Here is a 55,888-nt window from a genome sequence, read left to right on the forward strand (position 1 = left end):
TTCCCGGGTGGAGCAATCAAGCCCCCCGTGACGGAGATCTGGTACTGGCGTTTTCAGCAAATGGCATTCTTAAGCCGGTTCAAGGCTGGTTTCTCCGGTGGGGAGGGCCAGAGATGGGGGCGAGCCGCCCGGAAGCGCTGTCGCTGGGTTTCTGGGAAGAGCAGCCCTTGTTTGTCACCATGCTTCCGGATACCGGGCTCCCCGGCATGCAGACGGTGTCTCTCCGGGATGCGATGTTACAGACCCCGGATGCGCCGTCGGACCTTCTGAGCACCGGTTACCAGATCTGGCAGTGGTGGCAGGATCACCGCTATTGCGGTCGCTGCGGCGAGCGAACGGGGCCCCACCCGAGTGAGAGAGCGCGCTGGTGCCAGCGATGCAACATTCCCTGGTACCCCCGGATTGCCCCTTGCATTATTACGGTGATTCGGCGAGATGAGCGGTTCCTGCTGGCCAAATCCTCAAGGGTTACCCGCAATTTCTACAGCCTGATTGCCGGGTTTGTGGAACCCGGTGAAAACCTGGAGCAGGCGGTTGCTCGCGAAGTGATGGAAGAAACCGGGCTCACTGTGAAGAACATCCGTTATCAGGGGTCCCAGCCCTGGCCCTTTCCTCATCAGTTGATGCTGGGTTTTTTCGCTGATTATCAGAGCGGCGAACTTCAGTTGCAGGAAGACGAGCTGTCAGACGCCGGATGGTTTACCGTCGAGGCGCATCCGCCGGTGCCCCCGGACACCACCATTGCCGGGCGCCTTATTACCGCGATGAAAGCCGAGATTGCTGCTCACCCGGGAGGTGGCAGTCGTGGCTGAACGTCGCCCCAGGGTTCTGGTGTTTGATTCTGGCGCGGGGGGGCTCAGTGTTGCGGCCTGCATCCACAGGGCGCTGCCGGGTGCCGAACTGGTCTACCTTGCAGACAATGCCGGGTTTCCATACGGCGACAAGCCCGGGGGGGTGGTGATTGCTCGTTGTTGTTCTCTCATCCGGCAATGCCTTGTGCAGTTTCCTTGCGATGTGGTCGTGGTGGCCTGCAATACCGCCAGTACCGTAGTGTTGCCTGAGCTCCGGGCGATGACAGACGTTCCCGTGGTGGGAGTGGTGCCGGCGGTAAAACCGGCGGCCGCCCGATCCGGTAACCGGCGAATCGGCCTGCTGGCCACGCCCGCAACCATCAAACGCCCCTATCTGGATGAACTCATTCAGGAGTTTGCCCGGGATTGTCAGGTGGTCCGGCTGGGGCACCCGGCGCTGGTCCGGTGGGCCGAGGAACTGGTCGCAGGGCAGGCGCCGGACCAGGCCTTGATGGATGAAGCACTGGCGCCCCTGAAGGAGGCCGGTGTCGATACCGTGGTGCTCGGATGTACCCACTATCCGTTATTGTTGCCCTGGTTGCGCAAGGGCTTGCCAGATGTGCGGCATTGGGTTGAATCCGGAGAAGCCATCGCCCGACGGGTGGGTTACTGGCTTGAGCAGGCGGGGACGTTGGGCGTCGCGCAGACCCCGATGGCTGATGCAGGGCCGGTGGTGGCCTGTGCCTGTTTTTCCGGAGGCGCGCCCGCGGATCTTCCCCTGTTCATGGCAGAAATGGGGATTGCAGTTGATCAGGTGGCCGATGGCTGGCCCGGTGTTACAGCAACCGGGTCAGTTTGAACATGGCAAGGAACTCCAGAGCGGGAATTGCCCGCTTATGGCAGCAGTAGGTTTTGAAGCCGTCTCCGCGGAATCGCGATTTTGTAAACTCCAGGCCTTTGAAGTTATAGAGGAAGTTCCCTTTCTCGTAGATGCCGTGCATCAGGCTTTTGAGCAGCCGGCTCTCCTGATGTTCGGTTGCCTTGTCGAGGGACAGCGGTATTAAACCGAGGTCCAGAAATGGGACGCCTTCGGCTTTGAATACATCCATGGCATGCGCCATCAGCGTATAGAAAATCCCCTGACGGAAGTCCGCGTTGGCCCGGGAGATGTTGGGGACATAACTGATGATTTCGTTGTTGCGGTAGATTGGGTCAAAGTAGATAAACCCGACCGCTTTGCCATCCTGATACGCGTAGAAATGTCGTTCGTTCTCCCGGTAGTCCATTTCCATCGGCCGGATCAGGAAGCGGATCTCGTTGCTTTTGCACTTGCGGGTGCGAATCCACGCCTCTGAAATCTCCCGGGTGTGGTCATCGCTGAATCGCTCCCTCACGGTAATGCCGTTCTTCTCAGCCTGGTTCAGGGCGGTTCTCAGGATCTGTTTTTTCTTTCCGCTAAGGGTCCATTTGTGCAGATCGATCCGGGATTCGCTGCCAAACTGAGTACCGTAGAGGCCAAAGCGCAGATGGAGGAAGTCCACCACGGGTTTGGAAACCTGAATGTAACAGGCGTTGGGAAACTTCTGGTGGAATCGTTCCAGGATAACGGGAAAACGGTCAGGCGCACAGACCGGGTCTGAAAGGACAAAGGTGCCACCCCATTTGCGCATGTAGGCGATGTAGCCGACCCCTTCAACGTCGAAATACTGCATGCCCGGTTGCAGGGTTGAAAAGGACTGCGAGTGGACACCGTACTGCTTTAGGTAGTTTACCCTTTCGGAGAACGTGAACTGGCCTTCTGCAAGCCTCTGGGTACGGTCCAGTGCAAGAATCTGATCGGACATAATGATGCTCCCGATAACCTGTTATTGTTGTGTTGCTGTCAGGGCGTTCAGGCCTGTTTGCGGCCAAGAATGGACCAGTAGCAGTCCATATTCAGAAGTTTGAAGTGCTTCTTGTCAGTGACCTGAAGACCCAGGCGCTGCATGTGCTCGGGATAGTTGTAAATCTTGTGGAATGCGTTGTTGGCAAACAGCCAGAAGATGAAGACGGCCATGTACCAGTAGAGCTTCTTGAAAAGTCGGGAAAAGAGGTTGCCTGTGGGGTAGCAGAAATCGCCCACCACGACCCGGGCGTCGGCCTTGCCCAGCCGGATCAGGTGCTCAAGTACTTTGACCATCATGTCTTCATCAAACACATTCAGGAAAAAGTTGGCGACCACCATGTCGTAGTGCTCAAACTCCTCCAGCTTCATGATGTCGCTATGAATACGGCGAATGGTGAGTTGGGGCGCTTCTTTCTGCTGGGCATCGGCAAACTTGCGCAGCATGGTTTCCGAGAGATCCACCACCGTGACATCGGCGCCAAGTTCGGCGGCCCGGATGGCATCCCGGCCATGTCCGACGCCCGCGAATAAAATCCGGTCGCCAGGTCTCACGGTTTCGACATCAAGCATCGCGGTTTTGCAGCGATGGATGTTCTTGCCGCTGTACAGGTTGCTGAGAAAATCGTAGACGGGGCCAATATACTTGTACTTGTCGCGCATGATGCTGCCTTCTTCTTGTTCCCAGGTTGCCCGCCACCGTTATTGTGATTGTTGCTCCGACTATTTGTCGGACATTCCGGTGATCGGTTACTGATAAATCGAGCTTAGAGAAGGGAGGGGGTGAAAGATGTGCAGTACTGCGCATTTCCGGATACACAAAGTAACGCAAGGATACACTTTGCAAACCGGGTCAATGTTTTTTATCGGAGTGTCGGACAATCTTTGGTGGTCTAGCCTGTGTGAGCAAGGGAAAGTGCGTCGCCGGCCAGCAGGGATGTGATGTCCGCCGCGGGCCTGGCCGGGCCATAAAAGAACCCCTGAACCTGATGGCAGCCCAGGCTTTTCAGGTAGGTCAACTGATCATCGGTTTCCACGCCTTCTGCCACGATTTCGAGCTTCAGGCCGTGGGCCATCGCTACGATTGCATTGACGATACAGGCTCCGTCGTCGCCACCACGGATTGCCTTGACGAAAGACTGATCCACTTTCAGGGTGTGAATCGGCAGCCGGTGCAGGTAGTTGAGGGAGGAATAACCCGTTCCGAAGTCATCAATGGCAATGCGCACGCCCGTTGCGGCCAGTTCTTTCAGCTTCTGGCTGATTTGTTCAAGGTCATTCATGATCACATTTTCGGTGATCTCGATTTCCAGATTGGCAGGTGGGAACTGGTGAGCGGAAACGTGGTTCATCAGGGTTTCCACAAACCGGGGGTGTTCGACCTGACTGGGGGACAGGTTAACGGCCAGGCGAAGGTCCGGATGGCCGGTGCTGATCCACCGGCCAACGTCCCGGCAGGCCTGGTCGATCACCTGCTCACTGAGCTTTCCCACCAGTCGGGTTTCCTCCGCCAAAGGCAGGAAGTCGCGCGGGTATAGCAGGCCCCGCTCGGGGTGTTGCCAGCGCACGAGCGCTTCCAGACCAACGACCCGGTTGGAGCGGGAGCACACCTGAGGCTGATAGAAAACCCGGAGTTCATTGCGCTCCAGTGCCAGGCGCAGGTCCCGTTCCAGGCTCAGGCGGTTGGCGGTGTTGATGCTCATGCTGTCTGAGTAGAACCGGTAGCCGTCTTTGCCCCGGGCTTTGACATGGTACATGGCGATATCAGCGTTCTGGATCAGCATGTCCATGGTTTCTCCGGCTTCGGGAAACACGGAGATCCCGATGCTCACGCCCACGAAAACCTCATGCCCTCCGAGTTGGAACGGCGCTTTCAGAGCCTGTATCAGTTTTCGGGCAATGCCCCGGGCATCTTCCGGACCGTGGATGCATGGCAGCAACAGGGTGAATTCGTCGCCACCGAACCGGGACAGGGTATCTCCCTTACGCAGGCACTTTTCCAGCCGATGGGTGACGGCCTGAAGCAGGCGGTCGCCCATGGCATGGCCGAGCGTGTCATTCACCACCTTGAACCGGTCAAGATCGAGAAACATAACGGCCAGCTTTTGCTGGCCCCGGCGGGCATGGGTGATGGCGAGTTCAAGCCGGTCCTTGAACAGGGCCCGGTTGGGCAGCCGGGTCAGCAGGTCGTGATAGGCCTGAAAGTTGATGAAAGCCTCGGCCTCTTTGCGCTCGGTGACGTCGCGGGCGATGCCGTAGTAGCGGGCAGGCTGGCCTGTGCAGCCACCTTGTGTTTTGCCTGTCTGAGGCCAGCTTTGCGGGTCAATCGGAAACGCGGTGATCTCGAAGTGTCGTGTGGCTTTGCGGCTGCCACGGGTTTTCAGTCTGACTTCCAGAACCCGGGGGTTGTCGGCAGAGATATCTGGCCCCTGCATGGCATAGGTGCCGCGAGCCACATCCCGGTCATCAAGAATGTGGCGAAAGTGCTTGCCGCACAGTTCGGCCGTCGGGTAGCCCAGCAGGCTTTCCACTTTGTTATTGATGAAGCAGATATGCCCGGTCTCGTCGAGCATGAAAACGATGTCCGGAGAGCTGTTGACGATATAGCGGTGCAGGGCTTCGGACTTCTCAAGTCGCGACTGAATCCGTTTGTGGTCACGTATCAGCGTCTGCTTTCCGACGACGCCTTCCACGGTGGCCAGCAGCTCTTCCGGATCAAAGGGCTTGCGGATGTAATCCAGCGCTCCGCGCCTCAGGGCCCGGCTGACGGAATTGAACGAGGATTCGCCACTGACGACGATGAGGCCACAGCCAGGTTGCCGTTGGTTGGCTTCCTTCATCACCTGGAAACCATCCACCTGGGGCATGTTCAGGTCCAGCAAGGCCAGATCGTACGTCTTCTGCTGGAGTTGCAGGCAGGCTTCCCGGCCACCAAGTGCTTCGGTGACGTCGTAATCCCGGCTCCGCAGCAGGTCTGCGAGTGTTCTCAGCAGGCGGGGTTCGTCATCCACAACCAGAATTCTGGGGCATCGTGAGGAGGTAAGGATATCTTTGTTGTGCTCGGTCGCCATGGAAGTGTGTCCGCGGTTGCGTCGTCAGTCAGTTTTGTCATAGGTGTAGCTTGCCGCCGGCAGCAGAATCCGGAAGGTGGTGCCTTCCGGGCCGGTATGGCAAGCGATGATGCCCTCCATGTCATCAATGAGTTGTTTGACTATGCTCAGCCCCAGGCCGCTGTGGCCATCTCCCTTGGTGCTTTGAACGGGTTCAAACAGATGGCGTTGTAAGCCGTCTGGGATGCCTGGCCCGGTATCGGATATCTGGAGCTCGACCCAGCGCCGCTGGTTCTGGAACAGCGGCGCCGTCGTTCTTAAGGTCACGGTACCCGGCCGGTTTGCAAAGCTTTCTGCTGCATTTCTGACCAGGTTCAGTACAACCTGACGGACGCTTGAGGCCTGAGCCTGGATATGAGCATCTTCGGCACACAGATTCAGGTGCAGAGCCCTGTCAACATCATGAAACAGGCTGTCCTGAAGAATTCTGCTCAGGCTCGAAAGCTCGGTATTCAGGTCGGTGTCATTCCCCTCGGTGTCCACCGTGTGCTGGCTGATCTGAAGCAGAAGGTTACCTGCGCGATCCAGCTCTTCCTGAATGATGTTCAGGTCGCTCTGTACTGACGCATTGTCCAGGCGGCTCCGTAACTGGAACAGATACTGGCGGATAATGGTCAGCGGGTTGCTGACTTCGTGCACCTGTCGTCGCAGGCGTTCGTGGGCCATTTGCTGCTCGGACGCCAGAGTGTCGGTGGATGCGCTCACCAGGGCATCGGTCAGTTCCCGGACAAACAGCTCCGCCAGGTTGCGGGTGGCGGAGAGTGAATGCTCGTCGACACCAAGGACATAGACGCCCACCGGTGTCTCATTCATTCTGACCGGGATGGCGAGCAGAGAGGGTGCTTCGAGGAGGGACATCAGTTGCTGGTCAAGCACCGTCGGCTCGGAGGGAACCATGAGGGCTGTCTGGCCCGTTCGGAACGCCGTTGTCAGCGCGCTACCGCCCGAGGTGGGGTTAATGCACAGTTCGGGCAAGTGGCGGCAGGAGCCCGAACGCAACACTAAGTCTTCACCTGTATGACTGAAGCAGAGTACTGGAAGCCCGGTCACCAGAGCCAGACTGCCGGTGGCTTCCGACACAAGCCCGGTCAGGTTTTCCGGTGTTGCCGTGGGCAGAGAAAGGGCCGTCCGGACGACCGTGTGCTCAATCAGGCGGTTGTTGAGCCGGCGTTTGCTTTCGCTCGCATCGTATTCTTCCTCTAGCGGAACCCCGAGCGAATCGGCAACGCTGGCCACTTCTTCGCCGATTTTCAGGTTGAGTTCCCGTGTCAGGTCTTCCTGCAACCCGAAAAGGGTGGCGGCCGCTCCAATGCCGGTCGCGTCTGACAACGCCAGCCGGGTCGACAGACTGATCACCTTGACCAGATGGTCGGCGTCCCGGAGTTGTCCCGGCAGGGCGTGCTGATAACGCATGGCGTCGGCGGCCATTGGCCCAAGCCCCCAGGACGAAACCAGCCGGGCAGCGATGTCGCTCTGTTGATTCAGCAGTTGTTGTTTGCGTTCCTGGCAGGGGGTCTTGATGGCAATCAGTTCGCCAATATTATGTATCATGCCCAGCAGAAACGCTTCATCCGGGTCCGGGTAGCGGGTGAGGGTTGCCAGTGTTTTCGCCGTCAGGGCCGTGGTCAGCGAGTGGCGCCAGAAGTCTCGGAGCTGCTGCCACTCGTTGCCTCCGATCTCGAGCATCAGTTGGCGAAGGGCTGAGGTCAGCAACAAGGTCTGGAATCGCCGGGTGCCCAAACGGAGGAGTGCTTGCTCTATCGAGCTGCTGGATGCGGAGCCGTGGTAAAGGGCGGAGCTGGTCAGGGCCAGAAGCCGGGCGACAAGGGCGGTATCTGCCGATACGATGCGACTGATGTCCCGATAGCTCTGGCCTGCATGACAGGCGTCCAGCGCGCGCAGAATAACCTCCGGAAGGCTCGGCAGCTGAAGATCTGACGCAATATCCGTCGCTGTTGTCATGACTCGCCCTCTTAATCCTGCGTGGTTGCCGGCCGGCTCTACGCAAGCTTCCCCGTTCTATATTGAATCAATATGACACGGAGTTCATTCTTCTTGTTTAGTGCTGAGCTTAGCCAATAACCCGTCACTATTAAATACTTGTTGTTGCTTTTTTAAGCAATCTATCATCCGGTCTGTGATATGTGTACCCTTTTTACACGTTTGAATGTCGCTTATAGTGGCAACGTTGAGTATCCAGACCATTATTCATGGATGTCCCGAAGCCGGTGCAACCCCAGAACGCTTTGCAGAAATCGCGCCAGACCCGCACCCTTGCCATCACCGGTGGCAAAGGAGGGGTGGGTAAGACGACGGTCGCCCTGAATCTGGCCATCGCGCTTTCAGAGCAGGGATGGAAGGTGTTGCTACTGGATGCCGATACCGACCTTGCCAACGTCAGCATTATGGTCGGTGCCTACCCCAGACAAACGCTTGCCGACGTTGTTGCTGGCCGGTGTGCCATGCAGGATGTCATCATCACCACCCATGGCGGGCTGGATGTCATCCCTGGTGCTTCGGGGGTGCAGGCTTGCATGGACCTGACGGAACAGGGGAGCCTGAAGGTATTGCGCTCCCTGCACGACCTTGAAAGCCGGTATGATTTTGTGCTCGTCGACACCGCCTCAGGTTTGCAGGCGATCACGTTGCACATGATTGCGGCCTCGGAGCTGGCGTGCCTGGTGGTGACGCCGGACCCATCATCGCTGACCGATGCGTTTTCCTTACTGAAAGTACTTAAACGAAGAGGATACCGGCGCACCCCCGCGGTGATTGTGAATATGGCTCAGGGGGCCAGCCAGGCCCGTTCGGTGTACCAGCGTTTTAATGCCGCCTGCCAGCGCCATCTGCAACTGTCGTTGCATTATCTGGGAGCGCTGTGGAGAGATGAAACGCTGCGCCAATCGGTGCTGGATCAGGTGCCGGTCACGGCATTGCCCGAGTCGGACCCTTCTTGCCATCAGTTTCATTCACTTGCTGAAATGCTGAACGTTCATGTTGGCGGATCGCCTCCCCAGAAAGCCAGTATTGCCGCATACTGGCACCGGGCTTCCAGGCGTTCGTCAGCGTCAGCTGCAGGCGAACCATCGGGCAGCGGCCCGGTTAAATCCACCGGGCAGCAATGCCACGAGCTGATTACAAAGCTTGAACAGGTAATCACGTCGGCCCGGGGTGATGCCATGCTCTGCTATGAGGCATTTGGCCGACTCTTTGCACTGTTGGGGAGCACCCCCGACGCTGATACCGTTGAAATCGTTCAGACCGGGCTGGCCGCGATGAACTGGGATGGGCTGGAAGACCATGACCGGGCGAAGCTGGCGCGCCATCTGAGACACCTGGCGGATGAGTTGTCACCGATTCCGCTTGAGCCGGTCGCTCCCCCTCTGGATCTGAAGCCCCTGAAAGAGCCGATGTACGATCGGATCAGTTTTGGCGAGCAGGACCAGCTGGTTCGTGCCCTGCGGGAAAAGCCGGCCGATGTCAGGCTTGAAGATCTCCTCACGGCACTGGCAGGCAAAGGTCGGTGAAGCCGGCCCATTGCTGACAGGCCCTGTGCCTCACTGTTTGATGTGACTTCTTAATTGTCATTTTAATCGCTTTTTTTGTGTCGTAATTTTGCAGTCTGTCACCGCGTTGTCACGCTGTCTGTGTGAGAATTGATCAGTGTCGTGGCTCGTGGCCCGCAATATGCAAGCAGCTCTGACAGGCGGTTGTGACACGGAATTTATGAGGACGGGGAAGGGATGTACCCCGCCGCAAGATACTGGCTGGCGTCAGGCCGGCAAAAGTGATTTCAGAGAAGGAGTTCTACCATGGCAATGCAGCAGATTCATCAGGCCGACACCTCGTCATCCAGAGTGCTCGGACAACTTCGCGGAAAGCGGGTTCTGATAACCGGTACGACAGGCTTTCTGGGTAAGGTCGTGCTAGAAAAGCTGATTCGGACGGTGCCCGATATCGGAGGTGTCTATCTGCTGATCCGCGGAAACAAACGGCATCCGGATGCTCGTACCCGGTTTCTGGAGGAGATTGCTACCTCGTCGGTGTTTGATCGCCTGCGTGAATCGGATGCCGATGGGTTTGAACTGTTCCTTGAGGAGCGGGTTCACTGCATTACCGGGGAAGTGACGGAGCCAGAGTTCGGGCTGGGTGATGAGGCCTGCCGAAAGCTGGCCGGAGAACTGGATGCGGTTATTAACTCGGCGGCGAGCGTGAACTTTCGCGAAGAGCTGGACAAGGCCCTGGCCATTAACACCCTTTGCCTTCGCAACATCGCCGGGTTGGTTGACCTGAACCCCGCGTTGGCGGTTATTCAGGTGTCGACCTGTTATGTGAATGGCATGAACTCCGGGCAGGTCTCTGAGTCGGTGATCAAGCCTGCCGGAGAGGCAGTGCCGCGCTCTCCGGACGGGTACTATGAAATCGAAGAGCTGGTCCGCCTGCTGACCGACAAAATCGAAGATGTGCAGGCCCGGTATTCTGGCAAGGTGCTGGAGAAAAAACTGGTTGATCTGGGTATCCGTGAAGCCAATCGTTATGGCTGGAGCGATACCTACACCTTCACCAAATGGCTGGGTGAGCAGTTGCTGCTGAAAGCCCTGAACGGCCGTACCCTGACGATCCTTCGCCCATCCATCATCGAAAGCGCTCTGGAAGAGCCCGCGCCCGGCTGGATTGAAGGCGTTAAGGTAGCCGATGCCATTATTCTGGCTTATGCCCGGGAAAAAGTGACGCTGTTTCCAGGCAAACGCTCCGGTGTTATCGATGTTATCCCGGTGGATCTGGTGGCGAACTCCATCATTCTCTCCCTGGCGGAGGCCCTGGCAGAGCCGGGTCGCCAGCGTATCTATCAGTGCTGCAGCGGGGGGAGCAATCCAATCTCCCTGGGTGAGTTTATTGACCATCTCATGGCCGAGTCGAAGGACAACTACGCGGCATACGATCATCTGTTCTACCGGCAGCCCAGCAAGCCCTTTGTCGCGGTAAACCGCAGTCTGTTTGATCTGGTGGTCAGTGGGGTCCGCTTGCCATTGAGTCTGACCGACCGAGTTCTCAAGTTACTGGGCAACTCCCGTGATCTGAAAGTACTCAGGAACCTGGATACAACCCAGTCGCTGGCGACCATCTTTGGCTTTTACACCGCGCCGGACTACGTGTTCCGCAACGATGAGCTGATGGCTCTGGCCAGCCGCATGGGAGAGGTCGACAAGGGGCTGTTCCCGGTTGATGCCCGCCACATTGACTGGAAACGGTACCTGCGCAAGATCCACCTGGCAGGGCTCAATCGTTACGCTCTCAAAGAGCGGAAAGTCTACAGCCTGAAAGCGTCCCGCCAGCGCAAAAAGGCCGCGTAATTTGTCGGGCCCCGGGGTGGGTGAAACCTGCCTCCGGGAGCCTTGTCCCGTCCCGTGTCTGAACGCTCAGGCAAGCCGCAGATTTCATGCACTCACCGTCTTCATCGCTGCATTTCTGAGCAGATTGCCCCTAATGGCGGGGGATCTTAGGACGTTAGTCTAATTCATCGAGTGGTAGTACACATGTTGAACTACAGGTATCTGTCTAACGGGCCCAAAATGCCCGACCACCCTGAATTTAAATAACCGACAATGACAATAGACTCTTATTAAGGGGGAGCACAATGACTGATAAGCAGGTATATCCGGTGAGTCCGGAGGTAGCCGAGCGTGCACTGGTCAACAAAGAACAATACGAAGAAATGTACCGCCAGTCCGTTGAAGAGCCGGATACCTTCTGGGGCGAGCACGGCAAGCGGATCGACTGGATCAAACCATTCACCAAAGTTAAAAACAGTACCTACGACTACAATAATCTGTCTATCAAGTGGTTTGAAGACGGCGTTCTGAACGCCTCGGCCAACTGCCTGGACCGCCATCTGGAAACCCGCGGTGACCAGACAGCCATCATTTTTGAGGGTGATGATCCTTCCGAATCCCGCCACGTGACCTACCGGGAACTCCACGAAGAGACCTGCAAGTTTGCCAATGTGCTGAAAGAACAGGGCGTCAGGAAAGGCGATGTGGTCACCATCTACATGCCCATGATTGTTGAGACCGCCGTGGCCATGCTGGCCTGTGCCCGGATTGGCGCCATTCATTCCGTGGTGTTTGGCGGGTTTTCACCAGAGGCTCTGGCTGCCCGGGTTGCGAACGGAAAGTCCCGTTTTGTGGTGACCGCTGATGAAGGTCTGCGCGGTGGCCGGGCAATCCCGCTGAAGAAGAACGTGGATTCTGCCCTGAAACACCATGAAGAGGCTAACGTCGATTCGGTGATTGTTGTCACACGCACAGGCAACGATCAGGTGCCCTGGACCGAAGGCCGGGATCACCGATACGAAGATCTCATGCAGAACGCCTCTGCACAGTGTGAGCCTGAGCCAATGAACGCTGAAGACCCGCTGTTCATGCTCTACACGTCTGGTTCCACTGGTGCCCCGAAAGGTGTCCTGCACACCACCGGTGGCTACATGGTGTACGCCTCCATGACCCACCAGTACGTATTCGATTATCACGACGGTGATGTTTACTGGTGTACCGCCGATTTTGGCTGGGTGACCGGCCACAGCTACATTCTGTACGGACCGCTGGCGAACGGAGCTGTCACACTGTTGTTTGAAGGTGTTCCGAATTATCCGGACAGCTCCCGAATGGGGCAGGTTGTGGACAAACATCAGGTCAACATCCTGTATACTGCGCCGACGGCCATTCGTGCCTTGATGGCGCAGGGTGAGTCCTGCATGGACGGCACCACCCGTAAGAGCCTGAAACTCCTGGGGTCTGTGGGTGAACCGATCAACCCGGAAGCCTGGGAGTGGTATCACCGGGTGATTGGTAATGGCGAATGCCCGATTGTGGATACCTGGTGGCAGACAGAGACCGGTGGCATCCTGATATCTCCGCTGCCAGGCGCGGTGGATCTGAAGCCCGGCTCTGCCTCCAAGCCATTCTTTGGTGTTCAGCCCGCGCTGGTCGACAACGACGGTAACATTCTGGAGGGTGAAACCGAAGGCAACCTGGTGATCCTGGACAGCTGGCCTGGCCAGATGCGCACCATCTACGGTGACCATGAACGTTTCATTCAGACCTACTTCAGCACGTACAAGGGCATGTACTTTACCGGTGACGGTGCACGCCGTGATGCGGATGGCTATTACTGGATCACCGGCCGGGTGGACGACGTTCTGAACGTGTCTGGCCACCGGATGGGTACCGCCGAGGTGGAGAGTGCGCTGGTGGCTCATGACAAGGTGGCTGAAGCTGCCGTGGTGGGGTATCCGCACGATATCAAGGGCCAGGGCATATACGTGTACGTTACCCTGGTGCAGGGCGAAGAGCCCAGTGACGAGCTGAAGAAAGAGCTGGTGCAGTGGGTCCGCAAGGAGATTGGCCCGATAGCCTCTCCGGATGTGATTCAGTGGGCACCTGGACTACCCAAGACCCGGTCTGGCAAGATTATGCGTAGGATTTTGCGTAAGATTGCTGCTAATGAGCACGATCAGCTTGGAGACACCTCCACGTTGGCTGATCCGGGCGTAGTGGATGAGCTGATCAGCAGCCGGGCCTTCAGGTAATGCCCGCTGCCGGTACTAACCTGTAAGGAATCTGTTGAATGACACAAACCATTATCGTCGCTGATGATCACCCGCTGTTTCGGGCAGCATTGAAACAGGCGGTCAATCAGGCGGTGCCAGATGCCGAAACCGTAGAGGTCGATAGCATCAAAGCGCTGCAGGCGGCGGTAGAGTCGCACCCGGACGCAGACCTGATCCTGCTGGATCTGAACATGCCGGGTGCCCATGGCTTTTCCGGCCTGGTGTTCATGCGTGGCCAGTACCCGGGATTGCCTGTGGTGGTTGTGTCTGGCTCAGAAGACTTGCAGGTGATGCGCCGTTCCATTGACTATGGCGCTTCCGGCTTCATCCCCAAATCGGCCCCTCTGCCGACCATTACCGAGGCCATACAGGCGGTACTGGAAGGGGATGTCTGGCTGCCGGAAGGCGTGGCCGACAAGATCGAGCGCATGCAGGCTGAAACCACAGATTTCTCGGAGCGTCTGGCGTCGCTGACACCGCAACAGTTCCGGGTACTGGGGATGCTGGCCGAAGGGCTTCTGAACAAGCAGATCGCATACGATCTGGATGTCTCGGAAGCCACCATCAAAGCTCATATCACGGCGGTTTTCCGCAAACTGGGTGTTCGTAACCGGACGCAGGCAGTGATTGCGATTCAGCAGATGGAGCTGGACCCGTCGGAACAGTCGCTGTCCGGAGGCTGAGCGCAGACTTAGCCATCAGGTAATGAAAAAGGGAGCCGGGAGGCTCCCTTTTTTGTGGCCGGGGGCTCAGGCTCCTGCGTAGCCCAGGGTTTTGTTGACCCGGTTGAACAAGTCCTCCCCCTTGTGCCACCGATCAAAGTTCTCCAGAAACTGATCGATGAGCGCGCGATTCCAGCCGATAAAGTCGCCAGCCATGTGGGCGGTCATGATCACGTTTTCCCGCTGCCAGAGTGGGTGGTCTGCAGGCAGGGGTTCTTCCTCGAAGACGTCCAGTCCGGCGCCGGCAATCTCGCCAGCGTCAAGGGCCTGGATCAGGGCTTCGGTCTTTACGATCGGGCCCCGGCCAATGTTGATCAGCCGCGCTGAAGGTTTCATGGCGGCAAAGGCCCTGGCGTCAAACAACCCTTCTGTCTGGGGTGTCAGTGGCGCGGCAATCACCACGTAGTCGGCGTGACTGAGTTGCTCATAAAGTTCTTCGTTGCCATGCACCGCGATAAAGTCCGGGTCGTCGTGTCTTGGGGTCCGGGCAATGCCGTGTGCGTGCAGGCCAATGGCATTTACCAGCCGGGCAATCTGCCGGCCAATAGAGCCTGCGCCCACCACGAGGACCTGCTTGCCTTCGGCACGCTCGGTATCCCGGTGTTTCCACTCGCGTTTCATCTGCAATCGGATCGACCCGGGGAAATCCTTGGCAAACATCAGGATGGTGCACAGCACATACTCTGCAATGGTGCGATCAAAGATGCCCCGGGCGTTGGTAACCGCCACGTCACTGTCGATCAGGGCGGGAAACATCAGGGCATCCACCCCGGCACTGGTGGCGTGAATCCATTTCAGGTTGTCGGCCGCGGGCCAGGCGGCTTCCAGAGCGTCTGTCCGGAAGTCCGTCACCATCATGACATCAGTGCCAGGGAGGGTCTCTCTCAGGGTTTGCTCGTCGCAGGCAAAGCGCACCACGGCCCGGGCTTTAATGGCTTCAATGCCTGGGGGGGCTGGTTCGCCCGGTGCGGTCAGAACGGTCACGACCGGTTTCTGGGCAGCTGTCATGTAACCTCCGGTGGGCTGGGTCTGGGAATGCGTCAGTGGTACTAGTCTGGTTGGCGGTTGGAAACGGGTCAACCTGTACCCGGTTACACGGGGTTTTCCGGGCTTCGGTTATCCTTTAGTCCCTCTTCCTTGTCCCCCCCATCTTTCCTGACTAACCTGCAGGAGTAGCCTTTTGTTTACCCAGTCTCCAGGAGGTTTTTATGGTGGAGTCCGCAAACAGGGACACCGGCCAGAATACGCCGCGAAAAGTGAAGTACCGGAAAACCAAGGCCAGTTGGAATCCTGCCATGCAGGCCATTCCGGTGTCGGGGATTCGCCGCCTGGTGAATATGGCGGCTACCATGAAGGATGTGATTCACCTGTCGATAGGCCAGCCAGACCTGCCGACGCCGAAGCACATTATTGATGCCTATGTAGACGCCCTGAACGCAGGCCAGACCGGTTACACGATGGATGCCGGGCTGCCGGAGCTGCTGGTGGCGCTCCGGGATTATTACGGAAAGCGTTACAACCGGAAACTCACCCGGGACAACATTCTGATCACCAGTGGCGCAACCGAAGCCATGTATCTTGCCATTTCCGCTACGTCGGCGCCCGGGCGGCAGTTCATCGTGACTGATCCGTCATTTCTGCTGTACGCCCCCCTCATCCGGATGAACGGGGGAGAGGTCAAGTTTGTTCCCACACGGGCCGAAAACAACCACCAGCTGGACCCGGACGATGTGATACGGGCCATGGGCTCCCGCACCTTCGCCCTGATCCTGAACAACCCGAACAACCCGACCGGGGCGGTTTACCCCCGCAGCACCGTGGAAACAATCCTGGAAGAGTGTGCGTATCGTGGGATTCAGGTGTATGCGGATGAGGTCTATGACCACCTGATTTTTGATGATGACGATTTCGCCAGTGTCCTTAACTGCTCCATGGACCTGGACAACATCATGTGCATCAGCAGTTTCTCAAAAACCTACAGCATGGCGGGCCTGAGGGTTGGCTGGGTGATCTCCAGCCAGGCCGCGATCAAATCGCTGCGCCGCTATCATATGTTCACCACCTCGGTGGCCAATACTCCCTCCCAGTTTGCGGGGGTTGCTGCGCTGACGGCCGATCAGCAATGTGTCCGGGATATGGTGGATATCTATCGGGAGCGCCGGGATAAGGTTGTGGAACTGATTGATCAGACCCCCTATCTGACAGGTTACAAGCCTGGCGGTGCCTTCTTCGCCTTCCCGGATTTGCCGCCCCATGTTGATGGTTCTGATCTGGCCTTGCGAATGCTCAAGGAGACCGGTGTTTGTGTGGTCCCGGGAGATGCGTTTGGCGAAGCCTGCACCAATGCCCTGAGGTTCAGTTTCTCGACGACCTGTGAGCGTATGGAGGAGGCCTTCGACCGGATTATTCCCTGGATGGCCAAGCAGCAGTTCTGAGTATGTCCGTGCTGGAACCGGTGCTCATCCAGTGCCCATACTGTTGGGAGACGCTGGAAATCAGCGTCGACCCATCGGTCGCGGAGCAGGAGTATGTAGAGGATTGCCAGGTCTGCTGTCAGCCCATCCTGCTGACGATACGGCTGGATGACCGCCTTGTGCCCAGCGTGGAGGCTCGTGCTGAAAATGACTGAGATCATGACTAATCGTTAATGTCGGCATGTTGCGGACGGGTCCGCGCTGGCGCAGGATTGGAGCGGATCCGTTTTCAGGGAATTTAATCATGTTGAATCAAGCCAAGCGCTGGCTCTTGCTGGTGGCTGTTGTGGTGCTGAGCAGTGGTTGTGCCAGTCTGTCTCCGTATGCGATTTCAGAAGGGGAAATTGAAGGTCATTTGAAGGATGTGGTCGCCGATTTTGATCGCCAACAACTGAAAAGCGGGTCACCGCTAAGCCTTAGCCTGAGGGATGCCGACATCACCCTGGGGCCGGATGGCCGCGATGTCGCTGTGATTGACCTGCGAGGCCAGGTTGCCCTGAATGCACTGATGACCAAGCTTCCGGTTGATCTGGCACTGAAGGTGGAAGGCGCGCCAGTGTACGACAGCCAGGAGAAAGCGGTTTATATCCGAAGGCTGCAACTGTTGGAAAGCTCCATTGACTCGCCTTTTTTCAAGGGAGATCTGGCACCGGTTACGGATAATGTCATGAGAATGGTGGCCCAGATGCTGGAGACCATGCCGGTTTATCGCCTGGACGAAAGCGACTTTGCCCAGCGCATGTTTGGGTTGGTGCCGATGGATGTCCGGGTAGCACCCGGGCGACTGGAGTTTGTGATGGCGGATGACTGACGCGGTCTGACGCAGAGCGGTAAGAACAAGGCCGGGTGGGGATTCTCCATCCGGCCTTGTTGCTTTCACCGGTGAATCAGGCAGTGGCTTTCAGGGCCTGCTCAAAGATATCGGTGGCTTCGTCAATCTGCTGCCGGGTAACGATCAGCGGCGGTAACCAGCGCACAATCTCCTGATACGGTCCACAGCGCAGCATCAACAGCCCCCGTTCCTCGCACTCCTTGAGAATCCGGCCCGCACGCTCGCCATCAGGGCAGTCGCCCCGGCGCATTTCCACGCCAACCATCAACCCCATACCCCGGACATCGGCCATATCCGGATAGTCCTTTTTCAGGGCATGCAGGTTGTCCCGGAGTCGTTGCCCCATTTCGTCCGCATTCTGAACGAGTCCCTCTTCCTGAATGACCTCGATCGTGGCAATGGCGGCGGCTGCGGCTACAGCGTTGCCACCGTAGGTGCCGCCCTGAGAGCCCGGCCAGCCCTTGGCCATGGTCTCCTCAGACGCAGCGAGTGCGGAAATGGGGAAGCCGCTGGCAAGCCCTTTGGCAATCATGATGGCATCCGGTGTTACGCCAAAGTGCTCGTGTGCCCAGAATTTCCCACTGCGCCCGAACCCGGCCTGTACCTCATCAAAAACCAGCATGATGCCGTGTTTGTCGCAGCGTTCCCGAAGTCCCTGCATGAAGCGTGCGTTGGCGGGAACATAGCCGCCTTCGCCCTGGACTGGCTCAATCAGCATCGCCGCCGTTTCTTTCGGTGCGGAGTAGGTCACAAAGATGCGGTCGAGTTCGCGAAGGCAGAAGTCGGTCGCTTCGTCCAGGCTCCAGCCGTAATGGAAGGCATGAGGGAATGGTGCAACCACCACCCCTCCCATCATCGGGCTGACTCCGGCCCGCAGACCGACACTGGAGGTTGTCATCGAGAGGGAGCCCATCGTCCGGCCATGGAATCCGCCGTGGAATACAATCACGTTGGGGCGGCCGGTAGCTTGGCGTACCAGCCGGATAGCCCCTTCCGCCACTTCAGTCCCGGCATTGGAAAAGAAAAAGGCATTCAATGGGTCTGGGGTCAGGGCGCCAAGCTTCTCCGCAAGTTCCGGTAATCTGGGATTCATCACCGTGGTGGCCTGAGCGTGGATCATGGTGGCCACCTGCTTCTGGGCGGCTTCCACCACTTTCGGGTGACAATGGCCTGTGCTGGTAACGCCAATGCCCGATGTGAAGTCCAGATAGCGACGGCCTTCCGGGTCGATAATATAGGCGCCTTCGCCTTTGGCGGCGGTGATGCCGGTAGCCTGCTTTAGCAGGGGAGACAGTTTGCCTTTATGGTCGGTCATGGACACCTCCCGAAGTGAATGAAAAACCTCTCCTGCAGCCTAGTCAGGCCCCGAGGCGTTTACAAATCGCATCCCCGATTTCCCGGGTGCTTCTCTGTTCTTTTCCCTTGGCGGCAAGTTCTGCGGCCACGGCATCAAAAAGCTCCTGGCCCGCCTGGCTCAGCAGAGGGTCTTTCCGGCCCAGCCACTCCAGCATTCGTGCGGTGGTAAAGAGCATGGCGGTGGGGTCGGCGATGCCCTGGCCGGCAATGTCCGGTGCGCTGCCATGGGTTGGCTCGAACATAGACGGCAGATCGGGATTGGTGGGGTTCAGATTGCACGACGGAGCCACACCCATACCGCCGGAGATCACGGCAGCCAGGTCGGTCAGGATGTCGCCCTGCAGGTTACTGGCCACCACCACGTCAAAGGCCCAGGGGCAGGAGACAAATTTCATGCAGGCGGCGTCCACCAACTCGTGATGGGTGGCCACATCCGGGTATTCCTGGCTGATGTCCTCAAATACTTCGGTGTACATATCGCCCCAGTAGCGCAATGCATTGCGCTTGGTGATCAGGCAGACCTGGCTTTCGCAGGTGGTGCCGTCAAGGGTCTGGAAGCTGCGGGTACGGCCATCCTGAACCCGCTCACCAGCCCGCTTGCGGGCCTGCTCGAATCCGTATCGGATAATCCGTTCGGTGGCTCGGCGGGTAAAGACTTCCATCTGAGTGGCCACTTCGTCCGGAGTCCCCTGGCGCAGTCGGCCACCCTGACTGACGTATTCGCCTTCGCTGTTTTCCCGGATCACCAGCATGTCGATGTCTTTCGCGCGATCGTCCCGGAGGTACTGACGTGCTCCGGGTAGCAACCGGGCCGGTCGTTCACAGACCCACTGATCAAAGCCCTTGCGCATATCCAGCAGTGGTGCCAGAGAGAGGCTGTCTGGCAGCAGGTAACGGTCAGTATCGTGAATCGGCCCCGGATCACCCAGCGCGCCCAGAAGGATGGCGTCGTAAGCTTTCAGTTGTTCCAGAGCGTCTTGTGGCCAGCATTCGCCATGCTCTTCATGCCAGGCATGAGATGGCCACGGAAACCGGCTCCATTCCAGTGCCAGATTGTGCCTGGTTCTCAGGATTTCCAGGCAGCGGACGGCTTCTGCAACCACTTCCGGGCCAATACCATCTCCGGGCGTTACTGCGATGCGCGTGGTCTGGGCCATTCCCTAACCTCCTTGCTGTGTGGCGGGTTTAAAGCATCAGAACCAGTGTAGACCCGCTGCCCGCAGATGCCAGCCAGAGGCGGGGATGGGTTTGGTTTTACCGTCTTTCATCAAGAGGTTATAGTGGCGTGAATTGACTTGGCAGGATCTCGATGTGCTTTATCGAATTGTTACCCTGATCGGTGGCCTGGTATTTGTGGCTGCCCTGTTTGCGCTGGTGTGGTTCTTCTGCAAGAAGTTTCTGGAACGCCATGGCGTCACGGACCAGATTTCAGACCGGGCCACAGTGCTGGCAACCTGGACCTTTGCCGGTGTCGCGATTGGCCTTGTCTTCGCGGTGGTCGGAGCCTTTATCCTCGGCCCCTGGGCGTTCTACCGCACGCTTCGGGGCCATGGCGTTGATGTCTCCGATGGGGCAGCGGTCTGGTGGGGATTTGGCATTGTTGTGGTGTCGCTGGGTATTACCGCCGCCGGCTTCTTCGGATTTCTGATGCTGGTCGGCGCCTACTGAGCCTGCTGCTGGCTGCGCAGCAAATCCCGGAACCACACCAGGGCCGGCTCCTGTTCGTAGGCTTTGTGCCAGTAAAGGTGAACATCAATGGATGGCATCTCCACTGGCGGAGACAGCACTTCAATATTGGTATTCTGCGCCATGATCCGGGCATAGGTTTCCGGCATGGTCAGCAGCAGGTCTGAGGTTTCCACCACCCGGCAGGCGGCGTAGTAGTGCTGGCAACGCAGCCGGATGGTCCGCTGGACGCCGTGGCGTGAAAGCTCGAAATCCTCAATGCCGGGGCCTTCTGCACGGGACGAGACCAGAATGTGCCTGGCTTCCAGGTAGCGAGTCATATCCAGGCCTTGCTCAATGATCGGGTGCCCCTTGCGGGCCAGAACCACCAGCTGATCCTGACGCAGCCGTTCATGGCTGGTCTGGCTGCTGACCGGCAGCAACACATCAATCGCAAAATCCAGTTTACCGGCCGCCAGTTGTGTCTCCATATCCCTTCGTGCCACACGCTGGCTCTGGACTTCCAGATCAGGATAAGGCGCGAGCCTGGCAATGAGCTGGGGCAGGAACGTGGATTCCAGAATATCCCGCAGGCCCAATGCATAGGTTTTGCGCTGGCTGGCGGGATCGAAGGCGTGAAACTGATTCACGGCACTCTGGATCTGGTTCAGTCCGGGGCGCATCGATTCCAGAAAACGGCGGGCAAGGGGGGTTGGAACCATCTGGTTCCCCTGGCGGGTAAACAGCGGATCATTGAAATGATCCCGTAGCCGGGCCAGAGAATGGCTGACGGCCGGCTGCGTCAGGTGCAGGGCCTTTGCTGCCCGGGTCAGGCTACCTTCCCGATAGATAGTATCGAAAACATGCAGGAGATTCAGGTCCAGCCGGTTCAGGGCCATGGTGCGGTTCCGTTATTCTAAATAAGTAAGGCTAATGATAAATGATTAAAACAATTCAGTCGCGTAATACTTTGGCGCCCCCTAGACTGACGGTCATCTGATCGACATTGCGCCCGAGAGGGCTGCCAGCGCGAGGAGCTGCATCATGGATTTCAACATTTCCGAGAAAGGCCAGGATTACCTGAAGCGTGTGAAACAGTTCATGCGCGACGAGATCTACCCTATTGAAGAACAATACCATAAGGAACTCGCCTCTCTGGACAACCGCTGGGTTGTACTACCGATCATCAAAGAGCTGAAAGAAAAGGCCCGGGCCCAGGGGCTCTGGAACATGTTTTTCCCGGATGACCAATATGGCTGTGGCTTACTCAATTCAGACTATGCCCTGATTGCCGAAGAAACCGGGCGCAGTTTTATCGCTCCGGAGATCTTCAACTGCAATGCTCCGGACACCGGTAACATGGAAGTCCTGATTCACTACGGCTCGGAAGAGCAGAAGGCCGAGTGGCTGCCTCGCCTGATGAGCGGTGAAATCCGTTCTGCTTTCTGTATGACCGAGCCCGCTGTCGCGTCTTCTGACGCCACTAACATGGAAGCCACTGCCACGGTAGAAGGCGACGAGGTCGTTCTCAATGGCCGTAAATGGTGGAGCACCGGCATTGGCCATCCGGACTGTAAAGTCGGTATTTTTATGGGCGTGACTGATCCGGACGCCCAGAAACACCGCCGCCATTCCATGGTGCTGGTGCCGCTGGACACCCCGGGCATCACCATCGAGCGCATGTTGCCCGTGTTCGGTGCCTATGATGAACCCTATGGCCATGGCCAGGTGCTGTTCGACAACGTGCGCCTGCCCAAGAGCGCCATCATCGCGGGCCCGGGGCGTGGGTTTGAGATTGCTCAGGGCCGTTTGGGGCCGGGCAGGGTGCACCACTGCATGCGGGCGATCGGAGCGGCGGAGCGCACTCTGGAACTGATGATCAAACGGGCCATGAGCCGGGAAGCCTTTGGGCGCCCGATTGCCAAACTGGGTGGCAACCCTGACATCATTGCGAATGCCCGGATGAACATTGAACAAGCTCGCCTGCTCACGTTGAAGTGTGCCTGGGCACTGGACACCAAAGGCATCATGGGCGCGTTGCAGGAAGTCTCCATGATCAAGGCGGTGGTGCCGGCGATGTTGCAGCAGATTGTCGACGATGCGATCCAGATTCACGGTGGCGCCGGTGTCAGTGACGATGATTTCCCGCTCACGACGTTGTTCGGGTACGCTCGGGTTCTGAGGTTGGCCGATGGCCCTGATGAAGTTCATCGTGCGATGGTGGCCCGGCTGGAGCTTCGCAAATATACGTCCTGATCCGGTGGGCCGGAGAGATGAAAACGGCCCTCCGGCGCCCACTTCCAGACAAAAAGAAGAACACGAACTCCAAACGATAACGGAGAACAATAACGATGACACAGAGAGTATTCATCACCGGCGGGGCCAGCGGCCTTGGCCGGGCGATTGCCCTGAGGTATGCCAGAGAGGGTGCCAAAGTCTGCATTGGCGATATTAACCCGGAGCAGGGGGTTGCCGTTGAAGCGGAGCTGAACAAAGCGGGCGGGGAAGGCTACTTCGTGGAATGCGACGTGCGCCGGCTCACCGATTTTGAAAAAGTCCGTGACGACCTGGTGCAGAAGTGGGGCGGGGTGGATGTGGTTGTTAACAACGCCGGGGTTGCCTCCGCAGGCTCCATTGAAGACACCACCATTGCCGACTGGGAATGGATACTCGACATTAATGTTCTGGGCGTTGTGCGGGGCTGCAAGGCCTTCACCCCCCTGTTCAAGAAGCAGGGCGGCGGAGCGTTTGTGAATATCGCCTCCATGGCCGGCCTGATGTTGGCGCCCCTGATGGACAGCTACAACGTCTCGAAAGCCGGTGTCATTGCGCTGTCGGAAACGCTTAGCCAGGAGCTCAGGGATTCGGGGGTTCACGTCAGTTGCGTATGCCCGGCTTTTTTCCAGACCAACCTCGCCAGCACCATGCGCTCCGACCTTCCCGGCATACAGCAGAACGTCAATAAGCTGATGAAGCGCTCAACCATTACCGCTGACGATGTGGCGGAGGATATTTTCCGCAGCGTGACCGACCGGGACTTCTGGGTCCTGCCTCACGCTAAAGAGCGTCGTCTCTGGATGCTGAAGCGCCACGCGCCCTGGGCATTCGATTGGTTGATGCATCAGGAGAGCAAGCGATGGATGAGCAAGATGAACAGCAGGGCAAACGCCTGACCCCACCACAGGAGAGAATGAATGACACAGATCGATCAGGCCGTTGAGATCCGGGAAGGTGAGGAGCTGGATGTTGCGGCGGTTGACCGGTTCATGAAACAGGCGGTTCCCGGGTTGGAAGGGGAGCCGGGCATCCGGCAGTACCCTGGTGGAGCCTCCAATCTGACCTATCAGGTCGACTACGGTAACCAGTCCTACGTTTTGCGCCGCCCGCCGTTCGGTAAAATTGCCAAGTCTGCTCACGACATGCTGCGGGAAGCCCGGGTGATGGAGGCGCTGAAGCCAGCCTATCCCTATGTGCCTAACATTGTCGCGATCTGCGACGATCACAGCATTCTGGGTTGCGATTTTTACGTTATGGAGCGCCTGAAAGGCATCATCCTGCGCCAGGACTTTCCTCAGGATTTCAATCTGAGTGCTGACGATACCCGCAAGCTGTGCCTGAACGTGATCGACAAGCTGGTAGACCTGCACACCGTAGATGCCAAGGGTGCTGGCCTCGATAAGCTGGGCAAGGGAGCTGGTTACGTCCAGCGCCAGATTGGTGGCTGGAGCGACCGTTTCCGCAAGGCCCGAACTGAAGATGTGGGGGATTTCGAGGCGGTGATGGCCTGGCTGAATGACAAAATGCCAGAGGACGTCGCCCAGGTGGTTATTCACAACGACTACCGGTTCGACAACGTTGTGCTGAATCCGGACAACCCGTTTGAAGTGATTGGCGTACTGGACTGGGAAATGGCCACCATCGGCGACCCGCTGATGGACCTTGGTAACAGTCTGGCCTACTGGATCGAAGCAGACGACGAAGGTCCTTTCCAGATGCTGAGGCGTCAGCCCACCCATCGGCCAGGCATGCTGACTCGCAGAGAGGTGGTCGATTACTACATGGAGAAATCCGGCTTTCGGGCAGACAACTTCGATTTCTATGAAATCTATGGTCTGTTCCGGCTGGCGGTCATCATTCAGCAAATCTATTACCGTTTTTACCACGGCCAGACCAAAGACAAGCGCTTTGCCGCGTTCGGACACGCCGCGAACTATCTGGAACAGCGCTGCCAACGGCTGATCCGCGAGAGTAGCCTGTAATGGCGACGATCTATCTGGTGCGCCATGGCCAGGCCAGTTTTGGCAAGGAGAATTACGATCAGCTTTCGCCGCAAGGCTGGGAGCAAGGCAAGATTCTGGGGCGCTGGCTGGTAAACAAGGTCGCCCCCGCCGCTGTGTTTGGTGGCGATCTTCGTCGCCACCGGGAAACGGTGGAAGCCATCACCACCGGTTTTGGCGCAGACCTTCCGGATATGCAGGTGATGGATGGCCTGAATGAGTTTGACCATCTGGAAGTGGTCGAGCGATTGCGCCCCGAGTGGGCCGACAAACAGGTGATGGCGCGGGACCTGGCCAGTGTTCCCAAGCCAGCCAGGGCTTTCCAGCAGGTGTTTGAGCAGGCGATGGCTCGTTGGCTGAGCGGTCAGCATGACCAGGAGTACACCGAAACCTGGGAGGGATTCCGGCAACGGGTAACAACGGCTCTGGATCAGGTGATTGCCCTGGCCGACGGCAACGATGCCATCGTTTCCACCTCTGGCGGGCCCATTGCCGTGATTGCGCAACACCTGCTGGAACTGTCTGACCGGAAAGCGCTGGACATGAACAATGTCATTGCCAATACCAGTGTGTCCCGCATTCTCTATTCCGGCCCCAGGCGCAGCCTGGCCGTCTTCAATAACTATAGCCACCTGGAAGCGGAAGACCCCGCCCTGGTGACATTCCGATAAATCTGAGGGAATTCCATGAGCAACGTGAACCTGTTTGATCTGACCGGCAAAGTCGCCCTGGTGACCGGCGCGAGCCGGGGGATTGGCGAAAGCATTGCCCGCACGCTGGCCCGGTCTGGCGCCCATGTGATCGTCAGCAGCCGCAAAATTGACGGCTGTGAAGCCGTTGCCAGCCGCATTCGAGAAGAGGGTGGCAGTGCCGAAGCCTATGCCTGCCACATTGGTGAGATGGATCAGATTGAGGCCGTTTGGGAACACATTGCCCAGGTACACGGAAAGCTGGATATCCTGGTGAACAACGCGGCGGCGAACCCTTATTTCGGGCCTGTGGAAGATACCGATCTGGGTGCCTTCCACAAAACCGTTGACGTGAACATCCGGGGTTACTTCTTCATGTGTGCCCGTGGTGCCCAGTTAATGAAGAAAAACGGTGGCGGGGCCATTGTGAACGTAGCGTCGGTGAACGGGGTGAACCCGGGCCATTTCCAGGGCATCTATTCGGTGACCAAGGCCGCGGTGATTTCCATGACCAAATCCTTCGCCATGGAACTCGGGCAGCAGAATATCCGGGTGAATGCGCTTCTGCCGGGGCTGACCGACACCAAATTTGCCAGCGCTCTGACGACCAACGAAGCCATCAAAAAGCAGGCCATGGCTCACATCCCCATGAAGCGTGTGGCAGATCCGGACGAAATGGCGGGTACTGTGCTTTATCTGGTGTCCAGCGCGTCCAGCTACACCACGGGAGCCTGCATCAATGCCGACGGTGGTTACCTGACCGTTTAGGTGCCGGCCAGGTGGACGGTATGAGCGATAAGTAAAAAGCCCCGGATATCCGGGGCTTTTTCATTACTGGATGGTGGAGGTTGCCATCTCGGATTGTGACAGGGCGGTGCCCACCGGAGGGCGGAAGTGCAGAGAGTAAAGTACGCGATCCAGAACCGCCTGGCCGTTCCAGGCCGGATCGTTGTTCACCATCCCGACAATGGCCCAGGTCGTGTTGTTATCGTCCCGGGTGAAGCCGGCAATCGACCGTACATTTTCGAGATAGCCGGTTTTTATCCGGCCTTCACCATCCATGCCAGTATTGCGCAAGCGGCGTGCCATGGTTCCGTCCATGGCGATGATCGGCATGGAGGCCATCAGGTCGGAAGCGTAAGGACTGTCCCAGGCCTGTTGCAGAATCTGGGCGCCTTGCCGGGCTGAAATGCGCCCATGACGAGTGAGCCCGGCACCGTTGTCGATCACCATGCCGGCTGTATTGATGTTTTTGCTTTCCAGCCACTCATAAACCTGTCGAATGCCGGCAACCCGGTCATCCTGCTCGTCATCCCGGCGATACTCTGCTCCGATGGTCAGCAGCATTTGCCGGGCCATCACATTGCTGCTCCACTTATTGATGTCGCGGACCATGGTAACCAGATCTGGTGACGTGGTACGCATGACCAGCCTGGCGTCTTCCGGCGTTTCGTTGAGTCGGTCGCCGCCACTGACGATGATGCCCATCTCCGAGAGGACCGATCGAATCAGCGAGGCCGAGTAGCGGTCGTGGGGTAACAGAGACAGATACGTCGTACTTCGGCATCCCTGGGGTAGCTCGCCGGTTACCCGCACGGTTACCCGCTGGTTGTCCTGAAACACGGGAGTCCAGTTGAAGCGGCTGCGGGCAGGGCAGGGGCCTTCTGGCAGGGCCGTCACACGGTTGTCGATTGCGACCTCGGCGAGGTTCGGGGAGGTCCAGGCCTGCGTACCCCGTTCATCGGCCCGAACCTGAAACTGCACGAGATTCAGGTTGGTCAGATACCCGGAGGGCTCCACCAGGAAGGGGGCATACGGGTTACTGCCGTTGTCCTCAAACACCGGAAACCCGCCATCAACCCGGAAGTAGCTGCCATCCAGCACCAGGTCACCCTCAACGCGGGTGATCCCCATGCTTTTGAGTTCTCGAAGTGTGCTCCACAGTCGTTCGAGCGTCAGTTTGGGGTCGCCGCCAAAGCGCACGTAAAGGTTGCCCTTCAGGGTGTCCCCAACCATGTCGCCATCGGTCAGGAAGTCGGTATTCCAGTGGTGCGTAGGGCCGAGCAGCTCCAGAGCCGCGTATGTGGTGACCAGCTTCATGATTGAGCCGGGGCTCATCAGTGTGTCAGCGTTCACATACTGTTCAAGGCCCGGACCATTCAGGGGAATGGCAGCCACACTGAGAGCCTCATCACTGTTCAGGGATTTGTGGGCGTAGTTGCGAATCTGGCTTGCCCACAACCGTGAATTGGCGAAGGCTTCTTCGGTCGACGAAGGCTCCTTAGCCGAAACATCCGCGACCGATACGGTCGCCAGTGCCAGTGCCAGCGCGCCTGACATAATACTGTCTTTGACAGAGCGTTTGCCTGCCCGCAACCCCTGAGTGATCATGACCGGAATCCGTTGGTGTGTTCTCTTTGTACAATAGCCCATTCCATCGATATGTACTATGCAGAAAAGCTATACATGACGTTAAAAAAAGGCAGCAGAGCCTTTGTTTGTATTGAGGTTTTGTGACAGAGCGTAAGTGGGTCCCAAGAATCAGTAAGTTAGTGTGACGCAGGCATGCGGGCCGTCGGGCCAATGGGTCTGGCGTTCCCTGTGGGACAATGCTGAAAACGATGAAGACAAGGGAATCTCTATGTTAAAAGCGCTGAAACATCAGGTGAATGTGCTGGAATCGGTTGCGACCTCATCCTTTTCGGCCTGGCGCGGGTGCCTGGTGGTTGCTGCGGTGCCTCAACCGGAAAAGCCGCTGGTTTTGTATGACATTGAAGCCTGCCCTTTTTGCCGTCGTGTTCGTGAGGTGCTGACCGCGCTGCATCTGGATGTTGAGATCCGGCCCTGCCCGAAAGGTGGCCGTGTCTTTCGCCGGGAGGCAGAGGCCCTTGGCGGCAAACAACAGTTTCCGTTGCTGCACGACCTGAATACCGGAGACGTGTTGTACGAATCCGGCGCTATCATTGAGTACCTGTTTCGACAGTACGCTGATCGCCCGGTGCCGCGTTATTATCAGGGCCGCCCCTGGCAGACCGCGTTGGGGGTGGCCGGTTCGGGGGCCAGTGAACTCCGTGGCATGCGGGCCCGCAGCGGCCAGCGGCCAGCTGAGGGATTACACCTCTGGAGTTTTGAAGGCAGTCCGTTCTCTCGTCTCGTGCGCGAACGGCTTTGTGAGTCTGAGATCCCGTATACCTTGCATAACCTTGGAAAAGAACACTGGACCGAGGTTGGGCCCGCCCGGCAACGGATCAAACCCGGCGCTTACCAACCGATTCCGGGAGGAAAGCGCGATGCGTTCTTCCAGAAGCATGGCCGGGTACAGGTGCCTTATCTCGAAGACCCGAATACCGGCGAAGCGCTGTTTGAGTCGTCCCGTATTCTGAATTATCTCGAAACCACATACGGGTAACAGGGCTGCCCGGGCGGGGCTGGTAATCCGGAGGCCAGCCGGTATCATTTGCGAGATCAGTGTGTTTTCCGAACCTCAGGAGCGTTATGTATACCGGCCAGTGCCTGTGCGGCGATATCCAGTTTGAATACGACGGCCCGGTTGGGCCGGTGGCGTTGTGTCATTGCAGCCAGTGTCGCCGCAACCATGGCAGTGCGTTCTCGGCCAGTGCGCCGGTTCAGAGGGTTCGGTTTCGTTTTGTGGCTGGTGAAAACCGGCTAACCGAGTTCGAATCCCGCCCGGGTAAATACCGGGCGTTCTGCAGCCGCTGCGGTAGCCCGATCTATAGCCGGGTTGACGCCATTCCCGGCATTCTCCGTTTGCGTACCGGTGTAATTAATGAGCCTCTGGGGAAAAAAGCGGCTCAGCATGTGTATGTTGGGTCTAAGTCCGACTGGTTTGACATCACGGACGATCTGCCCCAGTTCGAGAAAACCGAGCGAACCAACGACCCGCATTGACGCCTCAATCTGCAGGCGCCAGCCGGTATAGCTTGCCGTCGCTGGAATCTGTCAGCAACCAGAGCGCGCCGTCCGGGCCCATGCGAACGTCCCGGATGCGCTCACCAAGGCCGGTGAGGAGGTCTTCCTCTTCGGTCACCGTTTCTCCGTCCAGCTTCAGCCGCACCAGTTTCTGCTGTTTCAGTGCGCCGACAAAGAGATCATTCCGCCATTGCGGGAACCGTTCCCCGGAATAGAACGCCATGCCGGACGGCGCAATGGATGGGTCCCAGTAGTGCAGGGGATCGGTGACCCCCGTCATGGTGGTTTTGCCTGAAATGGGCAGGCCGGAGTAGTCGATGCCGTAGGTGACCATGGGCCAGCCGTAGTTATGCCCGGCGCGAAGTACGTTGATCTCGTCGCCGCCCCGGGGGCCGTGTTCGTGACTCCAGATTTCCCCGGTTTCGGGGTGCGGCGTCATGCCCTGAATGTTTCGGTTGCCGTAGGTGAACAAGGTGTCGTTGAACCCGGGGCGCGAGAGGAACGGATTGCCTTCTGCCGGGGCTCCGTTGAGCGTGATTCGGTGCACGCCACCGGCATCGTCTCCGGTATCCTGCGCCCGGTCCATCTCACCCCGGTCGCCCACGGCAATGTAGAGATTGCCGCTGCCATCGAATGCCATGCGGCCCGCAAAATGGCGGCTGGTGCCGGATCGGGGCAAGGCTTCGAAAATCACCTCCACCTTGTTCAGAGCCGTGCCGTCAAAAACTGCCCGTGCCACACGGGTGGTCATGCCCTGCCGGTTTTTGTGGGCGTAACTCAGAAACAACAGTCTGTTGTTGTCGAAATCCGGATGCAACTGTACATCCAGCAAACCGCCCTGGCCGGAGGCCACCAGGTCTGGCAGGCCGGTGACCGGTGCCGAAACTCGATGGTCCTGCCCGATCATACGCAGCCGACCCGCTCGTTCAGTTACCAGCAGGGCGCCGTCGGGCAGAAACGCCAGACTCCAGGGATGTTCCAAGCCCTCGGCTATGGTTTCCAGCCGGAAGTCGTGGTGTCGGGAGCTGAACGACTGCTCGCCAAGGGCTGGGGCAGTGGTGGTTACAGCCCACAGGACAAGCAAGGCTATTGAGCGTTTCATCGCGTCTCCTTTGGTTCGGCTTTCTTGGGGAACACTGGCCCGACGGATACCGTCCTCCGACAATACCAAAGTGTAGGGCACAAAAAAGCCACCGGTTGCGGTGGCTTTCGATGTACCGATCTCAGGAAAGTCAGAAACGATAGCTCAGGGCGAGCGACCAGTTGTTCCGGCCAGGCTGCTGCATTCCCTGGCAAGGGGTGTTCAGGTGTCAGGTTTCTAATAATGATTGTAATGATATGCGTTATCATTTAAAAGGGAGTGGAGGATCTAACCTGATCATTCAACGGGGTAAAGGGGGAGCCAGGTGATGGAACATGAAGTGCAGGAAGGCCTTAAGATCGCCGTGTCGGCAATCAGTGTTCTGCTGGTTGTTTTTGTGGGCCTGCTTCTGATGTCTTGAGACTGTCCATGCGGTCTTTCCGGTAGATGCCGCAGGTTCCGCAATACCCGCCTTCGGGGAGCCGATGCTTCAGACAGCACCCCCGGCGCTGGGGGATGGCACATCGCTGCTGGCTGAATTCAGCCGGAATCCAGTCAATGTAACGGTTCGCATCGCAGTCGAAGCCTGACAGCCAACGGCTGGCCTGTTGGCACAGCAGGTCTGGATCAACCTGATTCCACACCAGCGAATAAGGCGCGCCCAGCGCCAGACCTACGCTGCTCCAGTATGCGCCGGGGCTGACGCCAACGTCTTGTCGGAAAACCGGATACCAGCTCCGCATCTGTTCGGCCAGCGCCTGTGCAAAGTCATCGGGGCCCAGCGGCACGTCGTGTTCTGTGAGATGGTGCCAGCGTGGAGTACCCGCCGGTGTCGGGTCGTCTTTGCACAGGAATACCTGGTGCGGGTCCAGAGCCGTTCCGACGCCGTCGCGGAACAGCCGAATCACCATGGGGCCGATAATCTGCAGTGACAGATTCTTGTGCAGCACCGACACGCAGGCTTTATGCATCCGCGGGTGCCCGGCGGCCGGGCATTCGTCCCGAACCTGTTGTTCCAGAAGGGCTGGATCATCAAGCAATTGAGCCAGTGAAAATAAGGCTGGTTGCCTGGTTGTATCTGGTGCCAGAGCGCTGTTCAGGAGCTCTGACGGGTTAAGGTTGTGGCTGGCCAGCAGGTGTTCATAATCCGCCAGCCACAGTTCGCCTGTATTAGCTTCGCCCATGACGGCTTACCCCCCACAGCAATGACACACCACCGGTTACCTGGCCGGGGAGAATATTCGTGCTGCCAACGCGGACGGTAAGGTTCCGGACTTCAAAAAACGCAGGCATTCAGATCTCCCTGTTCATGTGCCAGGCAGGATAATCTAAATGCGAATATCTATCAATTGGTGTTGCGTGCGTTCTTCTGCAGCCACCGGTCAAGCTGGTCGGCGAACTCCTTTCGGTCGCCCTGACTGAAAGGCGCAGGGCCTCCGGTGACCTGCCCGGCACTGCGCATCTCCTCCATGAAGTTTCGCATGGCCAGGCGCTGGCGGATGTTCTCTTTGGTGAACGCCTGCCCCCGGGGGTTGAACACATCGGCGCCTTTCTCAATGGCTTCGGCGGCCAGCGGGATGTCCTGGGTAATCACCAGATCGCCTTTGCTCATCTGGTCCATGATTTCGTTATCGGCAACGTCAAAACCGTGAGGCACCTGCCGACGACTGATGAACGGGCTGGGTGGCAGGCTGATGGCGTGGTTGGCAATGAACGTTGTCTGGATGTGCCAACGGGTGGCGGCGCGGCAGAGAATCTCCCGGATGGGAACAGGGCAGGCATCGGCGTCGACCCAGATTGGCATGTCAGGTTTCCTTGATTGGTGTGCTGGGAGGCCAGTGTAACCTTCCGGCGCGGCAACCTGTTAGCACCTCCGGGCCCGGGCTGGCATGCCCCTGAACTTTATCGGGGTTTGTGGTGGTATAATCTGGTGCTCATCCAATTAACAGGAAATGATAATGTCCCAGTTACCTCCATGCCCGCAGTGCAATTCTGAATACACCTATGAAGACGGTGTTCAGCTTGTGTGCCCCGAATGTGGCCATGAGTGGACCGAGGCAGAGCAGGCAGCCGATGAAGCCGGCAAAGTGATTCGCGATGCTAACGGTAACGAACTCCAGGACGGCGATACCGTCACCGTTATCAAGGATCTTAAAGTGAAGGGTTCCAGCCTGGTGGTAAAAGTGGGTACCAAGGTGAAGAACATCCGCCTGGTGGATGGCGACCACGACATCGACTGCAAGATCGACGGGGTCGGGGCCATGAAGCTGAAATCCGAGTTCGTCAAGAAAGCCTGACGTACCGGGCTGGCACCAGAACCGTCTGGTGCCAGCAACACAAGGTTCAGCTGGCTGCGAGCACCTGCTGGTCCAGCTCCCGGGCCAGCCCCGGGTCCAGCTCGAGAGCGCCGGCCAGTTGTTCCAGCCAGGCCCGCTCCATGGGGTTCTGCTCGTCGATGATTACGGCGCTGACCACATAGATCTCCCGGGCTGCCTGCGGGGAATCCGCACTCTTAGCCAGAGTGTTGGCATCCAGCGGGGCGTCGAACTGCTGCTGAATCCACGCCTGAAGCTCATCATCTGGCCCTAACCGTTCGATTTCCTGAGTCAGGAGCTGGCGTTCGTTGGCATCGATGTGCCCATCGGCCCGGGCCGCCATGATCATGGCCTGCAGAATCTCCAGCCCTCTGCGTTCCTGGTCGGCCCCCTGCAACTGCTCCAGTGGCTGTCCTTGCTGAGCAGCGGAGGCCGCAGCCGGGGCCTGGTTGTTGCTCTGATAGTTCTGGTAGGCCTTCCAGGCCAGCACGCCAACGCCGGCCAGGGCACCGTACTTCAGCGCCTTTCCGCCCATCTTACGACCTCGTTTGGAGCCCAGCATCAGGCCCAGGGCACCGCCGCCCAACAGACTTTTTACGTCAAAGCCGCTGCCGCCTTTACCGCCGGAAAACTGGCTGCTCAGGCTGCCCATCATCTTGTTGACGTCCATCCCGCTCTGGCTGCCATTCCGGGCCTGGCCACCCTGGGCCTGGCTCATGATCTGGTTCAGCACTGACATTACATTCATGGTCGGGCTCCTTTTTCGACAGGTTGTCGATGACTGTGTAATCGATTCTAGCGCCAGTAAACCGGATTCGGCATGAACGCAGGATGAACAGATTGTCAAAGTGCGGCAGGCAAAGTTCCCGGCGCCGGGATTTTTTCTGATAAGGTGTTCATAAATCGGAGTGCGGATCTCATGATTACTCCTATAATGTTGTTTGGCGGGTAAAATCCACTCATCGGGACAAATGGACTGACCTCTTGGCGGCTCTGAAACGCAACATCTGGGCGCTGTATTTAGTCATCGTCGTAGTCGGCTTTGTGCTGTTGGCGGTGTCGTTGCATCAACGCTGGAAAGCCACGCTCTCCGATGAAATGTCCTATCAGCTGTCCCGGGCTGAGCTGATCTCCCAATCCGTTCACAGCCTGTTCCGGACCCAGGAACTGGTACTGGATGCGGTGGGCCGGGAACTGCTCAACAAAGGCGACGTGCTGACGGAGCGGAAAGAAGTTCCGCTGCTGGACAGCATACTCTCCGTCAATCCCTCGCTGGTGGGCTTCGGCCTTGCCCGCCCGGATGGAAGATTGGTGCGCACCAGCACCAACCTGGCTTCTGTCGATTTACCCAACCTCCTTGAGAACCCGAACACCGCACCAGGTTTCGAGCGCGCGCTCCGGTCTGATGTGATGGTGGTTGGCCGAACCTACTATGTGGAAGCGGTTCAGGACTGGCTGATCCCCATTCGCAAGGCGCTTCGTGATAGCGAAGGAAAGGTGGTTGCCGTGATGACCGCCGGGCTGCGCCTTGGCGCAGAGGGTTCCGTGCTGAACCCGAACCTGCATGACGGTGCCGACGACAGCGTGATCCTGTTCCGGGAATTCGACAAGTACGTGCAGTTCATGTCGCGGGACGGTGCCGAGCCGGAGCAGTATTCGGTAAGTCGAGTAGACCAGGCCAAGCAGACCGCCCAGCAAAAAGAGCTGGAAGCCGCCGCTGGCAGCACCATCGCCGACATTATGTCGAGCACCAACGCGGTGGTCTTCAGCATGACCCGGGACGACAACGACTACCTGACCGCCTCCATTTACGACCCCCGCTACCAGCTCTGGACCGTGTCTGAGACCCGGTTTGCGCCGCTGTACCGGGATTTCCTCGGAACCCTGATCCCTTACTTCTTTGGCTTTGTTGTGGGCGCGTGGCTTCTGTTCATGCTGTTCCGGATTATCGACCGTGCAGAGCGGGAGCGCCGGCGAGAGTTGCTGTACCAGGCCCGGCACGACGACCTGACCGGGCTTCTCAACCGCTCCGGATTGCTCGATTGCCTGGAAGAACGGTTGTCGCTGGCCAGGCCCTTCAGCCTGGTGCTCATCAACATCGATAACTTCAGCGGCATCAACGATCGCTTCGGGCTGGAATACGGCGACCACACCCTGGTGGAGTTTGGTCGGCGACTGGAGCGCCTGACAGACCGACAAGATGATCTGGCGCGCCTGGGCAGCGACGAGTTTGCGATTGTCACCCCGAACACCGACATCGGCTCGCTTACCGTGGCGTGCCGGGAACTGGTGGAAGACCTGGCCAAGATGTTTGAAGTGGGTCGCCTGCGCCTGCAAGTCGGCGCCAGTGTCGGCGTGGCGCGTTACCCGGAAGACGGAGACTCCCTCAGCAAACTCATTCGCAGTGCCCACCTGGCCCTGTACGAAGCCAAAGAGAGCCGAAGCTCGGTGGTGGTCTACAAGGCGGACATGGAAACCGCTTATTTGAGGCGGTTGACCGTGGAGCAGCGCCTCCGTTACGGACTGGCGACCGACGCCCTGTACATGGTGTATCAGCCACAGGTGAACCAGGCCGGCACCATTGTGGGCCTGGAAGCCCTGGTGCGCTGGCAGGACGAAGAACTGGGCAGTGTCTCGCCCTCAGAGTTTGTGGATGTGGCTGAAAAAAGCGGCCTGATGATTCCTCTGGGTGCCTTCGTGCTGGACACCAGCCTGAAAGAATTCCGTGAGCTGAGTGCTGCCCTGAACACACCGCTGGACCTGGCCATCAACATATCGGTGATCCAGTTCTGCCAGCCGGGGTTTGTAGACGCCGTACTGGCCGCGCTCAGAAAGCACGACGTGCCGCCCCCGGTGCTGGTGCTGGAAATTACCGAAACCCTGTTCATGGGCAACTTTGAACGAGCACTGAAGACCATCTGCGATTTGCGCAAGCACGGTATCCGGCTGGCCATGGACGACTTCGGAACCGGCTATTCTTCCCTGAGCCTGCTGCGGCAGCTGCCCCTCGATGAGCTGAAAATCGACAAGAGTTTTATCGATGGCCTGGTGGATGATGAACGGGCCGCCAACATGGTGCGCAGCATCGTCGCCATTGCCGAGAGCCACAACATGAGCCTGATTGCCGAAGGGGTAGAAGAGCAGAAACAGGTGGATGCACTGACGACCATGGGGTGTGGCCGCTTTCAGGGCTACTTCTTCAGCCGGCCACTGCCCATGGCCGACCTGAAGAAACAACTGATCGGCAGCGCCAGACAGCCCGACGCCCCTGCGACCATTCGTCGCTCCTGAATGCTTTGAAGTGACCGCCCGGCGCCGCTACATTAGTGATATTTGTCATTGAACAAGGAACGCCTGATGAAGCAGTGCCTGACCACCCTGGCCCTTACCGCCGCACTGGCGGCCCCAACGGCCTTTGCCGCCAACCACATGCATGCCCCGGCCGAAGGCAGCCACCCTGTGCAGATAGACCACCCCTGGAGCCGGCCCACCCCGCCGGGCACCCCCATGGGGGTGGGGTACATGGCCATCACCAACCACAGCGGCCAGGACATTACCCTGACCGGGGCTGAAACACCGAGAGCCGGGCACGTGTCCATCCACGAGACCTCCATGCACGAGGGCGTGATGCGCATGCAGCCGATGACCAACGGGCTGGCCATTCCGGCCGGAGAAACCGTGGAGCTCAAGCCCCACAGTTACCACCTGATGCTGGAAAAATTGCCGGAACCGTTGGTAGAAGGCGAGAAAATACCGGTGCGGCTGGATTTTGACGGGGCCGACGACCAGAACATTGAGTTAGTGGTGCAGCCTCTGGATGGCGCCCAACCCATGACCGACCATTCCCAGATGGCGCATTAACGCGCCTCGCCAACCGAATCCGGACCCTGGCGCTTAACGCAAACGAAAATCGCGTTTCCGGATTCGCCATCCCAGGGCACGATTCGCTCGTAGTCGTGCTCGAACAGGGTCACCTCAAACCAGGGCTCCAGTAGCCTGACCAGCTCCGGAAAGCTCAGGGCCACCATAGGGTGCTCATCGTGCCAGGATTCACCAAACCCGTTGGTGGAGCGGTGTATGCTCAGCCGGAGTGACTGACGCTCGCCGGGGCCCACGTAATGCCAGCCCGACCGGAACGTAAACTCACTCCCTTCGTGCTGCACAGAGTGGCCAACGTACAAGGCATTGTTGATGCGGGTTTTGTCCACCGCATTGAAACAGAACAGCCCGTTATCCGACAACGCCCGATGGGCGCTGGCGATACAGCCCCGCAGCTTGTCGAGCCCCTGGCTGTAATGGATGGAATACAGAAAACAGGTGATCAGATCGAACGACGTGTCGAACTGGAAATCACACATATCCCCAACACTGAACATCGCCTCCGGGCAGCGCTGTTGAGCCTTATCCAGCATAGGCTGGTGAATGTCGAGCCCTGCGCACTGAAAACCAAAGTCCTGAAAATGCCGGATGTGCGGCCCGGTACCGCACGCCAGGTCCAGATGGCGCAGGCCGCCATTCCCGAACAACTGGTGCAACCGTTTAACCGCGTGGCTCTGAGCCGGGTAATCAATATCGGCACACATCAGATCGTAGTAACCTGACAGATCGGTGTACAAAGCATTCGTCGACACGCAAAAGCCTCAGCAGCAATGGAACAAACCACCTCGGGCGAACAGCGGCTGCAAGGCGGGCCAAAGGCAGCGGGCAGGGCGTTTCGAGGGCGGCGTATGGTAGCCAAAAAACAGAAGGCCAGATAGCCACCCACGTAGTTATACGAACAGGGGCGTAGAACAACAGAGCCCACGCGCCAGTGCTTTGAATTTACGGGGATAATTAAACGGGAAAGGGAATTATACGAACGGAGAAAAGCGAACCGGTTCGTATAATTCCAGAAAAGGCATGTAGGGTGCATTTAGTAAGGTGATGAACTATATTGTTTTTTGGGAATTTTATAGAGCTGGGCGGCTGGAGTTATACGCCTGCGGGATAGGCGCCTTGGTTCGTATGATTAGCTGTTACAAATAAAAAGTAGACGAGAGATCCATGGCTAGATTCGACATTGAATTTGAATTGTCTTATACCGGGGCAACATCCGAAGAGCATGAAATAGATTTTTATGATGTTTCTCGAGCTCTCCTTGGGTTTCAGCGGACACTGGCTCTCTCTACGCACCTTGTTCTCAACGACCAAGTTATCACTCAAGCCCCTTCGCTTCGGGGAGCGAAAATTCACGCGTTGCCTGCCGAGGATGGTAGCTGGAAATTTACAGCGGGAATTATTTTTGCCGGGACGGCCCTCTATAACTTAGCAACAGCACCCAGCAATACCCCGCTCGGCCATCTAGTCTTCTCTGCATATGATTATGTCATTTCAGAGAGTCTTGGCTTCCATGTGGACTATGACAAATCCCTTGGACAGCTCTATGAAGAGTATCAAACGCAAGAGGTTGAACTTCCTCAAGTGCGGGAAGCCCAACTAGACTCGGTGATAGAAAAGTGCTCCACAGCAATCGTTGAAATCCATCGACCCATATACAAAACTGAGACCGCCAACTTTGCCGAGATAACAACTATAATCGGGAACGAAAGGCGCCCTGTCAGATCTATATTTTCAAAAGATAGCTACGAATATTTGACAGAAGAGTTTGTAGAAGAGGGTTTGTACTATTTAAGCGGCTTTGTATCCAGCTACAACAGCAATACATACAAAGGCCGGATGTATGTAAAGGCCGAGCAACGACCCATTCCTTTTATTTTAAGCGAAAATGTTCGGAAAGCAGAGAATATACCTTTAATTATAGATAGCCTTAAGGCGAGTGCCTTGCGGAATTATCAGGTTCCACCTATCGAGGTCTATTTTTCGGCCCAAAAAATAAAGTCAAAGACAGGCCATCTCAAGGGGTATGTTGTTCTGGCCATATCGCCGAGACCTATGGTGCGGCAATAATTTGTAACAAGGCCAGGCATGGCGACGTATACTACATTGCGGCTTTGCCTCCATTTCGTAGCCTCGCATGCTGGCTGGCGTTATACAGTTCTTAAGAGAAGGAGTAGAAATTGAAAATAATTAGTATTTTTAATAACAAAGGTGGGGTTGGGAAAACCACTTATATGTATCACATTGCTCACATGCTAGAGAAGCAAGGAAAAGTAGTTCTCGTTGTAGATTTGGATAGCCAATGTAATCTATCCGCTTACTCGTTATCGGATTCGGAGCTAGAAAAAAGTTGGAAAAATGATCGTGGTAATAGCATATGGAACGCGATCGAGCGTGTGTACGAAGGTCTAGGTGATATAAGGCAAAGGAAACCGTCTCTTATAAAAAGCTCTTACCCAAACTTGTATATAGTTCCTGGAGATGTGCTTTTAAGTAATTATGAAGATTCCCTTGGTGACACATGGAGCAGCGCGAAAGGTGGCAATGCTCCTGCACTAAGGGTTCAGTCTGCAATTTATCGCTATGTTAAGTGGGCTGCTGAACAGGTAAACGCCGATGTAGTGATGCTCGATTTAGGTCCAAATCTAGGAGCTTTAAATCGCTCTATTCTTGCAGCAAGTGATTATTTTATTGTTCCAATGTCTCCTGATCTATTTTCAATTAGGGGCACTAAAAACCTCGGAGCCAAGTTAGCACTGTGGAGAAAGGAGTGGGATCAATGTAATAACTCTAAAAATGGAGATATTGATTTGCCCAAAGGAGCCCCAACTTTTCTTGGTTACGTAATGCAGCAACATAATATCCGACGAAATTCAAGAGGTATGACAAGAGGCTGGTCTATATTTGGTGATCAAGTCGCGTCAGCGGTAAAAGAAAATATTGTTGATGTGTTAGAGCCTCTAGGTCAGGTACATAAATGGGGCGGTAACGATTGGAATATTGGACAAATACCAAATTTACATAGTTTGGTTCCGTACTCATTAGAGGCTAAAAAACCTGTATTTGACTGTACTTCTAAAGATGGTTTAAATGGAGCGCATATCAGCACTGCTAGAGATTCAGCTCAACATTTCCAGCCCATTGTGACAAAACTTTTGACTGTAGTGTGAGCTCTGTATAACACGGTGGTGTTGTCGCCTTCGGCTGGGACCCGCGTTTCGCTACACTGCGGCCCCAAACCACGGCATTATATATTTTTTCAACAATTTACTTAAATGATGGTGCTATAAATGATACCAAAAATTGAGAAATTGACCATTAAGAACTTTGGGTGCATCGGATCCGAAGGTGTAAGTGTTGATATTGATAGAATCGTTGTGTTAGTTGGAGCAAACAATGCTGGAAAGAGCACTATTCTAAGAGCATTTGAAGTGGTTACAGACTGTCTAAAGCTCGAACAGGATGATTTTCACAATAGACAAGTCAAGAATGACTCGTTTCCTGAAATCGAATTAATTTCGGTCGCCACTACCGAAACAAAGCCGGGCGATGAATGGTGTAAGTCTAGGGAAGACGGTACTTTCACTGTCAAAGAAAAATGGACCTGGGAAGGGATCAATGTCGAACCAAAACGGGTCGGCTATAACTACGAGATAGGCCGTTTTGCTCAGGAAGGTGATAAGGAAACAATGCCATGGGGAGCAAATAATAAAGCTAAGTCAAAACGCCCTAAACCTCACAGAGTCAGCACATTTGATGATCCGGAGGTACAAGCAAGGGCAATTAAATCGTTACTAAAAAGTCTATTGGATGAGGAAATAAAGAGTTTTAAAGAAAGTGAAGATGACGAAAAAACATCTTATCAGAAGATCGTATCATCTCTCGAAAAACTTAGGGGCGACACAAAAGATAGACAAGCAGATAGCGTCAGAGAACTTGAACGTGATGCAAATGACATAATTAGCAATATCTTCCCCAATCATGCTTTGTCGATTTTCGCGCCAGAGAGCACGTCTGCAATCAAGATTGAGTTACTGGGTGATGAATTCGACGTTAGAATGGGAATGGTTGGTGGAGAAGCATTTCCTTTAGACAAGCAAGGTAGCGGAAGCCGACGAACTGCTCTTTGGACGATATTAAAATTACTTGCGGATAAAGGTATAAAAGCAAAGAACACCACGTCTAAATCAGCTAGAGCTCAGCATGAAAATTTAGGCCTGAATAAGGCACATGTCCTTTTGTTAGATGAACCTGAAGTAAGCCTCCACCCCAATGCTGTTGAGAACGCAAGGGATGTGCTCTATTCACTTCCTGATGGGGATAATTGGCAAGTGATGATAGCTACTCATTCACCCAGTTTTATTGATCTGAGCAAAGATCACACAACAGTGATAAGAGTAGAAAAAAATGAACAAAGTAGAATCGAAACTACAACATTATTTCGTCCTGATAAAGCTCAGTTGGATGATGATGACAAAGAAAACCTTAAGCTCACGAATTTGTTTGATTCTCATGTATCGCATGCTTTTTTCGGAGGGCGTATCATCGTTGTTGAAGGAGATACCGAATACGCAGCATTTAACTACATAAAAGATCGAGAGGCATGTAAAGGAAACAACGAATACCATGATCTAAATATAGTTAGGGCGAGGGGCAAAGTTACCGTTGCATCAATGATGAAAGTGCTCAATCACTTCAAAGGAATATATTTTGTTTTGCATGACACGGATAGACCTAAATGTATGTCCAAGCGAATAGATAAGCAAAAAAGCAGCGGAAACAATAAAGTTTATACAACCTTTGAGATGAATAACCCAGCGTGGACGAATAATAAAAAAATACAAGATCAGATGGGGAGCGACTCAAGAGTATTTGCTTCAATTATCAATTTTGAAGAAGCTTATTTTTCAGAAACCGTTGGTAGTGATAAACCTGAGAACTGTATCAATCACATAAAGACTGATCTAGATGCGTATGGGTTGATCAAGTGCCTCTTGGACGCAATCCTCGGAATTGATAACGTTTCTCCCCCTGAAGGCGTTATTCAATGGAATAATGTCGACCAACTAGATCAAGCGGTATCTATGTATGAGTCTTCTGTTACCGTTATAGATTCAGAGCAAGAGCCAGAAATAGAAGGCGCAGATTAACCAATATAGAACATCAATTTATGGGGCAATCCCGTTTCGCGGGTATGCCCATGATTGAGGCCTGGTACTAAATAAAAGGAAGCTTTATGTCTGACTCGAGCAACGGGCAAAGTCGAGAATCACTTATCGTATTCGTTAATTTCACAAAAGGTCTATTTTTTCTCGCCCTAACAGTGACTCTCAGTTCCGCCGCGTATCTTTTACTTACTAATCCGGAACTCAACAGGCCTCTCTATCAAGATAATGCAGAGTTAGAAAAACAAGAGGCGGAAAAGCAAGATGCTGAGCCGAAAAAATGGTCATACACTTCATTGTCTGATGTTGCGGTTGCTTCCGAAAAATACCCAATTGTTGTCCTAAGAACGGGATTTAAAGTTATTCGAGTGGGGCCTCAAAAATCGTTAGTGGGCTGGAAGTACGAAATAGTAAACACTTCGCCAAGCACCAAATATGTTCCTGAGGTTGAGTTCGAGTTACAGGACGAAGACGGTTTTTATATTGCCTCTGGTCGGTCAGATTCGATTGCTCAGCCGGAATCTTATGGAGTAATAACTGGGACCATAGAGATTGACAACATTGATTTGGGGCGGTTGTCTCAATCTAGTTGGGTAATCCAGTTGTCGTCTAATTGGGAAGTTAATGAAGCTGGAACTGCGGGAAAGAGATATGACCGATTAAAAGCATTGGCACAGTCTCAACTGCCTGCATGGGCTAGGGAAGAGGCGGAAGATGAATTTCTAGGGGTATTTTCCGATAAGTGGAAGGCTATACAGGTTGGACTCGGTCTAGAATTCCCGAAGGATGATGAAAACGCCGAGACAAATTCGAATTGAGTACAACAAGGCGCGTACGTCGGACGTGGACTTCCCCCGGACGCCCTTGTAAAAGCGCCGTTTATTGCTGGCGTTGGATTGATTGGCTTGTCGAGCGTTCTGATGAATCGAGCTAACGAAAAAGAAACCGTTGTCGTGCTCGGTGGGTATGGTGCCGTTGGGGCTGCAGTATGCGAAGCACTGGTACTTAACTGTCGGGTTGTTGTTGCCGGCCGTGACTTTGACAAAGCTCAACATATGGCACGGCGACTCGGCGAACAGGCCGAGGCAGCACAGCTGGATACGACAGCCCCGAGCACCTATAGAGATCTTCTGAAGCGAGCCTCCGTGGTCGTCAATTGCGTAGAGCATAATAACTTTGCAGTGGCGGAACAGTGCCTGGCCCACTCAGTGCATTATGTTGATGTTTCAGCTTCAGCCGATGTGATCAGTCAACTGCAAACCCTGGACTCATCGGCGAAGTCTGCAAATGCGACGGTGGTTTTTAGTGTTGGTGTTGCTCCGGGTCTGACGAACTTACTGGTAGACCATGCTCAATCGCGCTTGGGCCCGCTGAAACGTGCTGATATATTCGTCCTGCTGGGCCTTGGTGAAAGCCACGGTGCAGCCGCGATCCAGTGGACCTTGAAGCAATTTGGGCATAAGTTCTCCGTAAAAACGGATGGTGCCCGAAAGGAAGTGAGTGCGTTCTGTGAAGGATTATCGACCACAATGCCAGAGCCATTCGGCCGACGGACGGGGTACCGCTTCAACTTCTCGGACCAGCATACATTACCAGCGACGCTCGGAATCGAGAGCGTAAACACCTGGTTGTGTTTTGATTCGCGAGCGGTTACCAGAATTCTTTGGTGCCTCGCGAAGTCGCAGCTCCTGTCGGTTCTTCCTCTATGGCGCTGGTCCAACACGATTTCAAAACTTTCTCAGTGGGTGCCAATGGGTGGGACTCAATTCGCCGTTCAGGTGGATGCTATCGGTGGCAATGAGAGCACGAACCGCTTTACCCTTACCGGAGATGGCGAAGCCGATGTGACTGGCCATGTCGCAGCGCACGTCGCCGGGTATTTGTTAAGCTCCTCAGCGCCACCGGGAGCACTGCACCTTGAGCAGCTGATGAATCTCGAGATGCTTCTTGAGATGCTGGGCAATAGATTGTTCGTAACAGAAAGTGTGTCGGAGCCGGGGATGTAGACACCCAACCAGTCGCTCAAGTTCGTTCCAGGCCTCGCGGCCGTCTACCGGACGGCCCTGTCGTGCCCCCAGCCAATGGGTGAAGTCCACGCTGTCAATCCACAAAAAATAGTTCTGTCCCGGCTATTGTTGAGCCGCTACAGTCCGCGGACGACTGAATTTTCACTTGCCAGGTATTCAAGGGAATAGAAATGAACGTTTCGATGTATCGCAATCTGATTTGGTTGGTCGTAGAAAGCACCGACCTAGAGGGAATCGTTGACCACCTGAAGGGTGAAGCGGATATCACGTCCATCAGCGATTTGGGGGCTGCCGACGATCTGCGCCTTATCTGGAGAACTTCACACCTGGTTGTCGCGGATCTTGGTGGGCTTATCTACGTTGGTGGTTGGGGTTTGCCATTCCGGCAGTATGGTCTCAGGGATAGGATGGAAATACTGGATGAATGCCTACGCAACCTGGCAGGATTCGCCGCTAGGTTAAGCCAGAAGTTTGGGACAACGTATGGCTTTGGCGACCATCAAGGCGGCATATACAATTTTTGGTTCATGACGGAACGCGGTCAGATAACAAGACAATACGCGGTGTATCATGATGGGCTTCAAGAATATGAGCAAAGTCACATCTCAGTGGGTGAACCAACCGAGGCAGAGGTACAAGCTGCCAACCGCTGCTATATCAACGGGTTGTCTACACATGGATGTTATCCGGATGAAGCGGACGTTCGGGAAATAGCCACGAACTGGGTTCTTGATCCGCAGCAGTTTTCGCAACGGCTGGTCAGAGCCAAGCTGATTGAGTGGAGCCTGAAAAAGCCCGGGGCATGAGAACGTGAACTAAGCCGTTGACTTGGCTCTCGTCTCTACCGACGAGATATTGACGATGTCTGGAATTCGCTTGGAGAAGCCCAATAGTGCCATTCATGCGACAAGCGCATGAAGACTGGCGTTATATGAGTCAAATATGAAAACTATCGAAGAATTAATTGATCAAGAAAACTCTTTTTTCGACGTGATGAAGGAATGGATTTCCGAATCTAAAAATCAGGTTACATTATTATCTCCTTCTGTTGATTGTGCTCAAGTTTTGATGGACGTGCAGGTAACCACTCGGTCGATTCTGGGTACTTTAATCTACCATACTGGTGGTGTACTGATTGACTATGGCTGGGTCAGAGTATTAGGTTCTGGTAACGAAGTATTTCCAAGAAATGTAGTTAGTTGGAATAAAAATAGTAACGTTAACGGCCTATACCTCATCGCAGACGATGTCGCTGGTGGATTCTATGCAATTAATGGCGGTGCATTTCCTGGTGAGGTGAATACCATTTATTATTGGCCACCAGATTCAATGGAGTGGGAGTCACTTGATTTAAAATTCTCTGATTTCTTCGGATGGCTGCTCTCAGGAGACTTGGATACATTCTACGAGGGGCTCAGGTGGGAGGGGTGGAAGAAGGATCTTGAGAATATATCGACAGACCAATGTGTTTCTTTTTACCCGTTTTTATGGACTGACCAAGGCGGCTGTAACACTAGTCGTCGAGGGGTGGTGCCCATTAGTGAGGCACTATCGTTAAAGTATGATCTATTGTCTAAAATTCAATAGTGTAGTGGTTCAATGATTCCGGATACCAGCGAAGGTGGTAAGAACGCCACCATAGACGAGGTGTCTGACGACCAGCAAGCGAAGTTCCTCGGGGTGCTCGAAAATGCCATGGCCGAAGACCTTACGAGTATCATAAAGGCCATCAACTATTACTATGAAAATGATGCTTTTATCAACTAGCTCGGGTTTATGGCTTTAAGAAAATGCACCAGCCTCGGCCCGAAAAACCGGGCCCGGGCTTGCTACCAGCTCAGAGAACGAGACTTGGCCTTACGAGGTGTTGGGTCAGAGTATTTCATCAACGCCAACAGATCGGCGGCGCCTACGACGCTTGCATCAAACGGAATGGACTCGAGAACGTCCAATGTTGATGGGAAGTGGTGCCAAAGCGAGTGGGCGAGTTCTTGTTCCAGTTGGCGGGGCCCCCAGCCAAATGTCCCGATGCCGCAACAGGGTAGGTGGTCGGGAGTGCAGCTCTGAAATGCCTCCTGGTCGAAATTCAGGCGCAGGCAGTCATTACCGATGGTGCTTTGGTAACGCTTTGGATTGCGGCTTAGCAGCCAGGGGCGGTCCATAAACAACGGGCCGCCCGCGATCACTTTGTTCTTGGTAACCAGCCGGTCTTCAGAAAGGTTACCCAGCAATGGCAGAGTTTCGGCCAGCTCTTCCAGGCGCTTACTGTAATTCTGGTTGAGAGAAACGCCCACAGCACCTTTGTCTGAGTGTTCAATGATGTAGACCGCCTTACCGGCAATGTTTTCAAACTTGGGATTATCTGAAATAGCCGGATTGGCGATCAGCAGGCTATCGGTTAGAAATCCAGTCATAAATAACGTCCATCCATAGAGTAAAGTTGATTCATTGTGGGTCAGAACTCGCCGTTTTCATGCCGCTGGGCAATCTGCTTGAACAGGTCAAACAGCCCATCCTCAAACAGCCATGGGTCGCCCATTTCGAACATCTGGCAGCGGCTACGAGTTATCAGGGTACTGTGTTCGTAGCGGTTCAGGTTGTCGAAGGAATAGCCGGGTATAAACTCGCCGCCGTAGGCTGCTCCCCGGGTTACGCCGAGGACTTCACCGTCGACTGGCTCTTCGATGGTTTTAGCGCCTCGGGGCACTGCATTGGGATGATCTGGTGGCAGGAAAAACCGCTCGGTCGTATCCACAAACCAACGAGCCCCGGCGATGGGGTATTCGTATTGACGAATGGCATACTCACCAGGCTCATCATCAAACTGAATCCATTCTTTCTTAACAACAATCAAGCGTCCCTCATAAACAAAAAAATGCCAGAGCTGAGGCGAATAGGTACTTCGCGCTTGATCCAGGCTTTCTCCCACTTTGAGATAGCCCTCGGGTGGAGTGTCAGGGTCAATGAAAGGCCAGGGGGGCAATTTGGGGTAGTTCATGTCAATCTCCGAAATCTATTGGGATCAAATCGATCAGTTCCACATAGGCATCCAGTCCGCCCTGGCCACCGTTGGTCATGGCATGGAAGGTCTGAGGGTTATTCTCTACCGTCAGCGTTTCCATGGCTCCGTGAATCACCTCGCCATCTCGCGAAAGCGCTGTGTGTTTGGTCAGGCCGTTGCCCAAGAAATATTGGTTCGCGCCAGTGTCAGTCTGAACATTAAAGCGTGTCCCAAATTGCTGCAGTTGGGTTGCATCGAGTCCTTGCCGAATTAAGTTCTCAGTGGTCTTTCAGGGCGCGGATCAGGCGGGGAGGCAGGTTGTCTGCCAGTACTTCGCTCCGGCGTTGGGTTGGGTCGAGGTTCTCGATAGAGACGCTGGCGGTAGTGTACGGGCTGAGTATTCGACCGACGATGTCCACCGCGCTCATCGGGTGAACGAGAGTGAGCAAGTCCTGGCGAGAACGCGGGAGGTCCGTCACATCCGTGAGACGGTAGCTCATAGGCTCAAATCCTTGAGTTTGCATAACAACCGGCCTCCTGGCCGGTCAATCAAGCCGCAAAAATAGCGGATTCTTACGTATGGGGCAACCGGCTTTGTATACTGCTTCATCCCTTCCCATGTTCAGTATTTGATGCTGAAATTAAGACCGGGCACGGGCAATATTCGAGTTTGAGGTCTTATTCCTGGAGTGGCCTTATTGGCCAACCACTGAATGTACGGCCAGGCCCATTGCCTTACACCTTCAGCTCCGCTCCTTGTGGGCGTATGCTGCGAGGGATAGAGCCCTTTCGAACCTTGGAAAAAGTGCCGAGTGACGAAGGCTTTCGCAATCTGAAAACGAACTGGTGCGAAACTGGGGTTGTTTCAGTCAGCGAGCAAATTGGTGATTACACGGGGCATCCGAGGTTCGCTATGGAGTACCGCTCGTAACCACGGGAGGTTGTCTGGCGTGGTCCTGGCGTCAATCGTGCTCACTTTGGAGGAAGGACATGGATATCAAATGCATTGCCGGGTTTGCATCGATAACCAAAGATCCCGCAGCAAGCGCTTCTCTGTATCAGCATGCACTGGGGTTACCATTGGAGGCGATGGACGATTATCGTTTTATGGATAGGTTCCCGGGGGCGAACCACTTTGGTGTCTGGCCGCTTTCTATGGCGGCTCAGTCGTGTTTTGGGCAGGATGAATGGCCTGAAAGCGTTCCCGAGCCCACCGCCACAATTGAGTTTGAGTTGGCGGATGCTGCGGCTGTCGAGGCGGCGGTGCAAGAAATGAAAGCAAGTGGTCAGGCCTTCGTTCACGAAGCCCGCACCGAGCCGTGGGGGCAGACGGTCGCAAGGTTCATGAGCCCCGAAGGGGTGTTGATTGGCCTGAGTTATGCCCCGTGGCTTCATGAATAAACGCAGCGCCTTCCCCTGTCCAAACCGACCGGTGTTTCAAGGCGCTTGTTGCCTCGGCGATTGACCAGCTCAGAGCCGTTTGGAATGGCATAGGTCAACAGATGGGGCAGGGTAGAATCAAACGTCAGACACGAGGGAGCTCCAGTGACCACGAGAAGTGAATTGCTAGCCAGATTGCAGACGTTATCGGAAGCAGACCCGAGCGGCTGCCCGGTTGTGACGCTGGACGAATATTTTGTCGGGAACGACGATGAAGAATCCATTGCGCCCAATAACTGGGGCTATGGACGCCCATCTATTCAGGTAATCTATAGCCATTTCAAAGAAATAGAGAGCCGGGCCGATGTGCAGGGTGTGTATGTTGGATTGCACGATGAATGGTCAGAGGCCCTTGAGGATGACGAGCTTTGGCCCGCTGCCGAGAATGTTCATGTGATTTCGTCGGCTCCGGAATCAGAGGTACAACTCTGGGTCGAAGGCCTGGAGGCGGATGGCGTGGGCACGGGCTGGCCTTATGGGGAGCATAAGCTCTCGCCCAAACCTGAGGATGGCCATACTGTTTACACCGTGTATTGGGACTAAGGTGGATTCTGGGCTTTGGCCCGACCGTCCGGAAAGCGTACTACGCACCCCACCAGGAAAATGTTCCTTTCTTTATGCTTTTCATGAGTCGAAATCTGTTTGCGCTTTTGGCTCTGGAGAGCTATTCGCTGGCCACCGTTTTGTTTCCTCTGTCAGTTGGCATCGCTTGCCTGATTTTGATTATGATCATTGGCTATCGGCGGAGGGTGGTGTGTGTTTAAAGCTGTATTTGATTAGCTGAAACCAGTGCTTACAGCTACTTTCCGGCATGTTCTCTCCGCCGAAAATCGAAAGGGTTCTGCCGTAATCCGAAAGCTATGGGTACCCCACCGATCATAAACTGCTCCCTTTGTTGGTTATGAACCGGTTGCTTTCGGGGAGGTGTTATGGCGATGGCTATTTCGGCAACATGGATAGGCTCCATTTCTGTCTTTTTGTGGGGAACGCTCGCACTGCTGACCAAGCTCTCCGGGGAAGGCATCCCGGAGTTTCAACTTATGGCGATGACGTTTGGCATCGCATTCATGCTGATGTGTGTTCGCTGGTTCTATGTTGGGCATAGTGGAGTCCGGTATTTGCGTCAGCCAATCCTAAGCTGGTGTATCGGCGTTGGTGGCCTTTTCGGTTACCACTTTGCTTATTTCAAGGCTATGACATTGGCTCCGGCAGTAGAGGTGAGTTTGCTTGCCTACCTCTGGCCGTTATTTATCGTTCTGATGTCGTCATTGTTGCCCGGTGAATCTTTAAGAACACAGCATGCTATGGGTGCCATTATAGCTCTCGCGGGATGTTGGTTGTTGATTGGCAGTAATAGCGGCGGTTTTACTATGGCGAATTTTAACGGCTATCTGATTGCTTTTGTTGGGGCATTAATATGGTCGTCCTATTCTGTTCTGTCCCGGTTGGTAAAAAGCGTGCCGACTGATGCTGTAGGCTGGTTCTGTGGTGTAACAGCCGTCCTGGCTTTGCTGTGTCACCTGATTTGGGAAACAACGGTGTGGCCTAAAGGGTGGCTTCAATGGTCTGCTGTGTTGGGGCTTGGTTTGGGGCCGGTCGGTATCGCATTTTTCACTTGGGATTACGGCGTTAAGCACGGCAACATCCAGTTTCTTGGGACCCTGGCTTACAGCGCTCCACTCATCTCAGTGGTGTTGCTGATCTTGGCTGGATATGGAAAAGCCACAGCCGCTGTCATGGCGGCCAGCATTCTGATTGTGCTGGGCTCCGTGGTCGCTGGTACGGCCGGGCGCCGGGCTGCTCCCGAGTCTGAAACCGTTCACTGATCACATTTTGTTCCTAAGGAAATGATAGATTGGTCGGGACGTCTATCAAGAGGTTTAACCAAAGTTGGATACCACCATCGATAAGGAGAGTTAAATCATGAGGTTGATGGTTGTTGGGGGCAGTAAAGGCTTGGGGCGTGCCTTTGTTGAAGGGCTTTGTGTTGCTGGTGATGAGGTTTTTGGAGTGTCACGTCGGAAGCCCGGTGATTTGCGAGTGGGAGATTCGGTTTCTATCGATTGGATTGAGGCAGACCTGGGAAATCCGCTGGAGGCGGCAAGACAGATTGAGCAGCAAGCACCGTCGGAGCTGGATGTGCTTATTTATAACCTCGGGATATGGGAAGAGAACGCATTCACAGATGAATACGACTTTCTGGAGGATTCTGATGAAAGCATCGTCAACATGGTGAACACCAATATCACGGGTGCCATTTTGTTGTTAAAACGGCTGATTCCCAAACTCCTCAGCTCTGAGAGCCCCAGGTTGATACTCACGGGTTCAACATCTGGGCTCCGGCAGTGTGGGAGGCCAGAGGTTACGTTTGGTGCATCAAAGTTCGCTTTGACTGGAATTGGTGATGCTTTGCGGGAGAGCTTCCGGGAAGACCGGCTAGCGGTGACATGCTTACAGCTGGGTTATCTCAACACGGAAGACGGTCTGGACATTCCATTGCGTGAAGCCGCGCGCAGGGGCAATGGAGAGTTAGTACCTGTCCATGATGTGGTCAGCGTAGTAAAGACAATTCTTGAGATGTCTTGTGCCTCCTACGTTCGTGAGTTGGTAATACCGGCCATAGGTGATGAGCGGTTTTGAGGGGAAGGATATGTGTGCTAGTTCCTTTATTTACAGAGGGTGCAAACCGTGAGTGAATTGTTTGAGTTTGGGAAGGGGATACTGGAGAGCCAGCCATTCAGCAGGTTGCTTGGTACAGAGCTTGAGGTTTTTGAGCCTGGTACCGCAGTGCTTGCGCTCGTCGTTCGTGATGAGTTTAAGCAGCAGCATGGGTTTGTTCACGGAGGTGTGCTTAGTTACCTCGCAGATAATGCGTTGACTTATGCCGGTGGGTCGGTCCTGGGCGATTCGGTAACCTCTGAATATAAAATCAATTATCTGCGACCTGCGATTGGTGAAAAGCTGGTGGCCAGGGCGACAGTTGTGTCAGCGGGAAAAAATCAGGCGGTCTGTCAGTGCAGCGTTGTTGCAATTGGCACTGACGAGCGCGTTGTTGCGGTTGCGCAGGGCACGATTACGAAGGTGGTTCCCAAGGGGTAACTCCATCAGACGGGGTGCCGGATGTTTCCTTGCGGATGCGAATGCCACAATCTGAGAGAGGGTCATTTGAGAAAGCTGCTAATGAGTGCGTGTCTGCTCGGGAAAAGGGTTCGGTACGATGGTGGGAGTCTCTCCGTGGACGATCAGATTGTGGAGACGTGGCGGACGGAGGGCCGGATTGTGTCGGTGTGTCCGGAAGTGGAGGCCGGCATGACGATCCCGAGAACGCCTGCGGAAATTCTGGGTGGCAGTGGGGGCAACGTTCTGGATGGCGACGCTGCTGTTGTGGATAAAAGCGGCAAGGTGGTTACCGATGAGTTCATCGCCGGGGCGTCGGTTGCGCTGGAACTGTGCCAGACGTTTAATATCGACATTGCGATCCTTGCGGAATCCAGCCCTTCCTGTGGCAGTTCTGTGATTTACGATGGCGGGTTCTCTGGCACCAAAATTCCCGGAATGGGGGTTACCGCAGCCTTGTTGCGCCAGCATGGGGTTCAGGTGTTCAGTCAACATGAGATTGCCCTGGCGTATGAGGCTATGCAGCGCGCTCATGCTCATGGCCGATAACCGGCCCCCCGCCTAGGCCGGTTTGTCCGAATGCCCCAGTGAGTGCTCCGGCGCTATCTGGTCCCGCACTCGTTGTTTCAGTTCTTTGATATCCGGAAATCCGCCCTGTTCTTTGCGGGACCACACCCGCTTGTCGTTTACCCAGACTTCAAATATGCCGCCCGTGCCGGGTTTCAGGGTGAGTTCGTCGATCATACCGTCGAACGTGGTCAGCAGTTCCTGAGCCATCCAGGCTGAACGAAGCATCCAGTTGCAGCCTGTGCAGTAGTGAAGGGTGATTCGGGTTGCCATACGGTAATGCTTCCTGCATGAAGATATCAAAGAGCCATGCTATCAAATGAAGGAGACTGTTTCTTTCTCCTGAGGGATTGGGTATGGCTTATTGGCTGGTGGATAGCCCAGGCTCCGGCGACGGAGGCCGGGATGCGGAGTTCTGGCTGGGGTATTTGCGTGAGCAGGGCGTTGAGGACGTGATTGCGTGCCTGTTGGAAGACGCCGACCAGTGGACGCGCCTGGTGTCTAGTGAAGACTATCTGTTGGCGGCGGGCGGTGATGGCACGGTAAACGGAGTGGCTTTGCTGTGTCTGCGCACCGGGGCAACGCTGGCGGTGCTGCCTTCGGGAACAGCCAATGACTTCGCCAGGAATCTGGGGATTCCGTCTGACCCGGCCGAGGTGGCCCGTCTGGTGGCAGAGGGCGTGGTCGAGATGATCGATGTGGCCGAGTTTGATGACCGGATTTATCTGAATGTGGCGCATATCGGCCTGGGCACTTTGCCTTCCCGAAAGGCCAGTTCTCCCACCAAAAAGCTCTTTGGGCGGTTCAGTTATGTGGCCACCCTGTTCCGGCAACTGGGAGCCCAGAGGGGGTTTCACGCTCGTATCCAGACCGACAGCTCTGTTGTTCAGGGGCGCTGGTTGTCGATTGCCGTGGCCACGGGTGCCTACTTTGGGGGTGGCCATGAGATACCGGAAGCTTCTGCCAATGATGGTTTACTGGATGTGATTGCGGTTAAACCCCGCCCTTTGCCTCAGTTGCTGCTAGCCTTTCTGATGGTGAAGCTGAACGGGAAAACGCCGCGCCGCACCAGCACTGTGATTCAGATGAAGGGCTGTTGGTGCCAGGTAGAGACCTCGCGCCCGAAAACTGTAACGGTGGATGGCGACGTTGCCGGTAAAACGCCGTTTCGTGCAACCTGCCGGCCAAGGGTCATCCGGGTGATCGGCAGACACGTGGTTCACACCGGAGAGGATGGTGTCTGAAGAGGAGGAACTTGCTCACGGAGTATTGAGGACGACTTATTAAGGATTGATAAAGGAGACATGCAATGAGCTACATAGACGCATTTGTGGCGGCGGTACCCACAGCGAATAAAGAAAAGTACATCCGGCACGCCAGCGAAGCCGTGGTTGTGTTTAAAGAGCACGGTGCGTTGAACGTGGTGGAGTGTTGGGGAGACGATGTGCCCGAGGGCGAAACCACGTCGTTTCCGATGGCCGTGAAGTGCCAGCCAGAAGAAACGGTGGTGTTTTCCTGGATCGAATGGCCGTCCCGGGCGGTGCGGGATAAGGCGATGCCGCTGATTATGGAAGATCCGAGGCTGCAGCCCGATGTTAATCCCATGCCTTTTGATGGCAAGCGGCTGATTTATGGCGGCTTTGAACCTATGGTATTGGAGTGATCCTGCGTTGAGTTATCCAGGATGCGCTGGATGGTGTGCAAAACCCCGGAAGGCGAACAAATTGGTGAGCCCGGGGCAGGCTTCGGCGCCTGCCCCGGGCTTTTATGCGGTGAGTTTTAGCTTGCCGGGGCTGCGTTGCGGGCTCTGGCGGCATGGAGTTTCTGGTAGCTTTCGACCAGCTTCAGGTGCCGGTCCAGACCACGGAGGTCCATTCCGGTTTCCTCCAGGCCGTAAAAACGGACGCTGCCATCAATAGAACCGGTGACCGCATCCATCACCGGGTTGCCAAACATCCGGCGGAAGTTGTGAATGAAGTCGTCCAGCTCCAGGTCGTCGTCCAGTGTGGCCTCCAGCGCTACCTGCATGGCTTGATAGAACAGCCCGCGTTCGACGGTGTTGTCGTTGAACTGCAGGAACATTTCCACCAGCTCCAGTGCCTCTTCCAGTTCACCAAGTGCCAGGTAAATCAGCAGCTTGAGCTCAAGGATCGTGAGTTGTCCCCAGACCGTGTTTTCATCGAACTCAATGCCAATCAGGGTCACGATGGTCATGTACACATCCAGTTCGGCCTCTTCCAGGCGCTCCACCAGATCGGTCAGTTCCTCGTTGGCGAGCCGGTGCAGGTTGAGGATGTCTTCCCGGAACGCCAGTGCCATGTTGGTGTTGTCCCACACCAGATCTTCCACCGGGTACACCTCGGAGTAGCCTGGCACCAGGATGCGGCATACCGGCGCCCCCAGGTCGTCAAAGACGGCCATGTAGGCTTCCATACCCAGGTCAGAGAGAATGCCGAACAGCGTGTTGGCTTCCTCTTCGTTGCTGCCGGAGAAATCCCACTCAACGAAGTCGTAGTCGGATTTTGCGCTGAAGAATCGCCAGGACACCACACCGCTGGAATCGATGAAGTGCTCCACGTAGTTGTTGGGCTCGGTGACGGCCATGGAGTTGAACGTGGGGGCGGGCAGGTCGTTCAGGCCTTCAAAGCTGCGCCCCTGCATCAGTTCGGTCAGGCTGCGTTCCAGCGCCACGTGGAGGCTGGGGTGAGCGCCAAAGGAAGCGAACACGCCGCCGGTTTTCGGGTTCATCAGGGTGACGCACATCACCGGGAACTGGCCGCCCAGAGAGGCGTCTTTCACCAGAACCGGGAAGCCCTGCTCTTCCAGAGCTTTTATGCCCTCGACAATTTCCGGGTACTTGGCGAGCACGGATTCCGGCACATCCGGCAGGGCGATTTCGTTCTGGATGATTTCTTTCTTGACCGCCCGCTCGAAAATTTCCGACAGGCACTGTACCTGGGCTTCGTGCAGGGTGTTGCCCGCGCTCATGCCGTTGCTGAGGTACAGGTTTTCAATCAGGTTGGACGGAAACCAAACGGTTTCGCCATCGGACTGGCGCACGTAGGGAAGGCAGCAGATCCCCCGCTCCGGGGTGCCGGAGTTGGTGTCGAACAGATGGGTGCCCAGCAATTCGTCATCCGGGTTGTAGATGGCCAGGCAGTGCTCGTCGAGAATGTCGGCGGGCAGTTCACCCTCCGGGCCGGGCTGGAACCACTGTTCCCGGGGGTAGTGTACGAAATCGCTGTTGGCGATGTCCTGGCCAAAATACTGGTCGTTGTAGAAGAAGTTGCAGTTCAGGCGCTCGATGAATTCGCCCAGGGCGGAACACAGGGCAGCTTCTTTGGTGGCGCCTTTGCCGTTGGTGAAGCACATGGGGGAGGCCGCGTCGCGCACGTGCAGAGACCAGACATGCGGGACGATGTTGCGCCAGGACGCAATCTCGATTTTCATGCCCAGATCCGCCAGAATGCCAGACATGTTGGCAATGGTCTGCTCCAGTGGCAGATCTTTGCCTTCAATGTAGGTGCTGGCATTGGCATCGGAACCGACGCTTAGCAGTGCCTGTGCGTCTTCGTCCAGATTTTCCACCACTTCAATCTGGAAATCCGGGCCGGTCTGCACCACCTTTTTTACGGTGCAGCGGTCGATGGAGCGGATGATTCCCTGGCGATCTTTGTCGGAAATGTCTTCCGGTAACTCTACCTGGATCTTGAAGATCTGCTTGTAGCGGTTTTCAGGGTCTACAATGTTGTTCTGGGACAGCCGGATATTGTCGGTGGGAATGTCCCGGGCGTTGCAATACACCTTCACAAAGTAGGCTGCGCACATGGCGGATGACGCCAGGAAGTAGTCAAACGGGCCGGGAGCCGAGCCGTCGCCTTTGTAACGAACGGGCTGGTCTGAGATGACGGTGAAATCGTCGAACTTGGCCTCAAGCCTCAGGTTGTCGAGATAATTGACTT

57 protein-coding genes (2 of these 57 running past the window's edge) are annotated in these 55,888 nt (G+C 55.7%); 36 read left to right on the top strand and 21 right to left on the bottom strand.

Annotated features, from left to right (window positions below; translation table 11 throughout):
* A protein-coding gene (gene nudC / locus K325_RS0104860) for an NAD(+) diphosphatase (protein WP_029653142.1) crosses the window boundary here: on the top strand, positions 1-812 show its 3' portion. It extends 25 nt beyond the left edge of the window; only the last 812 of its 837 coding nucleotides appear in the window; the start codon falls outside the window, past its left edge; the stop codon is at positions 810-812.
* Positions 805-1,650, top strand: coding sequence for a glutamate racemase (gene murI / locus K325_RS0104865; RefSeq protein ID WP_029653143.1), 846 nt, complete (start codon positions 805-807; stop codon positions 1,648-1,650). The genes nudC and murI overlap by 8 nt, the downstream gene beginning before the upstream one ends.
* Here the strand turns inward: murI and K325_RS0104870 are convergent.
* The 4 genes from K325_RS0104870 to K325_RS0104885 all read right to left on the bottom strand — a co-directional run bounded on the left by K325_RS0104870 (position 1,628) and on the right by K325_RS0104885 (position 7,745).
* The gene (locus tag K325_RS0104870; protein WP_029653144.1) at positions 1,628-2,635 is read right to left on the bottom strand and encodes a DUF2156 domain-containing protein; all 1,008 of its coding nucleotides are present in this window, start codon (positions 2,633-2,635) and stop codon (positions 1,628-1,630) included. The genes murI and K325_RS0104870 overlap by 23 nt on opposite strands.
* Positions 2,636-2,682: 47 nt before the next feature.
* Positions 2,683-3,336 (bottom strand): class I SAM-dependent methyltransferase, encoded by a 654-nt coding sequence (locus tag K325_RS0104875; protein ID WP_029653145.1) that lies wholly within the window; start codon positions 3,334-3,336, stop codon positions 2,683-2,685.
* A 230-nt stretch (positions 3,337-3,566) separates the two neighbouring features.
* Positions 3,567-5,744: a putative bifunctional diguanylate cyclase/phosphodiesterase gene (locus K325_RS0104880; protein ID WP_029653146.1), complete on the bottom strand. Its 2,178-nt coding sequence runs from the start codon at positions 5,742-5,744 to the stop codon at positions 3,567-3,569.
* A 24-nt stretch (positions 5,745-5,768) separates the two neighbouring features.
* On the bottom strand, positions 5,769-7,745 hold the full coding sequence (locus K325_RS0104885; protein ID WP_029653147.1) for an HDOD domain-containing protein: 1,977 nt from the start codon (positions 7,743-7,745) through the stop codon (positions 5,769-5,771).
* Positions 7,746-7,993: 248 nt separating this feature from the next.
* Here K325_RS0104885 and K325_RS0104890 point away from each other — a divergent pair, with 248 nt between their 5' ends.
* The 4 genes from K325_RS0104890 to K325_RS0104905 all read left to right on the top strand — a co-directional run bounded on the left by K325_RS0104890 (position 7,994) and on the right by K325_RS0104905 (position 14,075).
* Entirely contained in the window at positions 7,994-9,310 is a 1,317-nt protein-coding gene (locus K325_RS0104890; RefSeq protein WP_029653148.1) for a MinD/ParA family ATP-binding protein, read from the top strand.
* A 285-nt stretch (positions 9,311-9,595) separates the two neighbouring features.
* Entirely contained in the window at positions 9,596-11,137 is a 1,542-nt protein-coding gene (locus K325_RS0104895; protein ID WP_029653149.1) for a fatty acyl-CoA reductase, read from the top strand.
* Between the two features lie 284 nt (positions 11,138-11,421).
* Positions 11,422-13,371, top strand: a complete 1,950-nt coding sequence (gene acs / locus K325_RS0104900) for an acetate--CoA ligase (RefSeq protein WP_029653150.1) — start codon at positions 11,422-11,424, stop codon at positions 13,369-13,371.
* Positions 13,372-13,409: 38 nt separating this feature from the next.
* On the top strand, positions 13,410-14,075 hold the full coding sequence (locus K325_RS0104905; protein WP_029653151.1) for a response regulator: 666 nt from the start codon (positions 13,410-13,412) through the stop codon (positions 14,073-14,075).
* A gap of 66 nt (positions 14,076-14,141) precedes the next feature.
* Here K325_RS0104905 and K325_RS0104910 read toward each other — a convergent pair whose 3' ends face one another.
* On the bottom strand, positions 14,142-15,122 hold the full coding sequence (locus K325_RS0104910) for a D-2-hydroxyacid dehydrogenase (protein WP_029653152.1): 981 nt from the start codon (positions 15,120-15,122) through the stop codon (positions 14,142-14,144).
* Between the two features lie 200 nt (positions 15,123-15,322).
* Between K325_RS0104910 and K325_RS0104915 the strand changes: the two genes are divergently transcribed.
* From K325_RS0104915 to K325_RS0104925, 3 genes are all read left to right on the top strand, one after another.
* Positions 15,323-16,549, top strand: a complete 1,227-nt coding sequence (locus K325_RS0104915; protein ID WP_029653153.1) for a pyridoxal phosphate-dependent aminotransferase — start codon at positions 15,323-15,325, stop codon at positions 16,547-16,549.
* A 2-nt stretch (positions 16,550-16,551) separates the two neighbouring features.
* Positions 16,552-16,743 carry a CPXCG motif-containing cysteine-rich protein gene (locus K325_RS0104920; RefSeq protein ID WP_029653154.1) on the top strand — a complete coding sequence of 64 codons (192 nt, stop codon included), beginning with the start codon at positions 16,552-16,554 and terminating at the stop codon, positions 16,741-16,743.
* Positions 16,744-16,832: 89 nt separating this feature from the next.
* Complete coding sequence (locus K325_RS0104925) at positions 16,833-17,399, top strand: YceB family lipoprotein (protein WP_029653155.1); 567 nt, start codon at positions 16,833-16,835, stop codon at positions 17,397-17,399.
* 76 nt (positions 17,400-17,475) lie between these two features.
* On the opposite strand, the gene K325_RS0104930 is transcribed toward K325_RS0104925, so the two are convergent.
* On the bottom strand, positions 17,476-18,735 hold the full coding sequence (locus tag K325_RS0104930; RefSeq protein WP_029653156.1) for an aspartate aminotransferase family protein: 1,260 nt from the start codon (positions 18,733-18,735) through the stop codon (positions 17,476-17,478).
* Between the two features lie 43 nt (positions 18,736-18,778).
* A complete protein-coding gene (locus K325_RS0104935; RefSeq protein ID WP_029653157.1) occupies positions 18,779-19,933 on the bottom strand; it encodes an isocitrate/isopropylmalate dehydrogenase family protein in 1,155 nt (384 codons plus the stop codon).
* 154 nt (positions 19,934-20,087) lie between these two features.
* Here K325_RS0104935 and K325_RS0104940 point away from each other — a divergent pair, with 154 nt between their 5' ends.
* Positions 20,088-20,444: a hypothetical protein gene (locus K325_RS0104940; RefSeq protein WP_029653158.1), complete on the top strand. Its 357-nt coding sequence runs from the start codon at positions 20,088-20,090 to the stop codon at positions 20,442-20,444.
* On the opposite strand, the gene K325_RS0104945 is transcribed toward K325_RS0104940, so the two are convergent.
* Positions 20,438-21,340 carry a LysR family transcriptional regulator gene (locus tag K325_RS0104945; protein ID WP_029653159.1) on the bottom strand — a complete coding sequence of 301 codons (903 nt, stop codon included), beginning with the start codon at positions 21,338-21,340 and terminating at the stop codon, positions 20,438-20,440. The genes K325_RS0104940 and K325_RS0104945 overlap by 7 nt on opposite strands.
* A 145-nt stretch (positions 21,341-21,485) precedes the next feature.
* Between K325_RS0104945 and K325_RS0104950 the strand changes: the two genes are divergently transcribed.
* From K325_RS0104950 to K325_RS0104970, 5 genes are all read left to right on the top strand, one after another.
* On the top strand, positions 21,486-22,697 hold the full coding sequence (locus K325_RS0104950; protein WP_029653160.1) for an acyl-CoA dehydrogenase family protein: 1,212 nt from the start codon (positions 21,486-21,488) through the stop codon (positions 22,695-22,697).
* 95 nt (positions 22,698-22,792) lie between these two features.
* Positions 22,793-23,614 (top strand): SDR family oxidoreductase, encoded by an 822-nt coding sequence (locus K325_RS0104955; protein ID WP_029653161.1) that lies wholly within the window; start codon positions 22,793-22,795, stop codon positions 23,612-23,614.
* Positions 23,615-23,635: 21 nt separating this feature from the next.
* A complete protein-coding gene (locus tag K325_RS0104960; RefSeq protein WP_029653162.1) occupies positions 23,636-24,700 on the top strand; it encodes a phosphotransferase family protein in 1,065 nt (354 codons plus the stop codon).
* On the top strand, positions 24,700-25,389 hold the full coding sequence (locus tag K325_RS0104965; RefSeq protein ID WP_029653163.1) for a histidine phosphatase family protein: 690 nt from the start codon (positions 24,700-24,702) through the stop codon (positions 25,387-25,389). The genes K325_RS0104960 and K325_RS0104965 overlap by 1 nt, the downstream gene beginning before the upstream one ends.
* A gap of 15 nt (positions 25,390-25,404) precedes the next feature.
* Positions 25,405-26,175 carry an SDR family oxidoreductase gene (locus K325_RS0104970; protein WP_029653164.1) on the top strand — a complete coding sequence of 257 codons (771 nt, stop codon included), beginning with the start codon at positions 25,405-25,407 and terminating at the stop codon, positions 26,173-26,175.
* Positions 26,176-26,238: 63 nt separating this feature from the next.
* On the opposite strand, the gene dacB is transcribed toward K325_RS0104970, so the two are convergent.
* Positions 26,239-27,798, bottom strand: coding sequence for a D-alanyl-D-alanine carboxypeptidase/D-alanyl-D-alanine endopeptidase (dacB, locus tag K325_RS0104975; RefSeq protein WP_029653165.1), 1,560 nt, complete (start codon positions 27,796-27,798; stop codon positions 26,239-26,241).
* Positions 27,799-28,048: 250 nt separating this feature from the next.
* Between dacB and K325_RS0104980 the strand changes: the two genes are divergently transcribed.
* Both K325_RS0104980 and K325_RS0104985 read left to right on the top strand, forming a co-directional pair.
* Positions 28,049-28,816 (top strand): glutathione S-transferase N-terminal domain-containing protein, encoded by a 768-nt coding sequence (locus tag K325_RS0104980; RefSeq protein WP_029653166.1) that lies wholly within the window; start codon positions 28,049-28,051, stop codon positions 28,814-28,816.
* An 86-nt stretch (positions 28,817-28,902) separates the two neighbouring features.
* On the top strand, positions 28,903-29,316 hold the full coding sequence (locus tag K325_RS0104985) for a GFA family protein (RefSeq protein ID WP_029653167.1): 414 nt from the start codon (positions 28,903-28,905) through the stop codon (positions 29,314-29,316).
* Positions 29,317-29,320: 4 nt separating this feature from the next.
* On the opposite strand, the gene K325_RS0104990 is transcribed toward K325_RS0104985, so the two are convergent.
* The 4 genes from K325_RS0104990 to K325_RS0105000 form a co-directional block, all read right to left on the bottom strand.
* Positions 29,321-30,439 (bottom strand): PQQ-dependent sugar dehydrogenase, encoded by a 1,119-nt coding sequence (locus tag K325_RS0104990; RefSeq protein ID WP_029653168.1) that lies wholly within the window; start codon positions 30,437-30,439, stop codon positions 29,321-29,323.
* Between the two features lie 353 nt (positions 30,440-30,792).
* Positions 30,793-31,602, bottom strand: a complete 810-nt coding sequence (locus K325_RS0104995; RefSeq protein ID WP_029653169.1) for a (2Fe-2S)-binding protein — start codon at positions 31,600-31,602, stop codon at positions 30,793-30,795.
* On the bottom strand, positions 31,589-31,711 hold the full coding sequence (locus tag K325_RS18860; protein ID WP_265596836.1) for a hypothetical protein: 123 nt from the start codon (positions 31,709-31,711) through the stop codon (positions 31,589-31,591). The genes K325_RS0104995 and K325_RS18860 overlap by 14 nt, the downstream gene beginning before the upstream one ends.
* Before the next feature lie 52 nt (positions 31,712-31,763).
* On the bottom strand, positions 31,764-32,222 hold the full coding sequence (locus tag K325_RS0105000; protein WP_029653170.1) for a YaiI/YqxD family protein: 459 nt from the start codon (positions 32,220-32,222) through the stop codon (positions 31,764-31,766).
* 154 nt (positions 32,223-32,376) lie between these two features.
* Between K325_RS0105000 and K325_RS0105005 the strand changes: the two genes are divergently transcribed.
* Positions 32,377-32,715 carry a zinc ribbon domain-containing protein YjdM gene (locus tag K325_RS0105005; protein WP_029653171.1) on the top strand — a complete coding sequence of 113 codons (339 nt, stop codon included), beginning with the start codon at positions 32,377-32,379 and terminating at the stop codon, positions 32,713-32,715.
* Between the two features lie 46 nt (positions 32,716-32,761).
* Here the strand turns inward: K325_RS0105005 and K325_RS0105010 are convergent, their stop codons facing one another.
* Entirely contained in the window at positions 32,762-33,481 is a 720-nt protein-coding gene (locus K325_RS0105010) for a tellurite resistance TerB family protein (RefSeq protein ID WP_029653172.1), read from the bottom strand.
* 236 nt (positions 33,482-33,717) lie between these two features.
* Here K325_RS0105010 and K325_RS0105015 point away from each other — a divergent pair, with 236 nt between their 5' ends.
* Both K325_RS0105015 and K325_RS0105020 read left to right on the top strand, forming a co-directional pair.
* Entirely contained in the window at positions 33,718-36,024 is a 2,307-nt protein-coding gene (locus K325_RS0105015; protein WP_029653173.1) for a putative bifunctional diguanylate cyclase/phosphodiesterase, read from the top strand.
* A 66-nt stretch (positions 36,025-36,090) separates the two neighbouring features.
* Positions 36,091-36,594 carry a copper chaperone PCu(A)C gene (locus K325_RS0105020; protein WP_029653174.1) on the top strand — a complete coding sequence of 168 codons (504 nt, stop codon included), beginning with the start codon at positions 36,091-36,093 and terminating at the stop codon, positions 36,592-36,594.
* On the opposite strand, the gene K325_RS0105025 is transcribed toward K325_RS0105020, so the two are convergent.
* On the bottom strand, positions 36,591-37,364 hold the full coding sequence (locus K325_RS0105025; RefSeq protein ID WP_029653175.1) for a class I SAM-dependent DNA methyltransferase: 774 nt from the start codon (positions 37,362-37,364) through the stop codon (positions 36,591-36,593). The two genes, K325_RS0105020 and K325_RS0105025, sit on opposite strands and share 4 nt — an antisense overlap.
* 412 nt (positions 37,365-37,776) lie before the next feature.
* Between K325_RS0105025 and K325_RS0105030 the strand changes: the two genes are divergently transcribed.
* The 8 genes from K325_RS0105030 (at position 37,777) to K325_RS18550 (ending at position 45,568) form a co-directional block, all read left to right on the top strand.
* Complete coding sequence (locus tag K325_RS0105030; RefSeq protein WP_029653176.1) at positions 37,777-38,679, top strand: DUF7946 domain-containing protein; 903 nt, start codon at positions 37,777-37,779, stop codon at positions 38,677-38,679.
* 110 nt (positions 38,680-38,789) lie between these two features.
* Entirely contained in the window at positions 38,790-39,779 is a 990-nt protein-coding gene (locus K325_RS18360) for a ParA family protein (protein ID WP_084694159.1), read from the top strand.
* A 120-nt stretch (positions 39,780-39,899) separates the two neighbouring features.
* Positions 39,900-41,759: an ATP-dependent nuclease gene (locus K325_RS0105035; RefSeq protein ID WP_029653177.1), complete on the top strand. Its 1,860-nt coding sequence runs from the start codon at positions 39,900-39,902 to the stop codon at positions 41,757-41,759.
* An 86-nt stretch (positions 41,760-41,845) separates the two neighbouring features.
* Entirely contained in the window at positions 41,846-42,592 is a 747-nt protein-coding gene (locus K325_RS0105040) for a hypothetical protein (protein ID WP_029653178.1), read from the top strand.
* A 102-nt stretch (positions 42,593-42,694) separates the two neighbouring features.
* The gene (locus K325_RS0105045) at positions 42,695-43,780 is read left to right on the top strand and encodes a saccharopine dehydrogenase family protein (protein WP_051146555.1); all 1,086 of its coding nucleotides are present in this window, start codon (positions 42,695-42,697) and stop codon (positions 43,778-43,780) included.
* 191 nt (positions 43,781-43,971) lie between these two features.
* Positions 43,972-44,607, top strand: a complete 636-nt coding sequence (locus K325_RS0105050; RefSeq protein ID WP_029653180.1) for a hypothetical protein — start codon at positions 43,972-43,974, stop codon at positions 44,605-44,607.
* Positions 44,608-44,743: 136 nt separating this feature from the next.
* A complete protein-coding gene (locus K325_RS0105055) occupies positions 44,744-45,388 on the top strand; it encodes a DUF2625 family protein (protein ID WP_029653181.1) in 645 nt (214 codons plus the stop codon).
* A gap of 12 nt (positions 45,389-45,400) precedes the next feature.
* Positions 45,401-45,568 carry a hypothetical protein gene (locus tag K325_RS18550; protein WP_156836565.1) on the top strand — a complete coding sequence of 56 codons (168 nt, stop codon included), beginning with the start codon at positions 45,401-45,403 and terminating at the stop codon, positions 45,566-45,568.
* 62 nt (positions 45,569-45,630) lie between these two features.
* Here K325_RS18550 and K325_RS0105065 read toward each other — a convergent pair whose 3' ends face one another.
* The 4 genes from K325_RS0105065 to K325_RS0105080 all read right to left on the bottom strand — a co-directional run bounded on the left by K325_RS0105065 (position 45,631) and on the right by K325_RS0105080 (position 47,302).
* Complete coding sequence (locus tag K325_RS0105065; RefSeq protein WP_051146556.1) at positions 45,631-46,215, bottom strand: YqgE/AlgH family protein; 585 nt, start codon at positions 46,213-46,215, stop codon at positions 45,631-45,633.
* A gap of 41 nt (positions 46,216-46,256) precedes the next feature.
* Positions 46,257-46,799, bottom strand: a complete 543-nt coding sequence (locus K325_RS18215) for a hypothetical protein (protein WP_051146557.1) — start codon at positions 46,797-46,799, stop codon at positions 46,257-46,259.
* 1 nt (position 46,800) lies between these two features.
* Positions 46,801-46,923 carry a hypothetical protein gene (locus tag K325_RS18865; protein ID WP_265596837.1) on the bottom strand — a complete coding sequence of 41 codons (123 nt, stop codon included), beginning with the start codon at positions 46,921-46,923 and terminating at the stop codon, positions 46,801-46,803.
* 157 nt (positions 46,924-47,080) lie between these two features.
* Complete coding sequence (locus K325_RS0105080; RefSeq protein WP_156836566.1) at positions 47,081-47,302, bottom strand: hypothetical protein; 222 nt, start codon at positions 47,300-47,302, stop codon at positions 47,081-47,083.
* A gap of 490 nt (positions 47,303-47,792) precedes the next feature.
* Here K325_RS0105080 and K325_RS0105085 point away from each other — a divergent pair, with 490 nt between their 5' ends.
* The 6 genes from K325_RS0105085 (at position 47,793) to K325_RS0105115 (ending at position 51,908) form a co-directional block, all read left to right on the top strand.
* Positions 47,793-48,203 (top strand): VOC family protein, encoded by a 411-nt coding sequence (locus K325_RS0105085; protein WP_029653186.1) that lies wholly within the window; start codon positions 47,793-47,795, stop codon positions 48,201-48,203.
* Between the two features lie 144 nt (positions 48,204-48,347).
* Positions 48,348-48,785, top strand: a complete 438-nt coding sequence (locus tag K325_RS0105090) for a hypothetical protein (protein ID WP_029653187.1) — start codon at positions 48,348-48,350, stop codon at positions 48,783-48,785.
* A 386-nt stretch (positions 48,786-49,171) separates the two neighbouring features.
* On the top strand, positions 49,172-50,068 hold the full coding sequence (gene yddG / locus K325_RS0105100) for an aromatic amino acid exporter YddG (protein WP_029653188.1): 897 nt from the start codon (positions 49,172-49,174) through the stop codon (positions 50,066-50,068).
* 97 nt (positions 50,069-50,165) lie between these two features.
* Positions 50,166-50,882: an SDR family NAD(P)-dependent oxidoreductase gene (locus K325_RS0105105; RefSeq protein ID WP_029653189.1), complete on the top strand. Its 717-nt coding sequence runs from the start codon at positions 50,166-50,168 to the stop codon at positions 50,880-50,882.
* Between the two features lie 48 nt (positions 50,883-50,930).
* Entirely contained in the window at positions 50,931-51,341 is a 411-nt protein-coding gene (locus tag K325_RS0105110; RefSeq protein WP_029653190.1) for a PaaI family thioesterase, read from the top strand.
* 66 nt (positions 51,342-51,407) lie between these two features.
* Positions 51,408-51,908 carry a 2-thiouracil desulfurase family protein gene (locus K325_RS0105115; RefSeq protein ID WP_211218131.1) on the top strand — a complete coding sequence of 167 codons (501 nt, stop codon included), beginning with the start codon at positions 51,408-51,410 and terminating at the stop codon, positions 51,906-51,908.
* Between the two features lie 12 nt (positions 51,909-51,920).
* Here K325_RS0105115 and K325_RS0105120 read toward each other — a convergent pair whose 3' ends face one another.
* The gene (locus K325_RS0105120; protein ID WP_029653192.1) at positions 51,921-52,199 is read right to left on the bottom strand and encodes an Rdx family protein; all 279 of its coding nucleotides are present in this window, start codon (positions 52,197-52,199) and stop codon (positions 51,921-51,923) included.
* Between the two features lie 83 nt (positions 52,200-52,282).
* Between K325_RS0105120 and K325_RS0105125 the strand changes: the two genes are divergently transcribed.
* Positions 52,283-53,170, top strand: a complete 888-nt coding sequence (locus K325_RS0105125) for a diacylglycerol/lipid kinase family protein (protein ID WP_029653193.1) — start codon at positions 52,283-52,285, stop codon at positions 53,168-53,170.
* A gap of 65 nt (positions 53,171-53,235) precedes the next feature.
* Entirely contained in the window at positions 53,236-53,589 is a 354-nt protein-coding gene (locus K325_RS0105130; RefSeq protein ID WP_029653194.1) for a DUF1428 domain-containing protein, read from the top strand.
* Positions 53,590-53,705: 116 nt separating this feature from the next.
* Here K325_RS0105130 and K325_RS0105140 read toward each other — a convergent pair whose 3' ends face one another.
* Positions 53,706-55,888: the 3' portion of an OsmC domain/YcaO domain-containing protein gene (locus K325_RS0105140; protein ID WP_029653195.1), read on the bottom strand. Its footprint extends 10 nt past the window's final position; 2,183 of the gene's 2,193 nt are visible here — the last part of the coding sequence; the start codon falls outside the window, past its right edge; the stop codon is at positions 53,706-53,708.

It is taken from the genome of Marinobacter daepoensis DSM 16072, assembly GCF_000421165.1.
Lineage (GTDB): Bacteria > Pseudomonadota > Gammaproteobacteria > Pseudomonadales > Oleiphilaceae > Marinobacter > Marinobacter daepoensis.

What these genes read in the sequence shown, in the direction of transcription:
- K325_RS0104870 (WP_029653144.1), bottom strand. Translation starts at nt 2,635, where the DNA reads ATGTCCGATCAGATTCTTGCACTGGACCGTACCCAGAGGCTTGCAGAA.
- K325_RS0104875 (WP_029653145.1), bottom strand. Translation starts at nt 3,336, where the DNA reads ATGCGCGACAAGTACAAGTATATTGGCCCCGTCTACGATTTTCTCAGC.
- K325_RS0104880 (WP_029653146.1), bottom strand. Translation starts at nt 5,744, where the DNA reads ATGGCGACCGAGCACAACAAAGATATCCTTACCTCCTCACGATGCCCC.
- K325_RS0104885 (WP_029653147.1), bottom strand. Translation starts at nt 7,745, where the DNA reads ATGACAACAGCGACGGATATTGCGTCAGATCTTCAGCTGCCGAGCCTT.
- K325_RS0104890 (WP_029653148.1), top strand. Translation starts at nt 7,994, where the DNA reads ATGGATGTCCCGAAGCCGGTGCAACCCCAGAACGCTTTGCAGAAATCG.
- K325_RS0104895 (WP_029653149.1), top strand. Translation starts at nt 9,596, where the DNA reads ATGGCAATGCAGCAGATTCATCAGGCCGACACCTCGTCATCCAGAGTG.
- acs (WP_029653150.1), top strand. Translation starts at nt 11,422, where the DNA reads ATGACTGATAAGCAGGTATATCCGGTGAGTCCGGAGGTAGCCGAGCGT.
- K325_RS0104905 (WP_029653151.1), top strand. Translation starts at nt 13,410, where the DNA reads ATGACACAAACCATTATCGTCGCTGATGATCACCCGCTGTTTCGGGCA.
- K325_RS0104910 (WP_029653152.1), bottom strand. Translation starts at nt 15,122, where the DNA reads ATGACAGCTGCCCAGAAACCGGTCGTGACCGTTCTGACCGCACCGGGC.
- K325_RS0104915 (WP_029653153.1), top strand. Translation starts at nt 15,323, where the DNA reads ATGGTGGAGTCCGCAAACAGGGACACCGGCCAGAATACGCCGCGAAAA.
- K325_RS0104920 (WP_029653154.1), top strand. Translation starts at nt 16,552, where the DNA reads ATGTCCGTGCTGGAACCGGTGCTCATCCAGTGCCCATACTGTTGGGAG.
- K325_RS0104925 (WP_029653155.1), top strand. Translation starts at nt 16,833, where the DNA reads ATGTTGAATCAAGCCAAGCGCTGGCTCTTGCTGGTGGCTGTTGTGGTG.
- K325_RS0104930 (WP_029653156.1), bottom strand. Translation starts at nt 18,735, where the DNA reads ATGACCGACCATAAAGGCAAACTGTCTCCCCTGCTAAAGCAGGCTACC.
- K325_RS0104935 (WP_029653157.1), bottom strand. Translation starts at nt 19,933, where the DNA reads ATGGCCCAGACCACGCGCATCGCAGTAACGCCCGGAGATGGTATTGGC.
- K325_RS0104945 (WP_029653159.1), bottom strand. Translation starts at nt 21,340, where the DNA reads ATGGCCCTGAACCGGCTGGACCTGAATCTCCTGCATGTTTTCGATACT.
- K325_RS0104950 (WP_029653160.1), top strand. Translation starts at nt 21,486, where the DNA reads ATGGATTTCAACATTTCCGAGAAAGGCCAGGATTACCTGAAGCGTGTG.
- K325_RS0104955 (WP_029653161.1), top strand. Translation starts at nt 22,793, where the DNA reads ATGACACAGAGAGTATTCATCACCGGCGGGGCCAGCGGCCTTGGCCGG.
- K325_RS0104960 (WP_029653162.1), top strand. Translation starts at nt 23,636, where the DNA reads ATGACACAGATCGATCAGGCCGTTGAGATCCGGGAAGGTGAGGAGCTG.
- K325_RS0104965 (WP_029653163.1), top strand. Translation starts at nt 24,700, where the DNA reads ATGGCGACGATCTATCTGGTGCGCCATGGCCAGGCCAGTTTTGGCAAG.
- K325_RS0104970 (WP_029653164.1), top strand. Translation starts at nt 25,405, where the DNA reads ATGAGCAACGTGAACCTGTTTGATCTGACCGGCAAAGTCGCCCTGGTG.
- dacB (WP_029653165.1), bottom strand. Translation starts at nt 27,798, where the DNA reads ATGATCACTCAGGGGTTGCGGGCAGGCAAACGCTCTGTCAAAGACAGT.
- K325_RS0104980 (WP_029653166.1), top strand. Translation starts at nt 28,049, where the DNA reads ATGTTAAAAGCGCTGAAACATCAGGTGAATGTGCTGGAATCGGTTGCG.
- K325_RS0104985 (WP_029653167.1), top strand. Translation starts at nt 28,903, where the DNA reads ATGTATACCGGCCAGTGCCTGTGCGGCGATATCCAGTTTGAATACGAC.
- K325_RS0104990 (WP_029653168.1), bottom strand. Translation starts at nt 30,439, where the DNA reads ATGAAACGCTCAATAGCCTTGCTTGTCCTGTGGGCTGTAACCACCACT.
- K325_RS0104995 (WP_029653169.1), bottom strand. Translation starts at nt 31,602, where the DNA reads ATGGGCGAAGCTAATACAGGCGAACTGTGGCTGGCGGATTATGAACAC.
- K325_RS18860 (WP_265596836.1), bottom strand. Translation starts at nt 31,711, where the DNA reads ATGCCTGCGTTTTTTGAAGTCCGGAACCTTACCGTCCGCGTTGGCAGC.
- K325_RS0105000 (WP_029653170.1), bottom strand. Translation starts at nt 32,222, where the DNA reads ATGCCAATCTGGGTCGACGCCGATGCCTGCCCTGTTCCCATCCGGGAG.
- K325_RS0105005 (WP_029653171.1), top strand. Translation starts at nt 32,377, where the DNA reads ATGTCCCAGTTACCTCCATGCCCGCAGTGCAATTCTGAATACACCTAT.
- K325_RS0105010 (WP_029653172.1), bottom strand. Translation starts at nt 33,481, where the DNA reads ATGAATGTAATGTCAGTGCTGAACCAGATCATGAGCCAGGCCCAGGGT.
- K325_RS0105020 (WP_029653174.1), top strand. Translation starts at nt 36,091, where the DNA reads ATGAAGCAGTGCCTGACCACCCTGGCCCTTACCGCCGCACTGGCGGCC.
- K325_RS0105030 (WP_029653176.1), top strand. Translation starts at nt 37,777, where the DNA reads ATGGCTAGATTCGACATTGAATTTGAATTGTCTTATACCGGGGCAACA.
- K325_RS0105035 (WP_029653177.1), top strand. Translation starts at nt 39,900, where the DNA reads ATGATACCAAAAATTGAGAAATTGACCATTAAGAACTTTGGGTGCATC.
- K325_RS0105040 (WP_029653178.1), top strand. Translation starts at nt 41,846, where the DNA reads ATGTCTGACTCGAGCAACGGGCAAAGTCGAGAATCACTTATCGTATTC.
- K325_RS0105045 (WP_051146555.1), top strand. Translation starts at nt 42,695, where the DNA reads ATGAATCGAGCTAACGAAAAAGAAACCGTTGTCGTGCTCGGTGGGTAT.
- K325_RS0105050 (WP_029653180.1), top strand. Translation starts at nt 43,972, where the DNA reads ATGAACGTTTCGATGTATCGCAATCTGATTTGGTTGGTCGTAGAAAGC.
- K325_RS0105055 (WP_029653181.1), top strand. Translation starts at nt 44,744, where the DNA reads ATGAAAACTATCGAAGAATTAATTGATCAAGAAAACTCTTTTTTCGAC.
- K325_RS18550 (WP_156836565.1), top strand. Translation starts at nt 45,401, where the DNA reads ATGATTCCGGATACCAGCGAAGGTGGTAAGAACGCCACCATAGACGAG.
- K325_RS0105065 (WP_051146556.1), bottom strand. Translation starts at nt 46,215, where the DNA reads ATGACTGGATTTCTAACCGATAGCCTGCTGATCGCCAATCCGGCTATT.
- K325_RS18215 (WP_051146557.1), bottom strand. Translation starts at nt 46,799, where the DNA reads ATGAACTACCCCAAATTGCCCCCCTGGCCTTTCATTGACCCTGACACT.
- K325_RS18865 (WP_265596837.1), bottom strand. Translation starts at nt 46,923, where the DNA reads ATGGAAACGCTGACGGTAGAGAATAACCCTCAGACCTTCCATGCCATG.
- K325_RS0105080 (WP_156836566.1), bottom strand. Translation starts at nt 47,302, where the DNA reads ATGAGCTACCGTCTCACGGATGTGACGGACCTCCCGCGTTCTCGCCAG.
- K325_RS0105085 (WP_029653186.1), top strand. Translation starts at nt 47,793, where the DNA reads ATGGATATCAAATGCATTGCCGGGTTTGCATCGATAACCAAAGATCCC.
- yddG (WP_029653188.1), top strand. Translation starts at nt 49,172, where the DNA reads ATGGCGATGGCTATTTCGGCAACATGGATAGGCTCCATTTCTGTCTTT.
- K325_RS0105105 (WP_029653189.1), top strand. Translation starts at nt 50,166, where the DNA reads ATGAGGTTGATGGTTGTTGGGGGCAGTAAAGGCTTGGGGCGTGCCTTT.
- K325_RS0105120 (WP_029653192.1), bottom strand. Translation starts at nt 52,199, where the DNA reads ATGGCAACCCGAATCACCCTTCACTACTGCACAGGCTGCAACTGGATG.
- K325_RS0105125 (WP_029653193.1), top strand. Translation starts at nt 52,283, where the DNA reads ATGGCTTATTGGCTGGTGGATAGCCCAGGCTCCGGCGACGGAGGCCGG.
- K325_RS0105130 (WP_029653194.1), top strand. Translation starts at nt 53,236, where the DNA reads ATGAGCTACATAGACGCATTTGTGGCGGCGGTACCCACAGCGAATAAA.